51 protein-coding genes (2 of these 51 running past the window's edge) are annotated in these 55,973 nt (G+C 74.0%); 25 read left to right on the top strand and 26 right to left on the bottom strand.

Annotated features, from left to right (window positions below; genetic code table 11):
* The 7 genes from ACIP93_RS18285 to ACIP93_RS18255 form a co-directional block, all read left to right on the top strand.
* Positions 1-159, top strand: partial view of a hypothetical protein gene (locus ACIP93_RS18285; protein WP_401760103.1) — the end only. Its footprint begins 561 nt before the window's first position; the window shows 159 of its 720 coding nt (coding positions 562-720); the start codon falls outside the window, past its left edge; its stop codon occupies positions 157-159.
* A 450-nt stretch (positions 160-609) separates the two neighbouring features.
* Positions 610-1,905: an MFS transporter gene (locus tag ACIP93_RS18280; protein WP_401760100.1), complete on the top strand. Its 1,296-nt coding sequence runs from the start codon at positions 610-612 to the stop codon at positions 1,903-1,905.
* A gap of 79 nt (positions 1,906-1,984) precedes the next feature.
* Positions 1,985-3,316, top strand: a complete 1,332-nt coding sequence (locus tag ACIP93_RS18275) for a non-ribosomal peptide synthetase (RefSeq protein ID WP_401760097.1) — start codon at positions 1,985-1,987, stop codon at positions 3,314-3,316.
* A 211-nt stretch (positions 3,317-3,527) separates the two neighbouring features.
* Entirely contained in the window at positions 3,528-6,713 is a 3,186-nt protein-coding gene (locus tag ACIP93_RS18270) for an amino acid adenylation domain-containing protein (protein ID WP_401760094.1), read from the top strand.
* A gap of 29 nt (positions 6,714-6,742) precedes the next feature.
* Complete coding sequence (locus ACIP93_RS18265) at positions 6,743-8,608, top strand: non-ribosomal peptide synthetase (protein WP_401760091.1); 1,866 nt, start codon at positions 6,743-6,745, stop codon at positions 8,606-8,608.
* The gene (locus tag ACIP93_RS18260; protein WP_401760089.1) at positions 8,601-10,709 is read left to right on the top strand and encodes an amino acid adenylation domain-containing protein; all 2,109 of its coding nucleotides are present in this window, start codon (positions 8,601-8,603) and stop codon (positions 10,707-10,709) included. The genes ACIP93_RS18265 and ACIP93_RS18260 overlap by 8 nt, the downstream gene beginning before the upstream one ends.
* On the top strand, positions 10,699-13,560 hold the full coding sequence (locus ACIP93_RS18255) for a condensation domain-containing protein (RefSeq protein ID WP_401760086.1): 2,862 nt from the start codon (positions 10,699-10,701) through the stop codon (positions 13,558-13,560). The genes ACIP93_RS18260 and ACIP93_RS18255 overlap by 11 nt, the downstream gene beginning before the upstream one ends.
* 28 nt (positions 13,561-13,588) lie before the next feature.
* Here the strand turns inward: ACIP93_RS18255 and ACIP93_RS18250 are convergent, their stop codons facing one another.
* Positions 13,589-14,014, bottom strand: a complete 426-nt coding sequence (locus ACIP93_RS18250) for an SgcJ/EcaC family oxidoreductase (protein WP_401760084.1) — start codon at positions 14,012-14,014, stop codon at positions 13,589-13,591.
* A 173-nt stretch (positions 14,015-14,187) separates the two neighbouring features.
* Between ACIP93_RS18250 and ACIP93_RS18245 the strand changes: the two genes are divergently transcribed.
* Positions 14,188-14,460 (top strand): hypothetical protein, encoded by a 273-nt coding sequence (locus ACIP93_RS18245; protein ID WP_401760081.1) that lies wholly within the window; start codon positions 14,188-14,190, stop codon positions 14,458-14,460.
* 123 nt (positions 14,461-14,583) lie between these two features.
* Here ACIP93_RS18245 and ACIP93_RS18240 read toward each other — a convergent pair whose 3' ends face one another.
* The 3 genes from ACIP93_RS18240 to ACIP93_RS18230 all read right to left on the bottom strand — a co-directional run bounded on the left by ACIP93_RS18240 (position 14,584) and on the right by ACIP93_RS18230 (position 16,983).
* Entirely contained in the window at positions 14,584-14,787 is a 204-nt protein-coding gene (locus ACIP93_RS18240) for a cold-shock protein (protein ID WP_345219587.1), read from the bottom strand.
* 156 nt (positions 14,788-14,943) lie between these two features.
* Positions 14,944-16,374: a gluconate:H+ symporter gene (locus ACIP93_RS18235; protein WP_401760078.1), complete on the bottom strand. Its 1,431-nt coding sequence runs from the start codon at positions 16,372-16,374 to the stop codon at positions 14,944-14,946.
* Between the two features lie 72 nt (positions 16,375-16,446).
* Positions 16,447-16,983 carry a gluconokinase gene (locus tag ACIP93_RS18230; protein WP_401760075.1) on the bottom strand — a complete coding sequence of 179 codons (537 nt, stop codon included), beginning with the start codon at positions 16,981-16,983 and terminating at the stop codon, positions 16,447-16,449.
* Positions 16,984-17,129: 146 nt separating this feature from the next.
* Between ACIP93_RS18230 and ACIP93_RS18225 the strand changes: the two genes are divergently transcribed.
* On the top strand, positions 17,130-17,831 hold the full coding sequence (locus ACIP93_RS18225) for a FadR/GntR family transcriptional regulator (RefSeq protein ID WP_345219584.1): 702 nt from the start codon (positions 17,130-17,132) through the stop codon (positions 17,829-17,831).
* 22 nt (positions 17,832-17,853) lie between these two features.
* Positions 17,854-18,978, top strand: a complete 1,125-nt coding sequence (locus ACIP93_RS18220; RefSeq protein ID WP_345219583.1) for an AI-2E family transporter — start codon at positions 17,854-17,856, stop codon at positions 18,976-18,978.
* A gap of 89 nt (positions 18,979-19,067) precedes the next feature.
* Here the strand turns inward: ACIP93_RS18220 and ACIP93_RS18215 are convergent, their stop codons facing one another.
* On the bottom strand, positions 19,068-20,795 hold the full coding sequence (locus tag ACIP93_RS18215; RefSeq protein ID WP_401760612.1) for an alpha-glucosidase: 1,728 nt from the start codon (positions 20,793-20,795) through the stop codon (positions 19,068-19,070).
* Between the two features lie 119 nt (positions 20,796-20,914).
* On the opposite strand from ACIP93_RS18215, the gene ACIP93_RS18210 reads away from it, so the two are divergent.
* Positions 20,915-21,397 (top strand): DUF6314 family protein, encoded by a 483-nt coding sequence (locus tag ACIP93_RS18210; RefSeq protein WP_401760071.1) that lies wholly within the window; start codon positions 20,915-20,917, stop codon positions 21,395-21,397.
* Between the two features lie 236 nt (positions 21,398-21,633).
* A complete protein-coding gene (locus ACIP93_RS18205; RefSeq protein WP_401760069.1) occupies positions 21,634-22,980 on the top strand; it encodes an APC family permease in 1,347 nt (448 codons plus the stop codon).
* Here the strand turns inward: ACIP93_RS18205 and ACIP93_RS18200 are convergent.
* The 3 genes from ACIP93_RS18200 to ACIP93_RS18190 all read right to left on the bottom strand — a co-directional run bounded on the left by ACIP93_RS18200 (position 22,958) and on the right by ACIP93_RS18190 (position 26,873).
* Entirely contained in the window at positions 22,958-23,860 is a 903-nt protein-coding gene (locus ACIP93_RS18200) for a sucrase ferredoxin (protein ID WP_401760066.1), read from the bottom strand. The two genes, ACIP93_RS18205 and ACIP93_RS18200, sit on opposite strands and share 23 nt — an antisense overlap.
* Positions 23,861-23,876: 16 nt before the next feature.
* Positions 23,877-25,076, bottom strand: a complete 1,200-nt coding sequence (locus ACIP93_RS18195) for a cupin domain-containing protein (RefSeq protein WP_401760611.1) — start codon at positions 25,074-25,076, stop codon at positions 23,877-23,879.
* Between the two features lie 621 nt (positions 25,077-25,697).
* Positions 25,698-26,873, bottom strand: coding sequence for a metallophosphoesterase (locus tag ACIP93_RS18190; RefSeq protein ID WP_401760609.1), 1,176 nt, complete (start codon positions 26,871-26,873; stop codon positions 25,698-25,700).
* A gap of 347 nt (positions 26,874-27,220) precedes the next feature.
* Here ACIP93_RS18190 and ACIP93_RS18185 point away from each other — a divergent pair, with 347 nt between their 5' ends.
* The 4 genes from ACIP93_RS18185 to ACIP93_RS18170 all read left to right on the top strand — a co-directional run bounded on the left by ACIP93_RS18185 (position 27,221) and on the right by ACIP93_RS18170 (position 30,326).
* A complete protein-coding gene (locus ACIP93_RS18185; protein WP_401760063.1) occupies positions 27,221-28,129 on the top strand; it encodes a hypothetical protein in 909 nt (302 codons plus the stop codon).
* A gap of 119 nt (positions 28,130-28,248) precedes the next feature.
* Complete coding sequence (locus ACIP93_RS18180; protein WP_345219579.1) at positions 28,249-29,409, top strand: alkaline phosphatase PhoX; 1,161 nt, start codon at positions 28,249-28,251, stop codon at positions 29,407-29,409.
* Between the two features lie 44 nt (positions 29,410-29,453).
* On the top strand, positions 29,454-29,918 hold the full coding sequence (locus ACIP93_RS18175) for an MSMEG_6728 family protein (protein WP_401760060.1): 465 nt from the start codon (positions 29,454-29,456) through the stop codon (positions 29,916-29,918).
* Positions 29,919-30,005: 87 nt separating this feature from the next.
* Positions 30,006-30,326, top strand: a complete 321-nt coding sequence (locus ACIP93_RS18170; protein ID WP_401760057.1) for a DUF6401 family natural product biosynthesis protein — start codon at positions 30,006-30,008, stop codon at positions 30,324-30,326.
* A gap of 49 nt (positions 30,327-30,375) precedes the next feature.
* Here the strand turns inward: ACIP93_RS18170 and ACIP93_RS18165 are convergent, their stop codons facing one another.
* The 3 genes from ACIP93_RS18165 to ACIP93_RS18155 all read right to left on the bottom strand — a co-directional run bounded on the left by ACIP93_RS18165 (position 30,376) and on the right by ACIP93_RS18155 (position 32,404).
* Positions 30,376-31,209, bottom strand: a complete 834-nt coding sequence (locus ACIP93_RS18165; protein ID WP_345219576.1) for a mechanosensitive ion channel family protein — start codon at positions 31,207-31,209, stop codon at positions 30,376-30,378.
* Positions 31,210-31,419: 210 nt separating this feature from the next.
* On the bottom strand, positions 31,420-31,968 hold the full coding sequence (locus ACIP93_RS18160) for an EF-hand domain-containing protein (RefSeq protein ID WP_401760053.1): 549 nt from the start codon (positions 31,966-31,968) through the stop codon (positions 31,420-31,422).
* A 154-nt stretch (positions 31,969-32,122) separates the two neighbouring features.
* A complete protein-coding gene (locus ACIP93_RS18155) occupies positions 32,123-32,404 on the bottom strand; it encodes a DUF3253 domain-containing protein (protein WP_401760050.1) in 282 nt (93 codons plus the stop codon).
* Positions 32,405-32,706: 302 nt separating this feature from the next.
* Here ACIP93_RS18155 and ACIP93_RS18150 point away from each other — a divergent pair, with 302 nt between their 5' ends.
* On the top strand, positions 32,707-33,174 hold the full coding sequence (locus ACIP93_RS18150; RefSeq protein WP_401760047.1) for a DedA family protein: 468 nt from the start codon (positions 32,707-32,709) through the stop codon (positions 33,172-33,174).
* A gap of 56 nt (positions 33,175-33,230) precedes the next feature.
* Here ACIP93_RS18150 and ACIP93_RS18145 read toward each other — a convergent pair whose 3' ends face one another.
* Positions 33,231-33,428, bottom strand: a complete 198-nt coding sequence (locus ACIP93_RS18145; RefSeq protein WP_345219572.1) for a hypothetical protein — start codon at positions 33,426-33,428, stop codon at positions 33,231-33,233.
* 211 nt (positions 33,429-33,639) lie between these two features.
* Here ACIP93_RS18145 and ACIP93_RS18140 point away from each other — a divergent pair, with 211 nt between their 5' ends.
* Positions 33,640-33,771 (top strand): hypothetical protein, encoded by a 132-nt coding sequence (locus tag ACIP93_RS18140; RefSeq protein ID WP_345219571.1) that lies wholly within the window; start codon positions 33,640-33,642, stop codon positions 33,769-33,771.
* A 112-nt stretch (positions 33,772-33,883) separates the two neighbouring features.
* On the opposite strand, the gene ACIP93_RS18135 is transcribed toward ACIP93_RS18140, so the two are convergent.
* On the bottom strand, positions 33,884-34,273 hold the full coding sequence (locus ACIP93_RS18135; protein WP_345219570.1) for a peptidase inhibitor family I36 protein: 390 nt from the start codon (positions 34,271-34,273) through the stop codon (positions 33,884-33,886).
* A 337-nt stretch (positions 34,274-34,610) separates the two neighbouring features.
* On the opposite strand from ACIP93_RS18135, the gene ACIP93_RS18130 reads away from it, so the two are divergent.
* Both ACIP93_RS18130 and ACIP93_RS18125 read left to right on the top strand, forming a co-directional pair.
* A complete protein-coding gene (locus tag ACIP93_RS18130; RefSeq protein WP_345219569.1) occupies positions 34,611-37,943 on the top strand; it encodes an RHS repeat-associated core domain-containing protein in 3,333 nt (1,110 codons plus the stop codon).
* A gap of 120 nt (positions 37,944-38,063) precedes the next feature.
* Positions 38,064-38,333 carry a hypothetical protein gene (locus ACIP93_RS18125; protein ID WP_345219568.1) on the top strand — a complete coding sequence of 90 codons (270 nt, stop codon included), beginning with the start codon at positions 38,064-38,066 and terminating at the stop codon, positions 38,331-38,333.
* Between the two features lie 67 nt (positions 38,334-38,400).
* Here ACIP93_RS18125 and ACIP93_RS18120 read toward each other — a convergent pair whose 3' ends face one another.
* The 5 genes from ACIP93_RS18120 to ACIP93_RS18100 form a co-directional block, all read right to left on the bottom strand.
* Positions 38,401-39,234 carry a PIG-L family deacetylase gene (locus ACIP93_RS18120; protein ID WP_401760041.1) on the bottom strand — a complete coding sequence of 278 codons (834 nt, stop codon included), beginning with the start codon at positions 39,232-39,234 and terminating at the stop codon, positions 38,401-38,403.
* Between the two features lie 186 nt (positions 39,235-39,420).
* Positions 39,421-40,044, bottom strand: coding sequence for a GPP34 family phosphoprotein (locus tag ACIP93_RS18115; RefSeq protein WP_401760038.1), 624 nt, complete (start codon positions 40,042-40,044; stop codon positions 39,421-39,423).
* Between the two features lie 92 nt (positions 40,045-40,136).
* Positions 40,137-40,421 carry a hypothetical protein gene (locus ACIP93_RS18110; RefSeq protein WP_401760035.1) on the bottom strand — a complete coding sequence of 95 codons (285 nt, stop codon included), beginning with the start codon at positions 40,419-40,421 and terminating at the stop codon, positions 40,137-40,139.
* A gap of 123 nt (positions 40,422-40,544) precedes the next feature.
* A complete protein-coding gene (locus tag ACIP93_RS18105; RefSeq protein ID WP_401760032.1) occupies positions 40,545-42,908 on the bottom strand; it encodes a SpoIIE family protein phosphatase in 2,364 nt (787 codons plus the stop codon).
* The gene (locus tag ACIP93_RS18100; RefSeq protein ID WP_401760029.1) at positions 42,905-43,279 is read right to left on the bottom strand and encodes an STAS domain-containing protein; all 375 of its coding nucleotides are present in this window, start codon (positions 43,277-43,279) and stop codon (positions 42,905-42,907) included. The genes ACIP93_RS18105 and ACIP93_RS18100 overlap by 4 nt, the downstream gene beginning before the upstream one ends.
* Before the next feature lie 346 nt (positions 43,280-43,625).
* On the opposite strand from ACIP93_RS18100, the gene ACIP93_RS18095 reads away from it, so the two are divergent.
* The 3 genes from ACIP93_RS18095 to ACIP93_RS18085 all read left to right on the top strand — a co-directional run bounded on the left by ACIP93_RS18095 (position 43,626) and on the right by ACIP93_RS18085 (position 46,563).
* Complete coding sequence (locus ACIP93_RS18095) at positions 43,626-44,873, top strand: hypothetical protein (protein WP_401760026.1); 1,248 nt, start codon at positions 43,626-43,628, stop codon at positions 44,871-44,873.
* Entirely contained in the window at positions 44,857-45,636 is a 780-nt protein-coding gene (locus tag ACIP93_RS18090; protein ID WP_401760023.1) for a hypothetical protein, read from the top strand. Before ACIP93_RS18095 ends, ACIP93_RS18090 begins: the two co-directional genes overlap by 17 nt.
* Before the next feature lie 357 nt (positions 45,637-45,993).
* A complete protein-coding gene (locus tag ACIP93_RS18085; RefSeq protein ID WP_401760020.1) occupies positions 45,994-46,563 on the top strand; it encodes an O-methyltransferase in 570 nt (189 codons plus the stop codon).
* A 53-nt stretch (positions 46,564-46,616) separates the two neighbouring features.
* Here ACIP93_RS18085 and ACIP93_RS18080 read toward each other — a convergent pair whose 3' ends face one another.
* The 3 genes from ACIP93_RS18080 to ACIP93_RS18070 all read right to left on the bottom strand — a co-directional run bounded on the left by ACIP93_RS18080 (position 46,617) and on the right by ACIP93_RS18070 (position 48,556).
* Positions 46,617-47,204 (bottom strand): hypothetical protein, encoded by a 588-nt coding sequence (locus ACIP93_RS18080; RefSeq protein ID WP_401760017.1) that lies wholly within the window; start codon positions 47,202-47,204, stop codon positions 46,617-46,619.
* Between the two features lie 101 nt (positions 47,205-47,305).
* Complete coding sequence (locus ACIP93_RS18075; protein ID WP_345219558.1) at positions 47,306-47,743, bottom strand: VOC family protein; 438 nt, start codon at positions 47,741-47,743, stop codon at positions 47,306-47,308.
* A gap of 9 nt (positions 47,744-47,752) precedes the next feature.
* On the bottom strand, positions 47,753-48,556 hold the full coding sequence (locus ACIP93_RS18070; protein WP_401760014.1) for an alpha/beta fold hydrolase: 804 nt from the start codon (positions 48,554-48,556) through the stop codon (positions 47,753-47,755).
* Positions 48,557-48,717: 161 nt separating this feature from the next.
* Between ACIP93_RS18070 and ACIP93_RS18065 the strand changes: the two genes are divergently transcribed.
* A complete protein-coding gene (locus ACIP93_RS18065) occupies positions 48,718-49,593 on the top strand; it encodes a PhzF family phenazine biosynthesis protein (protein WP_401760011.1) in 876 nt (291 codons plus the stop codon).
* 50 nt (positions 49,594-49,643) lie between these two features.
* Here the strand turns inward: ACIP93_RS18065 and ACIP93_RS18060 are convergent, their stop codons facing one another.
* The 5 genes from ACIP93_RS18060 to ACIP93_RS18040 all read right to left on the bottom strand — a co-directional run bounded on the left by ACIP93_RS18060 (position 49,644) and on the right by ACIP93_RS18040 (position 55,702).
* On the bottom strand, positions 49,644-51,995 hold the full coding sequence (locus tag ACIP93_RS18060; RefSeq protein ID WP_401760008.1) for a phosphoketolase: 2,352 nt from the start codon (positions 51,993-51,995) through the stop codon (positions 49,644-49,646).
* 275 nt (positions 51,996-52,270) lie between these two features.
* Positions 52,271-53,242 carry a phosphotransferase gene (locus ACIP93_RS18055; RefSeq protein WP_401760005.1) on the bottom strand — a complete coding sequence of 324 codons (972 nt, stop codon included), beginning with the start codon at positions 53,240-53,242 and terminating at the stop codon, positions 52,271-52,273.
* A gap of 6 nt (positions 53,243-53,248) precedes the next feature.
* Positions 53,249-54,196 (bottom strand): SGNH/GDSL hydrolase family protein, encoded by a 948-nt coding sequence (locus ACIP93_RS18050; RefSeq protein WP_401760003.1) that lies wholly within the window; start codon positions 54,194-54,196, stop codon positions 53,249-53,251.
* A gap of 4 nt (positions 54,197-54,200) precedes the next feature.
* Positions 54,201-55,553: a helix-turn-helix domain-containing protein gene (locus tag ACIP93_RS18045; protein ID WP_345219552.1), complete on the bottom strand. Its 1,353-nt coding sequence runs from the start codon at positions 55,551-55,553 to the stop codon at positions 54,201-54,203.
* Positions 55,550-55,702, bottom strand: a complete 153-nt coding sequence (locus tag ACIP93_RS18040) for a hypothetical protein (RefSeq protein ID WP_345219551.1) — start codon at positions 55,700-55,702, stop codon at positions 55,550-55,552. Before ACIP93_RS18040 ends, ACIP93_RS18045 begins: the two co-directional genes overlap by 4 nt.
* 195 nt (positions 55,703-55,897) lie before the next feature.
* On the opposite strand from ACIP93_RS18040, the gene ACIP93_RS18035 reads away from it, so the two are divergent.
* Positions 55,898-55,973, top strand: partial view of a DUF3068 domain-containing protein gene (locus ACIP93_RS18035; RefSeq protein ID WP_345219550.1) — the 5' portion only. 878 nt of this gene lie beyond the right edge of the window; only the first 76 of its 954 coding nucleotides appear in the window; it begins with the start codon at positions 55,898-55,900; its stop codon lies off the right edge, out of view.

The following is a 55,973-nucleotide window of genomic DNA, read 5'->3' as shown; positions in this document are numbered from 1 at the left end:
GGACTGGTCTGCCACCAGGGTCCCTACGCGTTCGAGGTGGACGGCTCCTCGACCGCGGACGGCGTCGGCCCGTACGCCGAGTCCAGCAAGAACTGGCGCGAGAAGGTCCTGATCCCGGTGGTCCGCACCCTCAGCGCCCGCATGCCAGGCGGCGCGTGACGGGCACGGCGTGACCGGTGCCGGTCGCGGCATGACCGATGCCGGTCGCGGCATGACCGATGCCGGTCGCGGCGTGACCGGTACCGGTCGCGGTTCCCCGACCGGAGGGCGCGGGCCCGGCCGAGGGCGTTCCGCGGCCGGGCAACTCCGGACGGAAGGCGGGGCGTTGAGGTTGCCCCGGTGATCATCTTTCGATCTCCGCACGGCACCGCATGACTACTTTCGGACATACGCGCCTACGATGCGTGATCGACCCGTTCCGGTCCCTCCGGAGGCGTGCACGGCCCCGCCGCAAGCCCTCCCTCCCGTGCGGCACATCCTCACCGTTCATCTCCACGTAGCCCATATCTGCCAAAAAATTTGCGGAACTTGGGCCGATCGGCAGGAAGAACGACCGAATTTCTCCGTTCTCTTTTGACTCTGGATCTTCCTTTCGTGAAGGTCTCGTGCATGCCCACCTCATCTCCCGCCGCTTCCCGCGGCCTCCTGCGGCTGCGCGACTTCCGCCTCCTGCTCGCCGGGGCCGCGGCCGGTCAGGTCGGCGCCCAAGTCACTTTGGTCGCCCTTCCGTTGGTGGCGGTGCTCGAGCTCCGTGCGCCCGCCTTCCAGGTGGGCCTGCTCACGGCGGCCGAGACGGCCGCGTTCCTGCTCATCGGACTGCCCGCCGGCGCCTGGGTGGACCGGATGCGCAAGCGCGCGCTGATGATCCGGGCCGACGTGGTGCGGTGCGCGGCCATGGCGAGCGTTCCGCTCGCCGCGCTCGCCGGTGTGCTGACGATGGCGCAGCTGTACCTGGTGGCGCTGGTCACCGGTGCCGCCACGGTCTTCTTCGACGTGGCGCACCAGAGCTATCTGCCGCAACTCCTGCCCAGGGAGCGCCTGGTGGCGGGCAACGGCGCGCTGGAGACCGTGCGGTCCTCGGCCCAGGTGGCGGGTCCCGGGCTGGGCGGCGGTCTCGTGCAGGCCGTCGGCGCGCACCTGGCGATCGTGGCCGATGCCGTCGGGTACGCGGTCTCCGCGCTGTTCCTGCTGGCCATCCGCACGCCGGAGGACAAGCCCGCACCCGTGCCGGGGTCCTCCGTGCGCAAGGACGTCGCCGAGGGGCTGCGGTTCGTGTTCGGCAGTCCGCTGCTGCGGGTCATCGCCGCCGCGACCGGCCTCGGCAACTTCTTCAGCGCGATGCTCCTGGCCACCCAGACCGTGTTCCTGGTCCGCGTGCTGGAACTGCGGCCCGGTGCGGTGGGGTTGATGCTGTCCGCGTCGGCCGTCGGCGGGCTCGCCGGCGCGCTGTGCGCGGGCAGGCTGGCACACCGGCTGGGGCAGGCCCGGCTGATCTGGCTGTCCTGCCTGGTCACCGGCCCGTTCGCGGTGCTGTGGCCATTGGCGGGCAAGGGGGCGGAGGCCGTTCTGTTCGCGGTGGCGTCCGCCGTGGTCTTCTTCGGCGCCGTGGTCTACAACGTGGCCCAGGTGAGCTTCCGTCAGATGCTGTGCCCGCCGAGGCTGTTGGGCCGGATGAACGCGACGCTGCGGTTCCTGATGTGGGGCACCCTGCCGCTGGGCGCCGTGGTGGGCGGGACCGTCGCCGACGCGTTCGGGGCGCGCGCCGCGCTGTGGGTGTGCGCGGTCGGCTTCCTCCTCGTACCCCTGCCCCTGCTGCTGTCGCGGCTGCGGGGCATGCGGGACCTGCCGGACGCGGAGAGCGAGCCCGTGGACGAGGCCCCGGCCGCGTCGGGGGCCACCCGCTGAGTCGGCTCTCCCCCCCCCCAGCCCCACACCCCCCGCTCGAACCTGTCCGAAGACCTTCCGAGTTCCGAGAGAGGATCCCGTGCACCGCAGCATCACCGGCTCGTATCTGGACCGCTACCAGCGCCTCGCCGGGGGCGGTGACGGCGCGGACCTGCTGCCCGTCACCGGCGCCCAGCGCCGCTTCGTCCTGGTGCGGGCCATGGACCCCACCGGGCGGCCCGACACCGTCCCCCTGTTCTTCGCCTTCCCGTCCGGCAGCGTGGACGCCGGACGGCTCCGGGACGCGGCCGAGCACCTGGCCGCCCGGCACCCGGTGCTGCGCGCACGGGCCGGGGTGTTCCGGGGGACGCCCGTACTGCGGACCACTTCGCCGTCCGTACCGCTGGAGGAGGTGCGTCCGGCCCCCGGCGAGGGGGTGCGGGACGCGCTGCGCCGGGCGCTGGGGGCGTGGCACCCGGACGGGCCGCCGCTGCGGCTGTTCCTCGCGCGGGACACGGGCGTACGGGACACGGGCCTGCGGGACGCCGACGCGAGGGACGCGGGCGAAGCGCACCCGGCGGAGGACGTGGTCGCGGTCGTCCTGGACCACGCCGCCTGCGACGGGCAGTCCCTGGCCCGCATCGTGGCGGACCTCGGCGAGGCCTACCTGTCCCGGCTCGGCGCGTCCGACGTACCGGCGGACGAACAGGCCGCCGGGCTCGCCGAGTACCGGGAGGCGGTCCTGCTCCAGTTGGAGGCGGAGCACCGGGCCAGCTCCCCGGACGCCCTCGCGTACTGGGGGGAGCGGCTGCGCCCGGTGGGCGAACGCGCGCCCCGGTCCGGCAGGCCCCTGCCCACCGGCGCCGCCGAACTCGACGTCGCAGGCGATCCGTCGGGCGTCCCGTTCGCCACCCTGCTCGACGCCTGCCGGTCCGCCGCCCGCGTGCTGTACGGCGCGGGGCACGTGCCGCCGATCGGCTATCCCTGGGGCGGCCGGCCCGCCGGGGCCTCCCCCGTGGTGGGCTGCTTCCTCAACACGGTGGTCTTCCCCGCCGGTACGGACGAGGCGCGCCCCGCCCCCGAGCTGACCGCCACCCAGTGGTGGGACGACCTGGACCGCGCCGACACCCCCTTCGACGAGGTCGTGCACGCGGCCCGCACCGCCGGGTCCCGCTGGTCGGGGGCGCTGGACGGCCTGCTGACCGTGGACGACGCCCGCCGCCGGCCCGCGCTGCGCCTGGGCGGGGTGACGGGCCGCGAGACGTACGTCGACGGGCGGCCGGTGCGGGCCCCGTTCGCCGTCTCCGTGGTGCAGGGGCCGACGCTGCGGCTGCGGATGGTATGGGACCGCGCCGTGCTCGACGACGATCTCGCCCAGGACGCGTTCGCCGCGCTGGCCGGGGAACTGCGGGCGGGGCTGCCGGTCGGCTGACCCACCGCACGCCTCCCACCCCTCCACCCCGCACCCCGACACGACCTCACGACTTCACGACTTCGCTCCGGCGGACCCCGCGCGACCCGCGGGACCGCCGAAGACCGCCGGGCGGCCCGGGTGACACCGCGCCGCCGCCCACCGGGCGCAGGGCCCGCATCCGTGCCCTCCCGCCCTCCTGTCCCACGACCCGACAACCCCAGGGATCGCCATGCTCCCCCTCTCCTCCTCGCAGGAGATCGTCTGGCTGCACGAACAAGTGCAGCCCGGCAGCCGCGCCTACAACTTCACCGCCTCCCTCGACCTGTGGGGCGACCTCGACGCCGACGCCCTCCGCGCGGGCCTCGCCGCCACCCTGAACCGGCACCCGGGCCTGCGCCTGGAGCTGGTGCCGGTGCCCGGCGCCATGCCGGGGCAGCGGGTCGCCGCCGAGTGCCCGCCCCGGCTGCACCGGGCCGACCTCGGCGACCGCACCGACCCCGAGGCCGCCTTCCAGGAGCTGCTGCGGGCGGAGGCCGAGCGTCCGCTCGACACCTTCGAGGCACCGCTGCTGCGCTGGACGCTGGTACGGATGGCCGACGGCCACCACCGCCTCATCCACGTCGAGCACCACCTGATCCACGACGGGCACTCCTTCGCCATCCTCCTCGCCGACGTCTTCGGCACCTACCGCGCCCGGGTCCTCGGCGAGCAGGCCGCGCTGCCCCCGGCGTCCTCCTACGCGGACCACGTGCTCGCCCAGTCGGGCCCCGGCCGCGCGGACGACGTACGGGCGGGCCTGGAGTTCTGGACGCGGGAGCTGGCGGGCGCCTCGTTCGACCTGCCGCTGCCGGGGCTGCTGCGGCCCGGGGCCGCCCGGCGGCACCACGGCGGTCAGCTCCGCCAGTCGATCGGCGCCGACCTCGCCGAACGGCTGCGGGCGCACGCCAAGGAGCGCGGGCTGACCCCGTTCGCCACTCTGCTGGGGCTGTTCGCGGAGCTGCTGCGGCGGCACTCAGGGCGCTCCGAGATGGTGGTCGGCACGGCCGTCGGCAACCGTCCGCTCGGCTTCGAGGACGCCGTGGGGATGTTCGTCAACACCATCCCGCTGCGGCTGCGGCTGGACCCCGACGCCCCGGCCCAGGACACGATGGACGAGGTGACGGACACCCTGGTGCGGGCGCTGCCGTACCAGGAGGTGCCGGTCCAGGAGCTGACCCGCTCGCTGGGGCTGCACACGTCGGGGGCGGACAACCCCCTGTTCGACGTGATGTTCAGCGCGCACGACGCGGTCCTGCCCGACCTGGAGGTGCCGGGCCTGGAGGTGTCCCTGTTCGAGGGGTTCAACACCGGGACCACGCGCTTCGACCTCGATGTCGTCCTGCTGCCGGACGACCGGCGCGGGGTGGGCCCGCGGCCCGGCGCCGGGGGCATGACGCTGGTGTGGGACTACGACGTGGACCTGTACGGCGAGGATGTGGCGAAGCTGCTCGCCGCGCGCTTCCTGGACCTGCTGCGCGCCTACCTGGACTCCCCCGGCACCGCGCTGGCCGCCCTCGCCCCCTGTGCCGTCGCCCCGCTCCCCGAGCCGGCGGCCGCGGTCCTGCCCGGCCGCGACCCGCTGGACCCCCTCCCCGCCCACGACCCGGCGCTGCCCGCCCTGCTGGTGGGGGCCAGGCGGATCACGTACGGCGAGCTGGACGCACGGGTGTCCGCTCTCGTACGACGGCTGGACGCGGCCGGGGTCACCGCCGGGCAGCCAGTGGCGGCGGTGCTGCCGCGCGGGGTGGACTCGGTGGTGACGCTGCTGGCGTGCCTGCGCAGCGGCGCGGTGTACTGCCCGCTGTCGCCGTCCGATCCGCCCGCCCGGCTGGAACTGCTGCTGGAGCGCCTGGCCCCGGCGGTGGTGCTCACCGCGCCGGACACCGGGGTGCGGATTCCGCGGGGGCTGGCGGCGGGGTCGGTCGCGGACGAGCTGCTGCCGCCCGCGACGCCCGCCGAGGCGGTGCCGTCGGCCGCGTACGTCATCCACACCTCGGGCTCGACCGGCGTCCCCAAGCCGGTCGCGGTCGGCCACGGCGCGCTGCGCGCCTATGTGACCGGGGTCGCCGAACGGTTCGGCCCCGCGGCCGGGGACCGGGTGCTGCTGTTCGCGCAGCCGTCCTTCGACGTGGCGCTGGAAGAGGTGCTGCCGTCGCTGTACGCGGGGGCCTGCCTGGTGGTGCCCGAGGTCGAGGTGCCGACCGGCGCGGAGCTGGTCGGACTCCTCGCCGCCGCCCGGGTGTCGGTGGCCAATCTCCCCACCAGCTACTTCCTGGCGACGCGCGAGGAGCTGCGGGCGGCGCTGTCGGAGGGCCGCTGGTCGCCCCGGCTGCTCGTCCTCGGCGGTGAGCGCCTGCCGGCCGACGTGCTGCGGGAGTTCCTGCGCGGCGTCGACGGCGGGGGCGACGGCGGCGTACGGGTGTTCAACGCGTACGGCGTGACCGAGGCGTCGGTCAGTTCCACGGTGTACGAGATCGACCCGGCGGCGCTGCCGGGCCTGGCCGAGGTCCCGCTCGGCCGCGAGCTGCCCGGTGAGCGCGTCCACGTGCTGGGCGCGGGACTCCAGCCGCTGCCCGACGGCGCGGTCGGCGAACTTGCCGTCGCCGGAGCCGGGTTGGCGGAGGGCTACCTCGGCAACCAGGAGGCCACCGCCGCACGGTTCGTGCACGTTCCGGCCCTGGACGGGGCCCGGGTCTATCTCACCGGAGACCTCGGGTACCGCGGCCGGGACGGTCTCCTGCGCTTTCTGGGGCGGCGCGACAACCAGGTCAAACTGCGCGGCCACCGCATCGAGTTGGAGGAGGTGGAGGCGGCCGCCTCCGCCGTGCTCGGCGGCCGCTCCTGCGCCGTCGTCCTCGACGCGTCGACCCCCGGCAGCCCCCGGCTCGTCGGCTTCCTGGAGGACGGCGGGCCCGAAGAGGCGTGGCAGGAGCAGGAGTTGCACCGCGCGCTGAGCGACAGGCTGCCCGGCGCGCTCGTGCCCGGCGCCTGGGTGCGCCTGCCCGCCATGCCGGCGCTGCCCGGCGGCAAGCCGCACCGTGCGGCGCTGGCGGAGCTGGCCGCCGCACAGCCCCGCGCGGCGGAACCCGCCGGGGCCCCGGACTCCGCGCCCGCCCTCGCTCCGGACGCGTCCCCCGCGCTGAAGCTGCTCGCCGACGGCTGGCGCGAGGTGCTCGGGCACGGCAGGTTCGCGGAGGGCTCGCACTTCTTCCGCGTGGGCGGGCACTCCCTGCTGGCCGCGCAGCTCGCCGCCTGGCTGGAGCCGCGTCTCGGCAGCCGCCCGCCGCTGCGGGTGCTCTTCCAGCACCCGGTGCTCGCCGATCAGGCCCACGCGCTGACCGCCACGACCGCCGCCACCGCTTCGCCGAATTCATGAGGACCCCCATGCCGAAAGGACATCAGGACGTGACGCGAAGTGTGCTGTACGGACCGGCCGTCGACCCGGACGGGACGGAGGTGCTCGGCCGGTACGAGGAGTGGGTGCGCCGCACCCCCGACGCCCCGGCGGTGCTCGACGGCCCGCACTCCTGGACGTACCGGGAGATCGACGCGGCGGCCGACGCGCTGATCCGGGCCTGGGGCAGCCGGGTGCGCCCCGGTGACCTGGTCGGCGTCTGCCTGGACAGGTCCGCCGCGCTGGTGGTGACCGCCGTCGCGCTGGCCCGCGCCGGCGCGGTGTACCTGCCGCTGGGCCCGCGCCCCGGGGAGCGCAGGCTCGCCGCCGTCGGCGAGGACGTCGGCGTCTCCTGCCTGATCGGGGCGCCCGAGGTGCTGCCGGCTGCGCACCGGGCGGCGGAGCACCTCGCGCTGCCGCTGCCCGGGTCGGGGGTGAACGCGGCGGCCGGTGCGGTCGCGGCGTTCCTGCCGCCCGCGCCCGGCGCCCACCCGGCCCCCGAGGGCGCGCTCTACGCGGTCCTGACCTCGGGTTCCACCGGCCGCCCGAAGGCGGTCGCCGTGGCGGAGGCCGCGCTGGCCCCGCTGCTCGCGTGGTACCGGCGGGAGACCGGGGTCGGTCCGGGCGAGCGGCAGTCGCTGCTCATCGGCGTGGCCTTCGACCCGCACGTGCTGGAGCTGTGGGCCGGGCTGACCTCCGGGGCGGCGCTGGTGCCCGCGCCGGACGCGGTGCGCTGGGACCCGGCGGCGCTCGTGGACTGGTGGCGCGCGGCGGAGGTGACGGTCGCGGTGACGGCGACGCCCATGACCGAACCGCTGCTGGACGCACCGTGGCCGCAGGACCTGGCGCTGCGCCAGCTCGTGGTCGGCGGCGACCGGATGCGCCGCCGTCCGGGCCCGGACGTGACCGCCGTGGTGCACAACGCGTACGGCCCCGCCGAGGCGACGGTGATCACCACCGTGCACACCATGCGGGCCGCCGACGCCGACGCGCACCAGGACGCGCCGCCGCCGATCGGTGTTCCGCTGCCGGGGGTGGGCGTGCTGGTGACGGACCCGGAGGGCCGGGTCGTACCGCGCGGCGAGGACGGCGAACTGCGCATCGCGGGCGTCCAGTTGGCGCTGGGGTACCTGGACGCCGAGCTGACACGGGACCGGTTCGTCACGACGCCCGGAGGGGCCGGTGACGGCGAGCGGGTGTACCGGACCGGGGACCGGGTGCGGATGCGTGCCGACGGGGTCGTGGAGTTCCTGGGCCGTCTGGACGACCAGGTGAAGATCAGCGGCGTACGGATCGAACCGGCCGAGGTGGAGGCCGCGTTGGAGCAGGACCCGGCGGTCCGCAGCGCGGTGGTGGTGGCCCCGAGGGACGCGGAGGGCCGCGCCAGGCTCGTCGCGTTCGTGCTTCCCGTCGCCGGGGCCGCCGCGCCGCCGGACCCGGGGGCGCTGCTGGCCTCCGCGCGCACCTGGCTGCCGGAGCAGGCGGTGCCGTCGGCGGTGGAGGTCGTGGCGTCCTTCACGCTCGACGCCAACGGCAAGGTCGACCGGGCGGCCCTCCTGAAGGAGCTGCTGGAGCGGGAGGAGGCGGGCGCCGGCCCGGCCGCCGCCGACCAGGACGGCGCGTCCGCGAACGAGCGGCTGGTGCTGGGGACGGTACGGGTACTGCTCGGCCGCGCCGACGTGGCACTGGCGGACAACTTCGCCGACATCGGCGGCACCTCCCTGGTGGCGGCCCGGTTGCTCGCCGCCGTCGAGCGGGAGACCGGGGTGCGGCTGCGCGCCCCCGAACTGCTGCGCCAGCCCGACCTGAAGTCGGTCGTCGCCGTGCTCGACGCACGCTGCGCGGCGGCCGGGACGACGGAGGCCCGCGATGTCTGAGGCGTACGCGTCCCCCGGGACGCCCCCCGATCTGACCGCCCTGTTCGCCGAGCGGGCCGCCCGGACGCCGGACGCACCGGCCCTGATCGACGGCGACTGCTTTTTGACGTACCGTCAGCTCCTGTGTGCGTCGAGGAACTTGGCGGCACACCTCGCGCACCACGGGGTACGGTCCGGTGAGCCCGTGGCGCTGCTGACCCGGCGGTCGGCCCGTACCGTGGTGGCCCAGCTCGCCCTGTGGTGGGCGGGCGCGGTGTGCGTCCCGCTCGACCCGGCGCACCCGCAGGCCCGCACGCGGGCGGTCCTCGCCGACTCCGGGGCCGTGCTCACGGTCGGGGACGGCGACCTGCTGGACGCCTCGGGGGTGAGCGGACCACGGCTGCCGCTGCCGGCCGGCGCGCTCTCGTACGACACCCTGCACGACGACGTCTCGTCCCCGCTGCCGGGACCAGTTCCCGACGCGACGGCGTTCATCATGTTCACCTCGGGCTCCACCGGCCGCCCCAAGGGCGTGGCCGTCCGCCATCGGGCCGTCGCCTCGCTGGTCACGGAGCCTTCGTACGTCACGGTGGGCCCCCGGGACCGGGTGCTGCTGCACTCCCCCGCGACCTTCGACGCCTCGACCTTCGAGGTGTGGCTGGCCCTCGCGGCCGGTGCGGCCGTGGTGGTCTGCCCCGCCGACCGGCCGTCCTTCGAGGACCTGGCCAGGACCGTGGAGCGGCACTCCGTCACGGTGGCCTTCCTCACCACCGCGCTCTTCCACCAGCTCGCTTCCCGCCGTTCGCGGATCTTCGCGCTGCTGCGGTCGGTGGTGGTGGGCGGCGAGGCGCTGTCGGTCCAGCACGCGGGCTCGGTGCTGGGGGAGTATCCATGGCTGGAGCTGGTCAACGGGTACGGGCCGACCGAGACGACGACCTTCGCGACGGCCCACCGCGTCACGGACGCGGACCTCAAGGGGCCGATGCCGGTGGGCCGCCCGATCGCCGGGGCGAGCGCGCACGTCCTGGACGAGGACGGCGGTGCGGTGGCCGTAGGCGTGGTCGGTGAGCTGTGGATCGGCGGTACGCGGCTGGCCGGCGGATACGTGGGGCAGCCCGCGCTGACCGCCGAGCGGTTCGTCGAGCTCCCCGGGCTCGGCCGTCTCTACCGCACCGGTGACCTGGCCTCGGTCCGGGCCGACGGGGTGCTGGACTTCCACGGGCGGGCGGACGACCAGGTGAAGGTGCGGGGACACCGCGTCGAACCGGGCGAGGTCGAACACGCCCTGCGGGAGCTTCCCGGAGTGGAGGACGCGGCGGTGACCGTGCGCCGGGCGGCGCGGGACGACGTACGTCTCGCGGGCTTCGTGGTGCTGCGGGCGGGGGCGGCGGACACCGCGGCCCTGCGCGGCGCGCTCGCCGAGCGGCTGCCGGAGTACCTGGTGCCGGACGAACTGACGGCGGTGGACCGGCTGCCGCTGACCGCGTCCGGCAAGGTCGACCGGGGGGCGCTGGCGGGCCGCGGTCCCGCACCGGCGTCGGAGTCGGAGCACTTGACGGCAGGCGGGGCAACGCGCGAGGCGGACCGCGGGGCAGAACGCGGGGCCGCGCACGAGACGGAGCGCGGGCCGGAACGCGATGCGGCGCACGGAGCGGGGCCGATACCGGACACGGGCGAGCCCGCGGGCACCCGCACTGCCACCGGCCTCGTCTCCTCGGACCCCGGTGCCTTGGCACCCGGCTCCTCGGGCCCCGACACCCCGACCCCCGCCACCCCGGACCCGGCCGCCGCCGGCGCCCCCGGCGCCCCGGACCCGCTGACGCCGCTCCAGGCGGTCGTCGCCGAGGTGTGGGAGCGGTCGCTGGGATGTGCGGTGGGCTCGTCCGACGACGACTTCCTCGCGCTGGGCGGCCACTCGCTGCTCGCCCTCGTCGTCATCGACGACCTCCGTGAGGACCTCGGCGTGGAGCTGACGCCGGCCGAGTTCTTCGCCGCGCCCACCGTGGCCGGTCACGCCGCCCTCGTCGAGCGGGCCCTGCTGGCGGCCCACGGCGACCCGCACCCCGCGCCCGCACCTTCCTCCGCCCACCACGACGCGCCGGAGCACACCGATGTCCCCTGACACCACCACCGCCCTCCAGCAGGAACTGCTGCGCCGGGCCCGCGCCCGCACCGCCGCCGCCCCGCTTCCACCGCAGCAGCGGGCCGACGCCTCGGAGGCCGAGGCCGTGCCCGCACGCGCACCGCTCTCGCACGCCCAGCGCCGCATGTGGCTGATGGACCGGCTCGGCCGGAGCGACGGCGCCTACAGCGTGCCCTTCGCGACCCGGCTGACCGGCCCGTTCGACCTCGACGCGTTCGGTGAGGCGCTCACCGCGCTCGTGGCCCGGCACGCGATCCTGCGCACGCGGTACGGGCAGCAGGGCGACGAGCCCTACCAGGAAGCGCTGCCCGCGCCGGACGCGGTGCCGGTGCGCGTGGTCGACACGGGGAGCCCGGAGGCGTCGGACCTGGCCGACGTGCTGTCCGCCGAGGCCCTGCTCCCCTTCGACCTCGCCGCCGGAACGCCACCGCGCGCCCTGGTGCTGCGGCACGGTCCCGAGGACCACACCGTCATGCTGACGTTCCATCACATCAACATGGACGGGCACGCGTTGGAGGTCGTCGCCGACGAACTCGCGGCGCTCTACGCACGGGCGACGGGCAAGGCCGTGCCCGCGCTCCCCGCGCCGCCCCAGTACGCGGACCACGCCCGGCACGAGCACGCCGCGGCCGCCGGGTTCGGTGCGAGCCTGGACCACTGGTCCCGCCGTCTCGACGCGGCCGCACCGCCCGCGCTCCCCCGCCCCGCCGCCCCGCCCGCCGACCTGGCGGAGCGTCCGTCGGCCACCTGCCTCACCCCGCTGGGCGACACGGTCCTGGACGGGCTGCGCGGGGTGGGCAGGGATCGCCGGGCGACCCTGTTCACGGTCCAGCTCGCCGCCGCCTTCGCCGCGTTGCACCGGCTGACCGGGGAGAGCGATCTGGTGATCGGCTGTGCCGCCGGACTGCGGGAGGGCCGGGAGGCGGCCGCCCTGGTGGGCCTGTGCGTCAACACACTGCCCATCCGGGTGGACCTCGGCGGCGACCCGGCGTTCGGGACGCTGGTGGAGCGCGTACGGGACGCGGTGCTGGAGGCACAGCAGCACCGGCACGTTCCGTACGACCTGGTCATGGAGCGGCTCGGGGCGGCCGCGCGCGGCGGTGACGGTGCGGCGCTGGTACGGGTGACGGCCGACGTGCTGGGCGAGCCGACCGCGCTGCGCCTGCCGGGCCTGCACACCGAGGCCGTCGACGTCGCCCTTCCGCAGGCCAAGTTCGACCTGTCCTTCGGGCTGGTGGACACGGCACAGCCGGCGGGCCTGCTCCAGTACGCGCGGGGCGCGCTCGACGACACGACGGGTCAGGAGCTGGGCCGGTCCTTCGCGGCGCTGCTGGCCGCGGTCGCCGCCGATCCCTCGCTGCGGCTCTCCGACCTGCCCGGCGCGGCCTCCCCCGCACCGGACCGGCATCCGGTGGAATCGGCACTGCGCGCGCGGCCCGGGGTCGCGGACGCCGCGGCCCACCGGGCGCCGGACGGAACGCTGTGGGCGTACGCCGTACTGCGGGAGCGGATGGGCCCCTCCCCCACCCAACTCCGTGCCGCACTGCGGTCGTCGCTGCCCGAGCGGGACATGCCGGTCGCGGTGACGCTGCTGGACTCGCTGCCGCGCCGGGCCGACGGATCGCTCGACCCCGGCGCGCTGCCGGGCGGTCCCGGGGCGCTGCCCGCACCGGGCGGGCCGCGTGCCGACGCCGTGACAGAGGCGTTCGCGCACGTCCTGCGCCGCCGTCCGGCGGCGGACGACGACTTCTTCGCCCTGGGCGGGCACTCGCTGGCCGCCGTGCGGCTCGCCGAGCGGCTGCGGACCGGGCTCGCGCTGCCCCTGACCGGGCTCGACGTCATGGAGGCCCGTACTCCGCGCGCGCTGACGGCACTGCTGGAGACCCGCGCCGCCGCCCGTGCGGCCGCCGTGGCCGTACGGCCGGCCGGCCGCCGCGCGGTGCGGGCGGGCACCGTCCTGGTGACCGGGGGCACGGGCGGCGTCGGCTCCTTCGTCCTGCGGGAGCTGGCCGCGCAGGGGCGGCCCGTGCTCGCGCTGGCCCGTCCCGAGTCCGCGCACCTCGTGGCCGGTGACGGCGTGGAGGTGGTCGAGGGCGACCTCACGGACCTGGACGGCCTGCGCCGGGCGGTCGCCGGGGCGGACGCGGTGATCCACGCGGCCTGCACCTTCACCCGGCCCGAGGTGGACGTCGCGGCGATGCGGGCGATGACCGAGGCCTGGAGCGGGGGGCCGTTCGTGTTCGTGAGCAGTGTCGACGCGTACGGCCGCCCCGACGGCGCCGAGGTGGCCGAGGAGGCCCCGCCCGGTCCGCCGCTCAGCCCGTACGGGCGGGGGAAGCTCGACTGCGAGGCCCTCCTGCTGGGGGCCGCGGGCACCGGGGGGCGCGGCGGGGCCAGCGCGGTGCGGTCCCCGCTGGTGTGGGGCGCGCACGACCGGCTGCGCGACCAGCTCCGCTGGGGTGCGCTCGGGCTGCTCTACCAGGGGCTGCGCGCGAACACCCCGGTCACGCTGCCCGCACCGGGCACGCACGGCCACCCGTGGTACGGGGCGGCCTGGGTGCACGCGGCGGCGCTGGCCCGCGCGGTGACCGCCTGCCTGGACGCTCCGGTGCACGGCGTGGCCAACGCGGTGAGCGGGCACACCGGCTGGCCGGAACTCACCGCCGAGCTGCGGACCCTGCTGGGCAGCACGAGCGAGGTGCGGTACGCGGACCACGTCCACCCCGACCTCGACCACCGCTGGTACTACGCGGCCGGCCGGCTGGCCGGTGCGCTGCGCGCCCGGCCCGGTGAGGACTTCCGTACGGTGCTGGCCGCCATGACCGGCTGAGCACCGCCCCGGCGGCGCGCGGACCGGCCTACCCGGGAAGCTGCTCGGTGTTCTGGTTGGCCGTCAGCAGCCAGCGGCCGTCCTCCTTGGCCATCACGTAGAGCGGCGAGGTCGGGTTGCCGGTCGGCTCGCCGTCCAGCGTCAGGTACTGGCCGCGCGCCTTCACCGCCGCGACGTCGGGGCGGATGAACAGGACGTCGACCAGTTCGTAGCGGACCGATCCGTTCGCCATCGAGCCGGGCAGCGCCCGGCGGGTGAACGCCGCGATCTCGTCCAGGCCGGTGAGCAGCTTGCCGTGGGCGGTCGTCCAGATGGCGTCGGAGCGGAAGAGGCTCAGGAACTCGTCCGGGAGCTCATGGACCTGGGAGTGCTCGATCGTGGCGACGACCTGCTCGATGGCCTTGAGGTCGGCGGCCCGTACGGATGCGTCGGTGGGTGCTGTCGTGGAGTTCATGCACCGGAGTCTGCTGCCTCAACCGCGGTTGAGGTCAAGGCCGTTTCCCGGGGCCGGCCGGCGCCGCCCGCGGGCGGCGCCCCGCTCTCACGGCGCCACGGGCCGGCATCGCCAGGTCGCGTTCGACGGCGTCCTTGAGGCGGTGCGCCGGGCGTCCGCCGCCGGGCCGGACGGTGAACGCCTCCTCACCGCAACGGGCCGGCTCCTCGCTGAGCACCGCCGAGACGGCGGCCAGGTGCTTCGAGGGCGTCCCGGTGGGTGCGCGCCCGCGGCGCGGCCGTGTACCGGGGCGTCAGGGCGTGCGGTTCTTCGCGTACGGAACGGTCGTGTACGACGTCGAGGCCCTGGAGGTGCTGCCCGAGGGCGTCCGCACCGAGGACGCCCGTGGCGAGGAGCACGCCGCCGCGCTGATCACGTCCTGCGGCCGGCGCACCAGCGGCTGCTGACACGCGGACGTGCCCGGACCGGCCGAGGCCGGTCCGGGCACGTCCGTGCTCACGTCCGTGCGGATCGCGTCCGCACCCGCTCCCCCGGCGAGCGGACGGTCGCGGGGGAGCCGGTCGGGAGGGTCAGGCGGGGGTGATGTTCTCCGCCTGCGGGCCCTTCTGCCCCTGGGTCACGTCGAAGGTGACCTTCTGGCCCTCCTGGAGCTCACGGAAACCGGAGGCGTTGATGTTGGAGTAGTGGGCGAAGACGTCGGGGCCCCCGCCGTCCTGCTCGATGAAGCCGAAGCCCTTTTCCGCGTTGAACCACTTCACGGTTCCAGTTGCCATGCTCAATGCCTCTCACGTGTTGCAGAGCCCGCACTGCGCAGGCCCGGGATGGATCATCCCCCGGCAGTGCCCGAAAAAACAGGGCTTCCCGGGGGAGATGCCGAACTCCTCTCCCGTATGGCCCTGCCGGGCGGTCCCGAAACGGGCGGCGCCCGGCTAGAGGACCAGTGACAGCAGGAGCACCAGCGCGCCGGCGACGACGGAGATGATGGTCTCCATGACCGACCAGGTCTTGACGGTCTGGCCGACGTTCATGCCGAAGTACTCCTTGACCAGCCAGAAGCCCGCGTCGTTGACATGGCTGAAGAAGAGCGAGCCCGCACCGATCGCGAGAACCAGCAGGGCGGCGTGCGCGGTGGTCATGTCGGCCGCCAGCGGCGCGACCAGACCGGCGGCGGAGACCGTCGCGACGGTGGCCGAACCGGTGGCCAGACGGATGACGACGGCGATCAGCCAGGCGAGCAGCAGCGCGGGGATCGCCCAGTCCTGGGAGATCTGCAGGACCATCTGACCGACGCCGGAGTCGATGAGGGTCTGTTTGAAGCCGCCGCCCGCGCCGACGATCAGCAGGATGCCGGCGATCGGGGCGAGGGACTTCTCGACGGTCGCGGTGATCCTCCCCCGGGTGAACCCGGCGGCCCGGCCCAGCGTGAACATGGCGACGAGCACGGCGGCGAGCAGGGCGATCAGCGGCGATCCGATCACGTCGAAGACGCGCTGGACCGTGTGCTCGGGGTCGTCCACGACGATGTCGACGAGTGCCTTGGCCAGCATCAGGAAGACCGGCAGCAGCACGGTGGCGATGGTCGCGCCGAAGCTGGGGACCCGGACGGCGGCCGCTCCCGGCTCGCCGCCGGTCCCGTCGCCCTCTTCGGACGGGCGGCGCGGGATCATCTTCTCGGGGGCCGGGATGTCCACCCAGCGGGCGGCGACCTTGGAGAACAGCGGACCGGCGATGATCACGGTCGGGATCGCGACGAGCACGCCGAGGGCGAGCGTGACGCCCAGGTTGGCGCCGACCGCGTCGATGGCGACGAGCGGGCCGGGGTGCGGCGGGATCAGGCCGTGCATCACCGAGAGCCCGGCGAGCGCGGGGATGCCGATGCGCATCAGCGAGTAGTTGCCGCGCTTGGCGACCATCAGGACGACCGGGATCAGCAGCACGATGCCGACCTCGAAGAACAGCGGCAGCCCGATGACGCTGGCGATCAGCACCATCGCCCAGGGCATGGAACGCCCGCCCGCCCGGGCGAGGATGGTGTCGACGATCTTGTCCGCGCCGCCGGAGTCGGCGAGGAGCTTGCCGAGGATCGCGCCGAGCGCGATGAGTACGCCGACGCCCGCGACCGTCGAGCCGAGCCCGTTGGTGAAGCTGGTGATGACCTTGTCGAGCGGGGCGCCCGCGAAGGCCCCCAGGGCGAGCGATCCGATGGTCAGCGCGAGGAACGCGTGCACCTTGAACTTCGTGATGAGCAGGACGATGACGGCGATGCCCGCGAGAACGGCGATTCCGAGCTGCGCGTGGCCCGCCGAGGTGATCGGCTCTGCGGCACCCGCTGCCAGCGTCTCGACGCTGAGACTGGTCACGGTTTCTTCCTTGCAGGAGAGGTGGTTCGGGGGGAGGGGTTCAGGAAAGCCCAGGACAGGGGTGGAGGGGGGTTACGGAACACGCAGCGGCGTGCTGCCCGTGTCCGCCCGGGCGCGCAGGGCTGCGGCGGCCCGCTCGGCGATCTCCGCGGGGCTGCCCACGACGTCGACCTCGACGCCCGTCTCGTCGGGGCCCAGCGGCTGGAGCGTGGCGAACTGCGAGTCGAGCAGCGCGGTAGGCATGAAGTGCCCCCGGCGCTGCGCCATCCGGTCCGCGATGAGTTCGCGGGAGCCGGTGAGGTGGACGAAGACGAGGTCCTCCCCGGCCGCGGACCGCAGCCGGTCGCGGTAACTGCGCTTCAGCGCCGAGCTGCTGACCACGCCTCCGCGGCCCGCCCTGCCGCGGATCCAGGCGCCGATGGCGTCCAGCCACGGCCACCGGTCGTCGTCGGTCAGCGGGATGCCGGCCGACATGGTGGCGATGTTCGCCGGGGGATGGAAGTCGTCTCCCTCGGCGTAGGGAACGCCGAGCTGTGCCGCGAGCAGGGGGCCGATCGTGGTCTTGCCGGTTCCTGCCACGCCCATGACGACGACGTGGGGAGTATGCATGCGCTGCCTCGCTGTCTTCTTCGACATTTCGCACGGCGGCCGGTCGTGCGTCACGCCACTGAAACCCATCCGGTCAGACAAATTCAAGAGCCTGTGACTTAAAAGTCATACTTAATCTGCCGGAGGGCGCCTCGTAGTCTGGTGCCATGACTGCACAGGCCCGATGGCTGCACGCCCGCGTTCTGGAGACCCTCGGGCCCGCCATCACCGGAGGCGCGTACCCCCCGGGAAGCGTTCTGCGGACGGACGAGCTCGCCCAGGAGTTCGAGGTGTCGCGCTCCGTGATGCGCGAAGCGGTCCGGGTCCTGGAGTCCATGCACCTCGTGGAGTCGCGGCGCCGCGTCGGCGTCACCGTGCTGCCCACCGAGGAGTGGAACGTCTTCGATCCGCAGGTGATCCGCTGGCGGCTGGCCGGCGCCGACCGGCCCCGCCAACTGCGCTCCCTCACCGTGCTGCGCTCGGCGGTGGAGCCCGTGGCCGCCGGCCTCGCCGCCTCGCAGGCCACCGCCGAGCAGTGCGCGGCCCTCACCGAGTGCGCCATCGGAATGGTCGCCAACTCCCGGGGCGGGCGGCTGGAGGGTTACCTCCTGTACGACATCGAGTTCCACCGGACGATCCTGAAGGCCTCGGGGAACGAGATGTTCGCCCGCCTCGGCGACGTGGTCGCGGAGGTGCTCACCGGCCGCACCCACCACCGCGTGATGTTCGAGGACCCCGACCCGGCGGCGGTCACCCTGCACGTCAAGGTCGCCGAAGCGGTACGGGAGCGGGACGCGGCACGGGCCGAGGAGCTGACCCGCCGGATCACCGTCGGCGCCCTGGAGGAGCTGGACGTCCTCGCGCCCTGACCGGCCCGCGGGAGCTGACAGGATGTCCGGCATGCTGAGTTCCGCCAAATCTGCCGCCGCCCTCCGCCGGGTGGCCCGTATATCTCTCGATCTGCTGCTGGTACTGGTGACCGTCGCGGCGGCGCTGTGGCTCGTGGGCCGGATGTGGTCGGTGTTCTGGCCCGTCGTGGTGGCGCTGCTGCTCACCACCCTGACCTGGCCGCCCGTACGTTTCCTGCGCCGTCACGGCTGGCGGCCCGCCGCGGCCGCCGGGGTGGTCACGCTGCTCTTCCTGCTGGTGGTCGCCGGTGTCGTGACGCTGATCGCGCTGCCGGTGGCGTCCCAGGCGGGCCAGCTCAGCGACAGCGTGGTCGCGGGCATCCAGCAGGTGCGCGAATGGGCCGCGGGGCCGCCGCTGAACATCGGCGACGACCAGATCACCCGTGCCCTGGACGAGGCGGTCAAGCGCGTCCAGGACAGCGCGGGCAGTGTGCTCACCGCCTTCGGCACCGGTGTCAGCACCGTGGTCAACGGTCTCGTCACCGCGGTCCTCGCCCTGTTCCTGATGTTCTTCTTCCTCAAGGACGGCCCGCGTTTCCTGCCCTGGCTGGGCCGTCAGCTTCCGGGCCGGGCCGCCGTCGACGTCCCGGTCGTGGCGAAGCGGTGCTGGCGCACGCTGGGCACGTTCGTGCGGTCCCAGGCCCTGGTGGGCGCGCTGGACGCCGTCTTCATCGGCGTCGGCCTGTGGGTGCTGGGCGTTCCGCTGGTGCTGCCGCTGGCCGTGCTGACGTTCGTCTCCGCGTTCGTGCCGATCGTCGGCGCCCTGTTCGCGGGCTTCGTCTCGGTGCTGATCGCCTGGGTGTCCAACGGCTTCACGGACGCCCTGATCGTTCTGGTGATCATCGTGGTGGTCCAGCAGCTGGAGGGCAACGTCTTCCAGCCGATGATCCAGAGCCGGGGCCTGGGGCTGCACGCGGGCGTGGTGCTGATGGTGGTGGTGCTGGGCGGCAACCTGGCCGGAGTGGTCGGCAGCCTGCTCGCGGTGCCCGCCGCCGCCCTGCTGGCGGTGGTCTGGGCCTACCTCCGCGAACAGCTCGTCCCCGCCGTGCCCGAACCGGCGGCCGTCGCACCGGGGCCGGGGGACCCCGCCGCGGCGGACGAGGCGTGACCCGGCGGGCCTCCCCCGGGGCAGCGGGCGGGTGACGCGCGCCCCGGCCACTGCCCCGGGGGGACTCCGCCGCCGGAATCAGCCGGAAATCAGATGGTCCGGCGGTGCACCCGGGCCTCCCAGGGGCCCAGCACGTCCGGGGCGCCCCGGAGTGCGTCCCCGGGGACGTTAGTGAGGAGGGTCGGGCTCTGCTCCCAGCCCTCGGGCAGGTCGACGGTGAGGTCGGTCGCCCCGAAGTTCGCCAGGACCAGCAGCTCGGTGCCGGAGGCGGCGTCGCGGCGGGTGAAGGCGTAGAGCTGCTCGTGGTCCGGGTGGAGCAGCCGGAAGTCGCCGTGGGTGAGGACGGGTTCGGTGTGCCGCAGGGCGATGAGCCGCCGGTAGTGGTGGAACACCGAGTCCGGGTCCGCGCGTTGGGCCTCCGCGTTGACGTGCGCGTGGTCGGGGTTCACCGCGATCCACGGGGTGCCGGTGGTGAATCCGGCGTGGCGCGTGCCGTCCCACTGCATGGGCGTACGGGCGTTGTCCCGCCCGCGGTGCCTCAGCCCGGAGAGGATGCGCTCCTCGTCGACGCCGAGCGCGGACTGCTCGCGGTGGTGGTTGAGCGATTCGATGTCGCGGAAGTCGTCGAGGGAGGCGAAGGGGGCGTTGGCCATGCCCAGTTCCTCGCCCTGGTAGACGTACGGCGTGCCGCGGTGCAGGTGGAGCACGGTGGCCAGCAGCTTCGCCGAGCGCTCGCGGTGGGCGGGGCTGTCGTCGCCGAAGCGGGAGACGGCGCGGGGCTGGTCGTGGTTGTTCCAGTACAGGCTGTTCCAGCCGGTGTCGCCCAGGCCGGTCTGCCAGCGTGCGAGGCTCGCCTTGAGGTCGGTCAGCTCCAGCGGGCGGACGTCGAACTTGCCGCCGGGGCCCTGGTCGAGGCCCACGTGCTCGAACTGGAAGACCATGTCGAGCTCGCGGCGGGCGGGGTCGGTGAACAGCCGGGCCTCCTCGACCGTGACGCCGGGCATCTCGCCGACGGTCAGCAGCCCGCGCGGGTGGTCCGCGAAGACCTCGCGGTGCATCTCCGCCAGGTACGTGTGGACGTGCGGGCCGCAGACGTAGTACGGGCTGCCGTCCCCGTACCGGGCGCCCTCGGGGACGACGCCGTCCGGCAGCCCGGGGGCCTTGGAGATCAGGTTGACGACGTCCATGCGGAAGCCGTCGACGCCCCGCTCCAGCCACCAGCGCATCATGGCGTACACCGCCTGCCGGACCTCGGGGTTGTCCCAGTTGAGGTCCGGCTGCTTGCGGGAGAACAGGTGCAGGTAGTACTCGCCGCTCTTCTCGTCGTACGTCCAGGCCGGGCCCGTGAAGAAGGAGCCCCAGTTGTTGGGCTCCGCACCCGGGGCGCCGGGCTCCTTCCCGTCGCGGGCCGGACGCCAGACGTACCAGTCGCGTCTGTCTCCCTCCCGGCCCCCGTCGCGGGAGGCGGTGAACCAGGGGTGCTCGTCGGAGGTGTGGTTGACCACCAGGTCCATGACGAGCTTCATGCCGCGCTCGTGGACGGCGGCCAGGAGCCGGTCGAAGTCGGCGAGGGTGCCGAAAAGCGGGTCGATGTCCTGGTAGTCGCTGATGTCGTAGCCGTTGTCGTCCTGCGGGGACGGGTAGACCGGGGAGAGCCACAGGACGTCGACTCCGAGCAGGGACAGGTGGTCGAGGCGCTCGGTGATGCCGCGCAGGTCGCCGACGCCGTCCCCGTCCGAGTCGGCGAAACTGCGCGGGTAGATCTGGTAGACCACCGCCCGGCTCCACCAGGCGCGGCCGGGTCCGTCCTCGTCCATGGGCACGACGTACCTCCTGGTGTTCCTCGGTCCCGGTGTTCGCTCCGGGACATGCCCTCGCCACGGTCGCCGACCGCACCGCCCGCGTCCACACCCCGCCGGCGCGGGACAATGGGCGGATGCCCCGTGAGCGTACGTCCCAGTCCTCTGCGGGCCGCCGGTATCCGGTGGCCGACGCGGCTGCCTACCTCGTCGGCCGCTGGAGCGTCGAGCGCGTCGTCCGCGACCTGACGGGCGGCACGGAGGGGCGGTTCTCCGGGACGGCCGACTTCCGCGCCGCCGACGGGGCGGGGACGCTCGCGCACGTGGAGGAGGGCCGGCTCGACTGGGACGGCAGGACGTTCCCGGCCGGCCGTACGCTGCGGCTCCGCCCGCGCGGCGACGGGACGGCGGAGGTGGAGTTCGCCGACGGCAGGCCCTTCCACGACCTCGACCTGCGCGAGGGCCGCTGGCACACCGTGCACCCGTGCGCCGCGGACCGGTACGAGGGCACGTTCACGGTCCGCTCGGCGGACGAGTGGCGGCTGGAGTGGCGGGTCACCGGCCCCGCCAAGGACCAGTTGCTGCGGTCGGTCTACCGGCGGCGGCTCACGGGCTGCTGACGGCCCCTCCCCCTCGGTGTGCGGCACAGGCGTACGGCACAGGCATGTGTCAGAGGTGTGTGTCAGAGGCGTGGGTCGGGACCGGCGGACATCCGGAGTGCGCGGGGCGGGCCGGTGGCTGCCCGGGGGGCGCGGCCGGACGCCCCGGAGGCCGACACCCGGGGGCGGCGGCCAGGTGGCCGATCACTTTCCCGCCGCACCGGGACAACCGCAGCTCAGCGGGTATACGGCCGTGCGTGACTTCCTCATCCGACCGGCCCGGGACCTCCGAGTCCCCGGCGGCACTCAAGAAGGCGCTGACCACGCCGCTGCTCTATTTCTTCATCCTCGGCGACGTCCTGGGCGCGGGCGTGTACGTGCTGGTCGGGCAGGTCGCCGCCGACAGCGGGGGCGCGGTGTGGGCGCCGCTGGTCGCGGCGCTGTGCCTGGCGCTGCTGACCGCGGCCTCCTACGCGGAGCTGGCCACCAAGTACCCGCGTGCGGGTGGTTCGTCGCACTACGCGACGCTGGCGTACGGGCCCTTCCTCGGGTTCGTCGCCGGGTTCTGCATGCTGGCCGCCGGAATCGTGTCGGTGGCCGCGCTGGCCCGGGGGTTCGGCGGGGACTACCTGGCGGAGTTCGTCACCCTCCCCCTGGTGCTGGTCCTGGTGGTGTTCCTGGTCGCCCTCGCGCTGCTGAACGCGCGCGGCATCAGCGAGTCGACCCGGGCCAACGTGGTGGCCACGGTCATCGAGGTGGGCGGGCTGCTGCTGGTGATCGGTCTCGGCGCCTGGATCGTGCTGCGCGGTGACGGCGACCTGGGGCGGCTGACCCAGTTGGGCACCGCCGACAAGGGCCCCGTGGCGGCCCTGCTGAGCGGTGCGGTGCTCGCGTACTACTCCTTCGTCGGGTTCGAGACCTCCGTCAACGTGGCCGAGGAGACCCTGAATCCCCGGCGTTCGTTTCCCCGGGCGCTCTTCGGGGCGCTGCTCACCGCGGGCGCGGTGTACGCGCTGGTCGGCGCCGCGGCCGCCGCCGCCGTGCCGACCGAGAAGCTGGTGCGGTCCAGCGGGCCGCTGCTCGAAGTCGTCCGGGCCGCGGGCGCGGTTCCCACCGAGCTGTTCAGCGTCGTCGCCCTGGTGGCCGTCGCGAACGGGGCGCTGCTCACCGGCATCATGTCGTCGCGGCTGGCGTACGGCATGGCGCAGGACGGGCTCCTGCCCGGATTCCTGACCAGGGTGCTGCCCCGGCGGCGCACGCCGTGGGCGGCGATCGGCGCGACGACGGCCCTGTCGCTGCTGCTGGCGCTGACGGGCCAGGTGGACACGCTCGCCTCCACCCTGGTCCTGCTCCTGCTGGTCGTCTTCTTCCTCGTCAACACCTCGCTCCTGGTGCTGCGGCGCGACCGGGTCGACCACGACCACTTCCGGGCGCCGACCGCCGTGCCGGTGCTCGGCGCGCTGTCGTGCGTGCTGCTCGCGACGCAGATCGAGGGCGAGGTCTGGTTCAGGGGGCTCGTCGTGCTGGCCGTCGGCTGCGCGCTGGGGGCGCTCGCCGCGTTCCGCAAGCGCCGTCGGGGGGTCACACCGGGCGCAGGCGGGTGATCTCGTAGGTGAGGGCCGAACTGGGGGCCCGCCCGTTGCAGGTGAGCCGGAGCGCCGGGGTGCGCTGGGACCGTACGTCCACGTCGTACGCCGACAGGCCCGGCGCGCGGCCCGCGATGCGCAGGGACCACCGGTCGCCGTCGCGCGTGGCGCGTTGCACCGTGTACGCGTGGCGGCCCGCGGGACCGGCCCGGTGCAGCACTGCCGAGAGGGCGGCCTGTTGCGCCGGCGGGAGGTCGGTGTACCCGCGCAGGTGGGCGGGGTGGATGCGGTCGGCGAGGTGTTCCTCCACGGTGGTGGGGGCCGTACCGGCGTCGAGATTGCCGTAGTACACGCCGTCGGGGGCGACGAGGACGTTGGCGGCGAACCGGTCGCCGCCGACGTGCGTGCACTCCCACACCAGCTCGGGCCAGCGCTCGCTGAGGGCCCGGCCCACCGGGCGGCCGCGCACCGCGCAGCAGGTGTCATGCACGCCGTGGGTGCACACGAGCAGGACGGGCGGGTGGCCGGTTTCGCCCGGTGCGACGAGGGCGTCGGCGATCGCGGCGAGGTCCTCGTCGCGTTGCCAGGTGCCCCATCGCTGGCGGTGGGCGCCGTCGGGCTCCCCGTGCAGGACCGCCCACCGGCGCGGCGCGTCGGGCCGGCGGCGGCCGTGGCGCCGGATCAGCAGGATGCGGGCGCGCAGGGACTGGGCGGCGGCGTAGACGCGGGCCTTGGTCGCGGGTTCCAGGGCGAGGCCGTCGAAGCCGTTGGCGGGCCAGCCGCCGTGGTACTCGACGAGGACCCAGATCGAGCCGTACGGCGCGGTGCCCGCCAGCGCGTCGCCGCGTCGGCGGGCGGCGTCCGCGCAGGAGAAGCGGGGCGGTGGCGGCGTCGTCATCGCGCGGGTGCCCGCGTCAGCCCGTCGCGGGCACCACGACGCCCGCGCGCAGCAGTCGTACGACCAGTTCCCGGCCGAGTTCGTCCGGGGTGTGCTCCCCGCCGTCGAGCAGTCGCCGTACGTGCGGCAGCTCGGGCTCGGAGAAGTCCAGCCAGCCGGCCCGGGTGTTCAGGCGCCGCCCCTCCAGCCGTGCGGCGAGCGCTCCGCGCAGGCGGACCGGGGTGTCGGCGGCGAGCTGTTCGGTGGCCGCGAGCTGGGACAGCGGGCCCATCGGCTCCGGACGCCCCTGGCTTCTGCGGGCGCGGTGGAACCGGGGGGCGGGATCGCTCGCGGCGAGGGCGGCGGCGAGCCGCTCCCGTACGAAGGCGAGTTCGTCGTCGGGCGCGTCCACGCCCAGCGGCAGCGAGGTCCGCATCGCGGGGTCGTCGCGCAGCAGTTCCAGGGCGGAGGAGACGAGTTGTTCGGCCAGCGCGTGGCGGGTCCAGTTGTGCACGCCGAGCGTGAGGTGGACGGAGACCTCGCCCTGTGCCTCGGCGGCGTGCAGCCAGCCCCGGGGCAGGTAGAGGACGTCGCCGGGTTCCAGCAGGGTGTCGATGGCCGGCTCGCCCCGGGCGGCTTCGGCGACGGCGGCCCGGTGGCCGGTCCAGGGCTGGTCGCGGAGCGGGTCGGGGTGGACGGGCTCGTGGATGACCCAGCGCTTGGTGCCGGCGATCTGGAGCACGAACACGTCGTGCACGTCGTAGTGGGCGTCGAAGCCGCGGTTCTGGGGCGGGGTGACGTAGGCGTTCGCCTGCACCGGGTGGCCCAGTTCGGTGCCGAGGCGGGCGGTGAAGTCGGTGAGCGGCTGCCAGGTGCGCTGGAGCGCTTGCAGGACCAGGGTGGCTCCGTCGGCGAACGCGCGCCACAGGGCCGTGTCGTCCAGTTGGTCGCCGACGGTGGCGCCGACTCCGCCGGGGGCGGTGAAGGCGGAGTCGGGGAGGGTGGTTCCGTTCTTGGCGACCCGCAGGAACGGGGTCCGCAGGCCGCGCCGGGCGATGAGGTCGTCCACGGCGGCGGTGGAGAAGAGGTCGGAGAAGTCGCTCGCCCGGCGGGTGAGGAGGGGGGTGCGGGCCCAGACGTCGCGGGCGAAGTCGGCCGGGTCGAGGCTGATCAGACGCGACTCCAGGACACCGCGGCCGTGGTCGGCCGCGGTGTCCTGGAGGTCGGGGGAACCGATGCTCAACGTGCCCCGCCGTCTGCTCCGCCGTCGTGCACGCCCGGAGTACCGGCGGCACCGCCGTCCGCGGGACCCTCGGCCCCACCGTCCGCGCCACCGTCATGGACACCCGGAGTACCGGCGGCACCGCCGTCCGCGGGACCCTCGGCCCCACCGTCCGCGCCGCCGTCGTGCACGCCCGGAGTACCGGCGGCACCGCCGTCCGCGGGACCCTCGGCCCCACCGTCCGCACCGCCGTCGTGCACGCCCGGAGTACCGGCGGCACCGCCGTCCGCGGGACCCTCGGCCCCACCGTCCGCGCCACCGTCATGCACACCCGGAGTACCGGCGGCGCCACCGTCCGCGGGACCCTCGGCCCCACCGTCCGCACCGCCGTCATGCACACCCGGGGTGCCGGCGGCTCCGCCGTCCGCGGGACCTTCTGTCTGGTTGGGGTCCTGGTCGTGGTGGGTCATGCTTCCTCCTGCGCGTCGGGGATGCCTGCTGAGGGCCGGATGATGTTCGTCTTCGGCTCCCAGTACCCTTCACAAGCTCGCCCACTCCCGTCCCGGCGGCAACCGGAGATTCCGGGGCCCCCGCACCGGCCGTCGTCGACTCCGGTGGCCGGGCCCGGACCGTGGATCACCCGGCCGGGGCCTCGGCGGTGGGGACGGCGGCTCCCGGGGAGCGCAGGACCAGCAGGGTGATCTCGCTGGGGGCGAAGATCCGGAAGGGCGGTCCCCAGAAGCCGGTGCCGCGGCTGGTGTAGAGCAGGGTGCGGTCGCCGTGGCGAGTGAGGCCCGCGAGGGCGGGCTGGTCGAGGCGGACCAGGTGGTGGAAGGGCCAGATCTGGCCGCCGTGGGTGTGTCCGGAGAGCTGGAGGTCGACGCCGCCCGCCGCCGCCCGGTCGACGAACTTGGGCTGGTGGGCCAGGAGCAGGACGGGGTGCCCGGGGTCGGCGCCGTCGAGCGCCCCGGCGAGGTGCGCGCGGTGACCGGCGAGGCCGGAGGATTCGGCGGTGACGTCGTCCACGCCGGCGACGACGAGGGTGTCGCCGCCGCGTTCCATCAGCAGGTGGCGGTTGCGCAGCGGCTCCCAGCCCAGTTCGTCCATCAGGTCGACCCAGCCCTGGGCCTCGCTGTAGTACTCGTGGTTGCCGGTGACGTAGACCCGGGCCCGGGAGGCCCGCACGGTGCCGAGCGGGGCGGCCTGGGCGCGGCGGCGTTCGGCGGTGCCGTCGGCGATGTCCCCGGTGTGGCAGACGAGGTCGGCCTCCAGGGAGTTGACCGTCTCGCAGACGCGTGCGGACCACCGGGCGCGGTCGAGCGGGCCGTAGTGGGTGTCGGTGATCAGGACGACGCGCGTGCCGTCCAGACCGGCGCCCAGGCGCGGGAGCCGTACGTCGAGACGGCGCACCCGGGGGACCCGGCGGGCCTCCGCGCAGCCCCAGCAGAGCAGTACGGCGGCCGCGCCGAGGGTCGCCCAGGTGACGGTCCTGGCCCGGTCCTGGCCGTCGCCGACGCCGGTCACGGTCAGGGCGAGCCGCAGCAGGACGCCGAGCAGCACCGACCAGGTGAACAGGACCCAGACGGCGCCCAGCAGGGTGTCCCCGACGATCGCCGCCCGGTCCCGCTGCCGCTTGCCGTGACCGCGCACCATCGCGACCGGCATGCCGACCAGGCCGGCGGCGCACAGGGCGGTGCCGGTCAGCGTGACGGGGAACGGCCAGTGCTGGCCCGCGTACAGCAGCAGCCAGCAGGGCACGGCCCACAGGAGCACGGGCGCGATGAGGGGCAGGTACCGCATCAGACGCTGCAGTCCGCCGGGGCCTGCGGCGTGCGATGCGTCGGCCGACGCGGTGCCGGGGGACGCGTGCTCGGCCGACGCGGTACCGGGGACGTGTTGCCGGCCGACGCGGCACCGGCGGGCGTGGCACCGGCCGCTGCGGTGTCGTCGGATCGGGATGCGCTGGTTTCGGTCACCGGTTCCCTCCCTGAACGGCCCGGAACGGCCTGGCTGCCGTCGCGCGCACTGTAGCCGGTCCGCCCGCGCGAGCCCGCAGCCGTCCACGACCGGTCTCCTCCCCCCTCCTCGGGCCGGAAGTCCCCCCGTTCACCTCCGAAAGGTCCGGCACCCGGCAGCATCCGCGCTCTTACGGTGGAACCATGACGAATGCCCCGGAACCCCGCATCCTCGATCTCGACCGCGACCAGCTCGCCGCCCTGCGCGGGCGGGCCCTGACCCGGGCGGTGGCTGCCGCCGAGGGGCGGACCATGGTCGCCGAGGTCTTCGCGGAGCGCGCCGCGCTCTCCCCGCACCCCGACGGCCGGGGCGTGCACAACGCCGAGCTGGTGGCCGCCTTCGGCGCGGACGTCGTCGTGCTGAACCTCATCGAGCGCGCCTGGGACGGAGAGCGGCTGACGCTGCCCGGACTCGGCACCTTCAGCACCTTCACCGAGCTGGCCCGGGTCGTGGGCCGCCCGATCGGCGTCAACCTGGAGCCGGGCGACGTGCCGGAGATCCGGCGGGCCAGGCCCGAGTACGCCAAGCGGCTCGTCGACATGGGCGCGGCCATGCTCTGCATCACCGCGAACCCCGGCACCGGCGGGTCCTTCGACGCGATGGCCCGGGTCACCGAGGAACTGCGTACCGGCCTGGGCGACGACGCGGCCCTCTGGTCGGGCAAGATGCACCACGCCGGGCACCCGGAGCGGGTCACCACCGCGCGGCTCACCGCCCTGGTGGACGCGGGCGCCGACGGGGTCGTCATGCCGCTGCCCGGGACCCTGCCCGGCGTGACCCGGGAGCTCGCCGCCGAGGCCGTGGCCGCGGTGCAGGACGCCGGGGCGGTCGTGATGGGCGCCATCGGCACCAGCCAGGAGGGCAGCCACGCCGACGTGGTGCCGCAACTGGCCCTGAACGCCAAGGAGGCCGGGTTCGACGCGCACCACTTCGGGGACTCCTACCTCCCCGGCATGTGCGACCCCGAGGTCATGTACGCGTACTCGGTCGCCGTCCGGGGCCGCCGTCACACCTGGAACCGCATGGCCCTCTCGAGCCGCCGCGCCCGCTGACGGCGGTCCCGGTCCGCGCGCTCTCTTTCCCGGCCGTTCAGGACGCGTTGCCGTGCAGGCAATCCCGGAACCCTAGGTTCTGGGCTGTCAACCGGCCCCGGAACCTGGAGTGATCGCCCATGGAACGACGTACCTTCCTGCGTGCCGCCGTCATCGGTTCGTCCGCGACCGCCTTCAGCGGTTCCCTCTGGCTGGGCGCCGCCCACGCCGACCCGGCGCAGCCGGGCGCGGGCCCCTACGGGGCGCTCGGCAGCGCCGACGCGAACGGCGTCCGGCTCCCCGCCGGGTTCCGCAGCCGCGTGGTCGCCCGCACCGGACAGAAGGTCGCCGGTACGTCGTACACCTGGCACCCGGCCCCCGACGGCGGCGCCTGTTACGCCGACGGCACCGGCTGGATCTACGTCTCCAACTCGGAGGTCGAACCGTCCGGCGGCGCGGGCGCGATCCGCTTCTCGTCGACCGGCGCGATCACCGGCGCGTACCGCATCCTCTCCTCCACCCGGCAGAACTGCGCGGGCGGCAAGACCCCGTGGAACACCTGGCTGTCCTGCGAGGAGGTGGACCGGGGGTACGTGTACGAGACCGACCCGTGGGGTGTGAAGAGCGCGGTGCGGCGGGACGCGATGGGCCGGTTCAAGCACGAGGCGGCCGCCGCCGACCCCGACCGCAAGGTCATCTACCTCACCGAGGACGTCTCCGACGGCTGCTTCTACCGCTTCATCCCCTCCACCTGGGGCAACCTGGCCTCGGGCCGGCTGGAGGTGCTGAAGATGGGCTCCGGCACCAGCGGTCCGGTCACCTGGGCCAAGGTCCCCGACCCGTCCGGCGCGTCCAAGTCCACCCGCAGCCAGGTCTCCGGCGCGAAGCGCTTCGACGGCGGCGAGGGCTGCTACTACGCGGACGGCGTCTGCTACTTCACCACCAAGGGCGACAACCGGGTCTGGCGCTACGACGCCGCCGCCTCCACCCTCGCCCTGGCCTACGACGACTCCCTGGTCACCGGCGGGAGCGCCCCGCTGACGGGCGTCGACAACATCACCGGCACCGCCTCGGGCGACCTGTTCGTCGCGGAGGACGGCGGCTCGATGGACATCTGCGTGATCACCCGGGAGAACGTGGTGGCCCCGTTCCTGCGCCTGACCGGCCAGTCCGGCTCGGAGATCACGGGCCCGGCGTTCTCCCCGGACGGCTCGCGGCTGTACTTCTCCAGCCAGCGCGGTACGAGCGGCAGCTCCTCCGGGGGCATCACCTACGAGGTGACCGGCCCCTTCCGCACCTGACCGGCCCGCGGTCCGGAAACCGCCGGAGCGGGTAGGGATCCGGGATGCAGACATTTCTCACGCATCCCGGCTTCTCGGACACGGCGGCCGTCCTGGACGCACGGCGGCTCGGCAAGCAGCGGGTCGAGACCCTCCAGGTGTTCCGCGGTCTCACCGTGCCCGGCTACGGGTGGCGGCGGCACCCGGCCGTGCGGATGTGGGCGGGGTACGAGGAGGCGCTGGTCCGGTACGGCCTGGACGTCTGCGCGGTGTGGACCGCCGGGGACCGCGCCGACACCTGCGCCGCCACCCTCGTCCGGGACTACCTGGCGTGGCGGCCCGGCGGCCCGCCGAGGGAGCAGCGGGAACTCGCGGCGGCCGGGGAGCTGCCGCCCTGGCTCGGCGACGAGGCGTTCCACCGCAGCCACCGGTCCGCGCTCGTGCGCAAGGCCCCGGAGCTCTACCGGGGCCTCTTTCCGGACGTGCCGGACGACCTGCCGTACGTGTGGCCCTCGTCCGACCGCGCCTGAAGGCCGGGGGGTTTCGGCCGGAGGAGGAGCCCGGCGGCCCGGGCCGGGGCCGGGGCCGCGCGGGGGGTCCTGTACGCTCGCGGGGTTATGTCCTGTGTTCTGACCACGGTGTGCGCCGGTTACGAGGCGCGGTTCGCCGAATTCTCCTTCGAGCCCGGTTTCGCCGCCGCGGTCGACCAGCACGCCGCCGAGATCCGCGACCGGCTCGGGGCGCGTTCGGCGGGCCTGGAGCCCGCCGCCCCGGACCGCGAGGCGCTCGCCGACTACGCGCTCGGCTTCGTCGACGCGCTGACCGAGATCGACTGGCGGGAGCCGGTGGCGTACGACTACGCGGTGTGCCGGCTGACCGCCCTGACGTACCTCGTCCGGCGTCACCGCCTCGTCGCTCCGCGCCGCGGCACCCCCTGACGTGCCCGGACGCCCGGCCCCGAGCGGGGCCGGGCGTCCGGGGCGCACGTCACATGGGGTCGACGCGCTCCGGGTTGACGACGGGCTGGTGACGCAGCGCGTCCTCGCGGCCCGACTGGTAGGCGCCCTCGCGTGCGCTGTCGGAGCCCTTGGCGGCCCGGACCCGGCCGGTCTCGGCCTCCGCGGTGTCCATCCAGCCCTCGATGCGGTCGCGCATCGGCTGGATCAGCGCCCCGCCGACACCGACGATCAGGATGCCCGCGACGGCCGCCAGCGCGGCGATCAGCACCGGCTGGGTGACGGTCGTGGCGATGCCGACCTGGCCGAGGGCCGCGATCACGCCGAGGGCGACGATGACCGCCCAGACGACACGGGCCACCATCGGCCCGTACGAGGCGGCCGACAGCACGCCGGAGACGATGCCCCGCACGGCGTTGGCGATGGCCATGGACACGACCACCAGCACCAGGCCGATCAGCGCCCTCGGCAGCCAGGCGACGATGCCGTCGATCATGCCGCTGACCGGGTTGGGGCCGAACACGCCGAACGCGAGCTGGAGGGTGACCAGCAGCAGCGCGTAGTAGACGACCTTGCTGACCAGGGAGGTCGCGTCGTACTTCGAGTTGTCGAAGATCTTGGCGGAGCCGGCCCGTTCGCTGAGCCGCTCGAAGCCGACCTTGCGCAGGACCCGGTCGAGCACCCTGGCGATCATCTTCGAGACGAACCAGCCCACCAGCATGATCACCAGGAATCCGGCCAGCTTCGGCACGAACTGGGCGACCTTGGACCAGGCGTCGGAGACGCCCTGCTGGAAGTCCACCGCGAGCGCCAGGTCCCCGGGGGACGGGAACGTGGCAGCGGCCACGATCTGGGATGAAAGCACGATCAGACCTTCCGTCGATACGGCACTTCTCCGCTCCGTGCCTATCAACGAACGGTCCGGCCCGCCCCTCGTGGAGGCCGGGGCAGCGCCATTCGGGGGACGAACGAGCCCTATGGCGGATGCCCGCCCCCCCGGGGACCCGGCCGAGCCGCCGGCCCCGACGCGGGGGCGGGACCGGCGCGGGGGCGGGGCCGCATGGTGCGCGGTGGGTCAGGCGACCGCGCCGAGCAGGGTGCTGCCCGGGGCCTGGGCGTCCTCGTCCAGCAGGAAGTCGCTCCAGCCCGCCACGTACTCGTCCCGGGTGATCCAGCCGTCGCCGTTCTGGTCGAGGCCGGTCGCCGGGGCCCACGCCACCTCGTGCTCCAGACCCCAGGCGGTGAGGAACGCCGACATCTGCTCCACCGTGGCGACCCCGTCGTCGTCGGCGTCGATCGCGGCGAACTCGGCGTGCAGCCCGTCCCGCAGGTTGCGCTCCAGCAGCGAGGGGTCGCCGAACGCGCCCGACATGGCCCGGTGGAACTCCTCCCGGCTGATCCGCCCGTCTCCGTCGGCGTCGGCGTGCTCCAGCAGCAGGGCCCAGCAGCGCTGCCGCTCCAGCACCAGCGTCATCCCCTTGGGCGAGGAGTCGCCCACGCCCGTGGCGCGGGCGATGGACCGGGCGAGCGTGACGAAGTCCTGCTCCTCCAGCACTCCGTTGAGATCCACATCGAGCATGTCGAACATGCGGTCGTACTTGAGTCCGATCGCGTCAGCGGTCATGGAAGGCCTCCCGAGGGTCGTGCGTCGACTCCAGCAGGATGGGCGTCCGCCGGTCGTCACCGGGCCCCGGGACACGAACGGGTCAGTGGATGGCACACGATGGCGGTACTCCGGGGCCGCCGCCTTGACCGCGCGGACCGGCCGCCGCGCGCGCTCAGCGCAGGCGGCGGACGCGGATCGGGCCGCGGGCCGTGTCCGGGTCGACCCGGCGGCCTCCCTGCGTGATCTCCACCTCGCCCGCCGCGACCAGCCGCCGGGCGGCGCGGCGCACGGGTTCCATGAGGGCGCGCCAGCCGTCGCCCTCGCCGTCGAAGGCCGCCCGGGCGGCGTCCGAGGGGCAGATCGTCGCCGCGGCGTCCCGGCTGTCGAGGAGGTCCAGGACGGCGCGCTCCAGCCGCCGGTCCAGCTCCGGGTCCTCGGGCACGTCGTCGGTCATGCGGCCAGTGTCGCCCGCCCGGTCAGCACCGCCCACCTGGAACTCCTCCGCCGAACTGGCGAACCACCCCTGCGGCGCGCACCGTTCCGCGCGCCGGAGAGCCGCCAACCGGGCCTGCCCGCAGGGAGGTTGGCGCCGGCCGCGGTCCGGGGCCGAAGCGGACCGGCAGGCCCCTCCGCCGCCGCCGGGCCCCCGGCCCTCAGGGCACAAGCGTTCGTTTAACCTTGCAGGGTCAGCCGGCGGTGGTTCCTGGTCGTAGGAAGGCCTCTCTATGCAGCACGCGCCCCCGAGGGCGGCTCGTCATGGGTGAGGTCATGCTCACGGCGGCCGGGCTCTATGTGATCGTCCTGCTGCGGGCCGGCGGGACGTACGCCGTCGGGCGGCTCGCCCACGCCGGGGCGCAGCGCAGCAGGTTCGCCGAGCGGATGGCCGCGCCCAGGTTCCAGCGGGTCGAGCGGGCGATCCAGCGGTGGGGCGCGCCCGTGGTCGCGGTCTCGTTCCTGACCGTCGGCTTCCAGACTGCCGCCAATTTCCTGGCGGGCACCATGCGGATGCCGCTGCCCCGTTACCTGCCGGCGCTGTTCCTCGGCGGAGCGGCCTGGGCGCTGGTGTACGCGACGGTGGGCGTCGGCGCGCTGAAGGTGCTGGGGAAGCTGTTCAGCGAGAACACGGCCCTCGCCGTGGGCCTGGTCGCCGCCCTGCTGCTCCTGGCGGCCGGTTTCGTGGTGCACCGCCGCAGGAACGCGGCACGGGCGACCGACGAACACTGACCACACGTGTCACCCCGGCCGCCCGCGCGGAGCGCGGCCGGCGCCGTGCGGGCCCTTCAGGTGCGCCGGGCGCGTGCCGCCGCGACGCCCGTGGCCGCCGCCACCGCTCCGGCGAGGGCCAGTGGCACCCAGCCGTTGCGCAGCCCCCGGGCCACGCCCGTGCGGCCCGTCGGCCGAGCGCGGCCGTCCTGTGTCTGGACCGCGAGCCGTTCCACCAGGTAGAAGAAACCGAGATCGTGCACAAGTCCTCCCATACCGCTTCCGCGCGCCCGGCCGGCGGGCACCCTGCGGAATGCACTTCTTCCCGCACACCGCCGGGTGAACCGCGATGGGCGGCAGGGGCCTCCATTCGGCCTCCCGCGTCGGCCCGACGGCGGCACGGGGACGTACGGGGATACCGTCCCGGGCCCGGGGCACCCGCACTGCACGGCGGCCCCGGCGCGTGCCGGGGAGAGGAGGCGCAGCGTGGAGGCACAGTCGTCTGTCGAGTTGGCCAGGATGTGGACGTCGGGCACGGGCGCGACGGTGTTCGTCATCATCTTCGTGGTGTTCGCGATCGTCCTGGTGACGCTGCTGCTGCGGCGCAGGAACCGGTGACGGAACGCATGGACGGGAACTCGTGATCAGGAACCGGTGACCGGCCGGTCACCGGTGACGCGTGCGCGGGGGCGGTCCCGGGGTCGTCCCCGGACCGCCCCCGCGCACGGGCTCAGCACTCGCCGCGCCAGACCGCCTTCGTGACGGCCGTGCCCTCGGCGAAGTTCAGCTTGTAGGGCTGATCGGGGCCCGGGTTGTAGTGCAGGCACTCCTCGTAGGTGCCGCCGTTGTAGGTCCAGGTCAACTGGATGTGGTCGGCGTTCGGGTAGGCGATGCCGTTGTTGAACACGGAGCGGGCCGCGACGTTTCCGGTCCAGTTGCCCTTGGTCTTGACCAGGAGCTGCCCGGTCTGGCCCTCCCCCGCGTACACGCAGAAGTACTCCTTCTCGCAGCCGGGCGGGTTCGGCTCCGCGGCGGCCGCCGGGGCCAGGGCGAGCGAGGCGGCGAAGAGCGCGGAGACGGTGACGGGCACCGCGGCGAGGGCGCGGAGGTGCAGGGGCATGCGGGCTCCAGGTGTGAGGGCACTACGGGGGGTTGGGTTCCGCTTGTGAACGGCGGACGGTCGCGCCGACTGCGTGACCGCTTTCACGATCCCGGCGGAGGGACACGTTCCGGGGAGCCGATCCCGCCTTTCTCCGGAAGGCCGCCGTCGTGCGGCGACCCAGGTCAGAGCGTCCCGGGTGGGCGTGCCGGGCTCATGACCTGCTCACGTTTGGCGTGTTCCTGACCACATGGAAAGCAATTCCGGGGGAACGGCGGCGAGTTGACCCGGCGACGGATGTCACTTTGAGGGACGCCTGTGACCACAAGGGCCACAGTTCTTTCATTTTGGGGACGAAGTGTCAGCCTTCCGCAGATCCCGAAGATCCCGCCTCTCCCACACGTCCCGGCCCTCCGGGGTGCTGGCCGCGGCCGCGCTCGCCCTCGCGCTCGGCGCGTCCGTGGTGAGCCCCGCGCTGGCAGCACCTCCCCCGCCGCCGCCCGACGCCTCGCACTGGGGCGACCGGGGCCGGGCCGCGATGCCTCCCGTGCGCACCGGGAAGACGGTTCCGCCCCGCTCGATACCGTCGGCCCCGCCGTCGGGCGGCATCCAGCGCTACGTCCCGCGCGACCAGGGCGACGTCCCCTGGCACCGGATCTCCAACTTCCGCATCACCGACTCCCTGGTCGGCCGGGTCAGTTACTCCACCGGCAACCTGATGCTCGCGGCCACCGACTTCGAGGTCAGCGGCGTGGGCCAGTCGCTGCGCCTGACCCGTACGTACAACTCCTTCGACGCCCCCTCGGGCCAGGTCTCCTCGCCGTGGTGGCTGGGGTACGAACGCAACCTCGACCTGAGCTTCAGCGGCATGGTCCTGCACTACGACGAGTCCGGCGCCACCGTGGAGTACACCAAGAACGCGGACGGCTCACTGACCACGCCGAGCGGGTACTCCAAGGACCTGGTGCGCAACGCCGACGGCACCCACAGCCTCACCGACCGCAAGTCCGGCACCGTCGACACCTACGACGCGAGCGGCCGGCTCACGAAGACCACCGACCGCAACAAGGGCGAGATCACCGTCGCCGCGCACAGCGCCGACGGCTCCGACACCGGCTTCAAGGTCACCGAGACGCGCTCCGGGCGCTGGGTCGACCTGGTCCGCTCCACCGCCACCCGCTGGCAGGCGACCGACCACACCGGCCGCACGGTCAGCTACGAGCTCGACGCCGCGCACGGCAACGTCGTGCGCACCACGGACACCGAGGGCGAGTCGACCCGCTTCGGGTACGACGCGGACGGCCGCCTGATCAAGGTGACCACCCCGGAGAACCGTTCCACCTCCTTCACCTACGACGCCGAGGACCGGGTCACCTCGATCCGCCGGTACGCCGAGGGCAGCACCGGCGGCCCGACGTACACGTACACCTACAGCGCCGCGCAGTCGTACGAGGCGGGCACCACCAAGGTCGCCGACCCCCTCGGCCACACCACGACGTACGACCACAACGCCGACGGCGAGGTCACCAAGGTCCTCGACGGCCTCGGGCACACCCGCTCGACGACGTACCAGAACCACCTGGTGCAGACCGCGACCGACGCCATGGGCACCGGCAGCGGCGGCATGGGCGGCAACGTCACCACCTACGGCTGGGACACCCGCAACAACCCGGCCTCGGCCAAGCTGCCCACCGGCGCGACCGCCACCGGCAGTTGGCAGACGATCGCCGGCACCGAGCGGCAGAAGAGCAGCACCGGCGCGGACGGCGAGAAGACCGACTACACCTACGACGGCGCGGGCAACACCACCTCGGTCGCCACCCTGGGCACCGGCGGCGCGACCGTCACCTACACCTACAACGAGGCCGCCCCCACCTGCGGCGGCTTCCAGGGCCAGCGCTGCACGGCCAGTGACGGCAACGGCAAGAAGACCTCCTTCCGCTACGACGCGAGCGGCAACCTCCAGACCGTCACCCCGCCCGCCCCGCTCGGCGTCACCAAGTTCACCTACGACGCGCTGGGCCGCACCGCGACGGCCACCGACCCGCGCGGCGTGAAGACGCTGTACACGTACGACAAGCGGGACCGGATCACCAAGGTCGACACCTCCGGCTACGCGACCGTCGCGTACGCCTACGACGGCGACGGCAACCTGTCCTCGCGCACGGACGCGACCGGCGTGCAGACCTACCAGTTCGACGCGCTGAGCCGGGAGACGATCCGCACCCTCCAGGACGGTTCGCAGACCGTGCTGGCCTACACCGCGGACGGCGACGTCGACACGTACACCGACCCGGGCGGCGTCACGGACTACGCCTGGGACGCGGCCGGGCGGCTGAGCTCGCTGACGGACCCGCAGGGCAAGAAGACGACGTACGAGTACAACAACAACGACGAACGCACCAAGACCACCTATCCCGGCGGCACGGTGCAGAGCCAGCGGCTCGACAACTCCGGGCGGCCCGAGAACATCCGGGCGATCGCGCCGTCCGGCGTCGTCCTGAGCGACCTCTCGTACACCTACGGATACGTCGCGGGGACCGAGACCCTGGACGGCACCAAGATCCGCTCCCGCACCGACAACCTCACCAAGGCCCGCACCGCGTACTCCTACGACGGCCCCGGACGCCTCTCCCTCGGCGCGGAAACCCTGTCGTCGGGGACCCGCACGTCCTGGCAGTACTGCTTCGACGGGGCCGGCAACCTCACCTCGCAGGGCGACGCGCCGGGCTGCCGGGCGGCCACCCAGTACACGTACAACGACGCCTCCCAGCTCACCGCGAAGAACGGCGTCACCACCGGCTGGTCGTACGACAGGGCGGGCAACGAGACGGCGGGCGCGCCGACGCCCGAGGCCGCGCGCAGTGCGGAGAAGTACACCGACTTCGGGCAGCTCTCGTCCGTGACGGTGGGGGCCACCGCGTACACCGGCGCCTACGCGAGCACCGACAGCAGCGAGCGCACCCGGTTCGGCGACACCGTCTTCCACAACGGTCCGCTGGGCCTCTCGGGCCAGACGGTGGGCGTCAAGGACACCGAGTTCATCCGGGAGCCGGGCGGCACCCTCAACTCGGCGCGCACCGGCGGCAAGAGCTACTACTACCTCACCGACGTGCTCGGTTCGGTCATCGGGCTGGTCGACGAGGCGGGCAAGCGGGTCAACACCTACCAGTACACGCCGAGCGGCGTCGCCAGGACCGGCACCACCGAGACCGTGCCGCAGCCGTACCGGTTCGCGGGCGGCTACCAGGACCCGACGGGGCTCTACCACTACGGGGCCCGCTACTACGACCCGGTGCTCGGCCGGTTCACCCAGCCCGACCCCTCGGGCCAGGAGAAGAACCCCTACCTGTACGCGGAGGGCGACCCGCTGAACCGGATCGACCCGTCCGGCCTGGTCACCGGCTCGATCAAGGGCGAGCTCTGCTACGGCGTCTGCGTCAGCCTCGGCGGCAAGACGGACGGCAACCAGATCAAGCCCACGCTCGGCTTCGGCTTCGGTTCGCCCGGCGCCAGCCTCGGCATCGGCGCGGACAGCGGTGACATGGAGAGCGGCGGCCAGGTCGGCGCGTCCTGCGGCTTCGGCGGCGGCAGCGTCACGGCCGCGACGGACGGGCAGGGCGTGGACGTGGGGGTCGAGACGGGCGGCAGCACGGGCAAGTGCTCGGCGACGGCGGAGTACACCTTCTGATCCGGCGCGCCGGGCGGGAGTCCCGCACGTGAACTCCCGTGCCCCGGGCGGGACTCCCGCACGCGAATTTCCTTGCCCCGGGCGGGAGTTCTCCGGCCCGCCCGGGGCATCCGGGGGTGCATGAGCACTCATGAGGAACACACCGTGCGGGACCTCGGTCCCATGGAACGCGGCACGTCGCAGCGCGTCGCCTCGCGCCACCGCATGTGGACGGTGGCCTGGAGCGCGCTGTGCGTGCTCGCCGCCCTGTGGTCGGGGGCCTGGGCCGTCGGGGCGATCGCCGGGGACGTCGACGGGTGGGCGTTCGCCCTCGCCGGGCTGGTGCTGCTCGCCGGGGCGCTGTGGGCGCGGCGGTCGGTCGTCCGCAACAGTCCGCCGCGCCACCTGTGATCCCGGCCGGCCCCCGGGTGTTCTCCGGCCGGTGCCGGGCGTCCTGCGGCCGGTACCGGGCGGAGGGTCAGCGCAGGCCGGCGAAGAGGTCGGTCTCGGGCACGGCCGCGCCGGTGGAGTCCTTGACCCGCACGAAGGTCTCCGTCCCCATCAGCTCGCCGAACTTCTCCTTGCCCATCTTCAGGAAGAAGATGTTCTCGCCCTGGCTGGCGTGCGCGGCCAGCGAGTCGAACTTCTGGTCACTGAACCCCGCCGTGTCCACCCACGTGGTGATCTCCTCGTCGGGCAGGCCCAGTTCGGCCAGCTCGGCGGCCTCGGCGGGGTCCGGCTCCGGCATGCCCGGGTCCAGCTCGCGCATGGCCTCGCCGAAGCGCCGCATCGCCGAGTGGGGGATCGTGGTCCAGTAGACCTTCGGCGTCAGGTCGGTCAGTTCCAGGGCCGCCATGGTGATGCGGTGGGCCTGGATGTGGTCGGGGTGCCCGTAGAAGCCGTTCTCGTCGTACGTGACGACGACGTCGGGCCGGTAGTGGCGCATGAGGTCCGCGAGCCGGGCCGCGCCCTCCGCCACGGGCGTCTGCCAGAAGGAACCGGGGGCGTCGTTGCTGGGCCAGCCCATCATTCCGGAGTCGGCGTAGCCGAGCGTCTCCAGGTCGCTGATCTTCAGGACCTCGCAGCTCTCCCGCAGCTCCTCACCGCGCATCCGCGCGACGGCCGCCGGGTCGTGCCCCGGCTCTCCGGGCTTGACACCACCGGGTCCGTCTCCGCAGCCGCCGTCGGTACAGGTCACCAGCACCGTGCGGACGCCTTCGGCCGCGTAGCGCGCGAGGACCCCTCCGGTGCTGGTGGCCTCGTCGTCGGGGTGTGCGTGCACTGCCATGAACGTCAAAGGCCGGTCAGTCATGAAAAGGGTCCTCCAGCAAGGCGTACGTACGTATCGCTCGGTCAACCGAGGCGACGGGCTCGGATGTTCCCGGTACGGCCATCCGATTCTCCGTGCGGCGTGCGACATGCGGCGTGCGATGTGCGACGTATGACTGCTGGGCGCGCCCCCCTGCCCCGGCGGCCGGTCCCGGTGGTGCCCGTCGGCTCAGGGGCCGCGCCAGACGTTGGCGAAGGCCGCGTTCTCGATGGAGCGCCGCTGGCGTACCGCCTCCAGCTCCATCAGCGCGTCGAGGACGGCCGCCACCACGGCCGTCGTCGCCTCGTCCGCCCCGAGGTCCGGTTCGTTCCGGGGCTCCGCGCCGTCGGGCTCCGCGGCGTCGACGCCCAGCGCCGAGGCGAGGGCGAGCAGGACGGGTTCCCGCTCGTTCCAGCGGTCGGCCGCCGAGCGCCGCGCGGGCGTGTCGGCGGGCGTCACGCGCTTCGTGCCGAAGAACAGCCGGCCGCCGCGCTCCCGCGCCAGCTCGCCGTCCTCCTCCAGGGCCGCCTGGTACCCGGCGGCGAGGCCCTGGCCCCGGCGCCACAGCCAGTCCTCGATCCGCTCGTGCGGCGCCTCCCGGACGAGGCCCGCCGCCGCTTCGTCCAGGACGCGGTCGTACGGCTTCGGGTCCTCGCCCGGCAGGACGAGTTCGCCGTCGACGACGGCAGCGCCCGCGCCGATCAGGTCGATCAGCTCGGCTCCGGCCAGGGCCAGTGAGAGGTCGCCCTGCCCGACCGGGTCGTCGGGCCTCCGGTCCATGACGGTGATGAACAGGTCTTTCGCCGTGCTCATGAACGGCTCCCCCTCAAGGCGTCGGCAGCAGTACGGCCAGTATCGCCCCGGCGGGTGAAACGCGCCGTAAGGAGCCGTCCGTCCCTGCCGGGCTACTGGAGGGCGCCCTGCGGGACGCAGACGTGTCCCGGGCCCCAGACGTTCGGCTCGACGCGGCTGGGCGGCAGACAGCCGGCCCAGACCTCCCGGTACCGCGGGTTCTGCTCGATCAGCCGCTGCTCGTGGGCGGGGGCGGCCAGGTAGCGCGCGAAGTCCTCATGGGAGAGGACGAGGGTGCCTGCGGGCTCGTGGCCGTCGGCCGGGGCCGGGGCGGCGACGCCGAGGGAGGCCGCCGCCGCCAGGACCAGCGCGGCCAGGGGCGTACGCGTACGGGACATACGGAACACGGGAACTCCGGGGTGGGATCGGGAACGAAGGGTCACCCCTCCAACTGGCCGGGCGTCCAGAGGTCACGTGAACCCCGCCGAGCCCCGCACCGGGTGGCGCGGCGGCTCCTTACGTCAGGCGCGGGGCGAAGGACTCCGCCCGGTGGCCGCCGCGGTCGCCGTCAGCACCAGGGTCGCCTGGTCGTCGTCCGTCTCGTGTCCGTCGGTGAAGGCCTGGACCGCTTGGCTGAGGGCCTTCAGGATGCCCTGCGCTCCGGACGGCGGCGGCGTGAGGGCCCGGATCAGGCGGTCCTCGCCGAACTGCTCGCCCGCGGCATTGCGGGCCTCGGTGATGCCGTCCGTGTAGAGCACCAGGCTCTCGCCGGGGGCCAGCCGCAGGCTGCGCGCGGCCAGGGCGGGACTGCCGAGGATGCCCAGCAGGGAGCCCTCGCTGTGCACCGGCCGGGGGCCGTCGGCGGTGAGGTGCACGGGCAGGGTGTGCCCCGCGCGCACGAGTTCGATGTCCAGTCCGTCGGCGGCCGGCGTGAAGTGGCCGTACACGAGCGTCACGAAGCCGGTGTCGTGGCTGTTGTGACGCTTGGTCAGGGCCCGGTTGACGGCGTGGACGACGGCTTCGGGACCGGGCAGCAGCGGGGCCACGGCGCGGGCGGTGTTGCGCACCAGGGCGGTGGTCGCGGCGGCGAGCGCGCCGCGGCCGCAGACGTCGCCCAGCATGAATGCCCAGCGGCCGTCGTCGAGGGGGAAGACGTCGTAGAAGTCCCCGCTGATCTCCAGGCCCTCGCCCGCCGGGTGGTACGAGGTGGCCAGCTCGGCGCCGGGCAGGGTGGGCAGGTCCGGCAGCAGGAGCCCGGCCTGGAGGTCGCGGGCGAGGGTGACGCGCTGGGTGTACTGGCGGGCGTTGTGCGCGGCGGTGGCGGCGCGCCGGGCGAGCTCCTCGGCGAGGGTGACCGCGTGCCCGTCGAAGGTGTGGTCGCCGGTGCTGAGCAGGGTGAGCGTGCCGAAGGTCTGGCCGCGGTCGGTGAGCGGGGCGCACAGGTAGCCGGTGACGTTCAGGTCCTGCCAGGGTCCGGGGCCGGTCGGGGTGCGGCGGGCGACCTCGGTGAGGGAGGAGGCCAGGACGCGGGCGACGGCGTCGTCGCCGCTGTCGTAGACCGGGATGTGGGAGGCCAGCAGGGCGCGTTCGTACGCCGTGGGGGCGGCCGTCGCGATACGGCGCACCCGGCCGCCCTCGATGACGTCGACGGCGCAGAGCGGGGCGAGCGTGGGGGCGCACAGGGTGGCGAGGCGTTGCAGGGTCTGGGCGTGGTCGAGGTCGGCGCTCAGCGCGTTGCTGGCCCGGAGCAGGAAGGTCAGGTCGTCGCGGGCGGCCTTCTCGCGGGCCTCGGCGGCGAGGCGGGCCCGTTCGGCGTGGTGGCGCTCGATGGCCAGGGCGGCGGTGCCGGCGAAGATCCCGGCGAGCGCGAGGTCGGACTCGCTGGGGCTGCGCGGGGTGCGGTGGTACATCGCGAAGGTGCCCAGCAGGTGGCCGTCGCGGGCCAGGATGGGCGTGGACCAGCAGGCCGCCAGCCCGGCGCGCACGGCGAGGTCGCGGAAGTCGTCCCAGAAGGGGTCGGTGGCGATGTCGGTGACGACGACCCGGCGGCGGCGGTGCGCGGCGGTGCCGCAGGAGCCGACGCCCTCACCGGTGGCGATGCCGTCGATGGCGCGGTTGTAGAAGCCGGGCAGGCTCGGGGCGGTGCCGTGCCGCAGGTGGCGGCCGTCGGGGTCGGCGAGCAGCACGGAGACGAGCACCCCGGGGGACAGGGTCTCGATGACCTTGGCCATGCCTTCGAGGACTTCGTCGAGCGGGGCCTGCCGGGCGATCTGCTCCAGCAGGGCCCGGTGTTCGGCCGTGAGCCGCTGGGCGTGCTTGACCTGGGTGGTCTCCACGCCGATCATCCGTACGCCCATGACGTTGCCGCCGGCGTCGCGGCGCGGTTCGTAGTGGAAGTCGAAGAACGCCTCGCGTGCTGTGCCGCCCTCGCCGAGCAGCACCCGGGCGTCCCGCACGGAGCAGGGCAGGCCGGTGCGGTAGGCCCGGTCGAGCAGGGTGAGGAAGCCCTGGCCCGCCAGCTCCGGCACCAGTTCCGCGAGCGGCAGGCCGGTGCGGGCGTGCCCGGTGCGGCCGATGGCGGCGAAGAACGCCGGGTTGGCCGCCTCCAGGAGGTGGGCGGGGCCCGCGACCGAGGCGAAGACCGCCGTCGACTCGCCGAACAGCGCCCTCAGGTCCTCCTCGGCGCCGGACACCCGGTCGGCGCCGGGCACGTGATCGGCGTCGAGCGCCGGTCCGGCACCGGTCGCCGGCCCGGCGCCGGGTGCGCGGCCGGTGCCGGGCGATCGGTCGTGCGCCCGGCCGGCGTCGGGCGCCCAGTCGGCTCCGCACACCCGATCGGCGTCGTGCCGCGCCGGAACGCCCGGTCGCCGCGGTGTGCTGGTCATCCTGCCCGCCCCTCCCGAACCACCCCGTCCTCCTCCCCTGCCCCGGGATACGCACAGGCATTCCCCTGGGTCACGTCGGCGAGGGCCGCCCCGGTGCTGTCGTACACCGGGATCGCCCGGTCCAGCCCGGTCAGCTCGAACGCGCGGGCCACCGAGGCCGGTACGGCGGACATCCGCAGCCGGCTCCCCGTGTCCGTCAGCCGCAGGTAGAAACGGACCAGCTCGCTGATCCCGGAGGAGTCGCAGAACTCCAGCCCCGCGCAGTCGACCACCACCAGCCCCGGCACAGCGCCGCCCGCGAAGAGGGCCGCCGCCGCCTCCTGGAACTGCACCACGCTCTCGAAGTCCAACTCGCCACGAAACCGGAGCACCGTCCCCGGCCCACCTGCTACGACATCCGCCGAGAACACGCGCCGCCGAACCTCCCGCCCATTTCCACCCGTCCCAATTCGCCCACCTTAAACGTCCGCCGCGCCGTCCCGTGCCCGCCGCTCCGCCGGTGCCGCGCCGTGCCGGACGCGTGCGGCCGACGAGGTCGCCGGCACGGGCCGCCCACGGGGCGGGGCCGCCGCGCTTTTCCCGTTGCCCGCGGCCGAACCCCCGTGAGAACATCACGCCTCGACGGCCCGTCTCCTCTCTCCCGCGCTTTCCGGAACATCCGCGGAAGAGGAAATGCGGGCCATTGACTTGTCCACGGGGAACGGCAGGTGCCGCGCGATGCGTACGACAGAGGCGATCCGTACAACAGGGGCGACGGAAGCACGCGTTGACGACGCCGGCCATGTCCTGATCGCCCCTTCGGCGCTCCATGACCACCCGTTGCTGCGGGACTTCTTCGGAGCCCGCGTCGCACCGGAAGACCTCTCCCCGGGTTCTGCGGACCTCGCGGGGCGGACCGTGTACGCGTGCGGCGACGTTTCCGTTCTCGACGCGGCCCAACTCCGTTCCGCAGCCCGGGTGTTCGTCGTACGGGGCCTTTCGCACGGTGACGACGAAGCCCCCAGCGGCCCCTGGCCCGTCGTCGGCGTCGGCCGGGTCCCCACGCGCGTGCACGGCGCGGGCGTCTACTACCGCCGCTACTTCAGCCCCGACGACGGCCACTTCGGGCGCATCAGCTCGGAGCACGCCTTCCAGTCCCTGACGGAATCCACCAAGCCCGGAACGGCCCACCGCAGCGGAATCTATCTGACGCCCGTCACGCGCGCCGGCGACGCACTGCATTTCCGCCTGCTCCGCTGCTCCACCAACCTCTCGGGCCCGACCGAGAATTTCCGCCGCACCGACACGGAAATCGTCGCGGCCCTCAACCGCGAGGCCGAGTCCGTGTTCCGCCGGCACGCCCCGCTCAATCACGTCCTGGCGCAGATCTACCACAACACCGTCGCCACGACCGGGCGCAAGCAGTCCAAGGCCAGGATCTCGGCGCACGCCGACAAGACCAAGGACATGCCGGCCAACGGCGTCATGGCCTTCTGCACCTTCTACGACGGCCTGGACAAGCTGCGGCCCCTGGCCGACGACCCCTTCGACCTCGGGGTGAAGAGCACCAGCGGCCTGACCCGGCTCCGCTTCCGCCGCAAGGACCCGCTCACGGCACGCGACGAGGCCGTGTTCCCGGCGCAGTTCACCGTGACGCTCCACCCCGGCTCCGTCTTCCTGATGCCTCTGTCCACCAACCGCCTCTACACGCACGAGATCCGGCCGTCGTCGCTCGACGCCGAGCTGCTGCCGACCCGCCTGGGCTACGTGGTGCGCTGCTCCGCCACCGAAGCCGTGCACAGGAACGGCGAGACCCATCTCAAGCGGGGCGACTCCCTGGCGCGGCTGGGGCCGCCCACCGAGGAGGGCATGAGGGAATTGCGCAGGCTGTACGCCGAGGAGAACAAGACCTCCTCCCCCGTCGACTACGGCGACGCGTTCCTCTTCAGCATGAACACGGGAGATTACCTTGCCCCCCGCCTCTGATCCCGCGAACGCGTTCACCTCGTGGGCACTGCCGGGCGGCGACGACCTCTTCGCGGAACTGTCCGCTTCGGTGACCTGGGAGGAGCTGGGGAAGGGCCGCCGAGGCGCCGTGCTGACCAAGGTGGACGAGGCGGGCGGGGTGCCCCTCGTACGCACCACGAGCCGCTACCGCAATCCGGCCCAGCGTTTCCTGCCGCTGCACGCACGGCTGGCACAGCGCATTCAGGAGCAGGCCGCGCTGCCGGTCGCCTTCAACAACGCCCTGGCCGAGCACTACACCGACGCCTACCGGACGATGGGCAGCCATTCCGACCAGGCTCTCGACCTGGCCGACGATTCCTTCATCGCTGTCTATTCCTGCTACCAGTACCCCGCATCGGGCTCGTCGAGGAAACTGGTCGTCGAATCGAAGGAGTCCGCCGGCGCCACGGTCGACCTGCCTCTCACCCACCACGGATTCGTCCTGTTCTCGGTCGCGTCGAACCGGCGTCACAGGCACAGAATCGTGCTGGACACCTCCGCCGCGGCACCGGAGAACCCGTGGCTGGGCCTCACCTTCCGCACGTCGAAGACCCTCCTCCGCCATCGCGACGGGCAGGCCCACCTCCCCTGCGGCACCCGCCTCTCCGCGGCCGACGACGAACAGCGCCGCGAGTTCTACCGGCTACGACGCCGTGAGAACACGGAGACGGATTTCGACTACCCCGCGCTGACCTGCACGATCAGCGAGAGCGACCTCGTGCCGCCGACCGGGAGCGGCTAGAGCTCTGGTACGGGGCGGGGTGATCCGTACCTCGCCGCACAGCCGCCGTCCTCCGGTCCCGCCCAGGAACCTCCGCGCGCCCCGGCGAGAGAGGCCGGAGGCCGTACGCTCAGGCGTGTCGGGCGAGTTCGGCCGCGGACACGAGCAGGATCGCGGCCGGCGCCGGGACGAGGACCAGGTCCGGGATCACGCCGAGGAGCAGTCCGCCCACGAAGGAGACGAGCGAGAAGCCGCTGCCCGGCCGTGCGGCGGGTCGCGGTACGTCGTTGCCGTATCCGGTGAAATGCAGGAAGGTGGCGGCTGCACCGGCCGAACGCCTCTGGGGGGAACATGTCCGTTTCGGGAACAGACGCCTACGTGGGGGAAGTCGGCCTGCCCGATCTCGTGGTGGCGGCCGTCGAGCTCGCCCGGCGGCTGGGTTTTCCGTCCTCGTGCCGCCTCCAACAGGGCCGTCTGCTGCACGCGTTGGCCGCCGGCGCCGCTCACAGCATCGGCGAGACCGGCACCGGATGCGGTGTCGGGCTGGCCTGGATGGTCGCGGCGCGGCGGCCCGGTGTGCGGGTCGTCAGCGTCGAGCGGGACGAACAGCGCGCCGAGGAGGCCGCGAAGCTGTTCGCGGGCGTCCCCGATGTGGAGATCCTCTGCGGCGACTGGACGCGTATCTACGAACGCGGCCCGTTCGACCTGCTCGTCACCGACGGCGGCGGCAACGGCAAGAAGACGCCGGCCGCGGATCCGCAGCGGCTGCTGCGCCCGGCGGGCACGGTCGTCATCGACGACTTCACGCCCCTGACGCAGTGGCCGCCGCTGATGGACGGCGAGCCGGACACGGCACGGCTGGCCTGGCTGGAGCACCCGGACCTGCTCGCCACCGAGGTACGCCTGGCACCGGACCTGTCGACGGTCATCGGCACCAGGCGGCCCTGAGCGGCCCCCGTCCCCCGGGCGGGTCCCGCCCGGGGGCGCCGAAGTCCCGGCCGTCAGCCGAAGACGTCCAGGGCGTCCGCCCACGAGCCCCCGTCGGACGTGCGGCGCGGCTGCGGCGGGCGCGGATCGGGGTAGGTCTCCGCGGCCGCCCTCGCGCGGACCACGTCCGGACCGCCGCAGGCCGCCACCGCGAAGGCGCCGAAGACCTCGGCGAAGGCGGCCGGGTCACGGAACTCCACGCCGAACGCCCGCCCGTCCCGCAACGGCACCCACACCACCCGGTCGTGACGCCGCCACTCCCGCACCGGCAGGCCGTCCAGCGTCGACCGCCCGTCCAGCCACAGCCGTGCCACGTGCAGCAGGTTCACCGTCTCCATCGGCAAGCGCCTGCGGCGCACCCGCAGTTCGCGTGTCGTCAGCAGGACCCGCTGGTCCTTCCTGGGGTACCAGGCGACGCCGATCCCGAACGGCACCCACAGCACGACCCCGATCAGCGGCCAGACCAGGGCGTCGCCCCAGGTCCGCAGCAGCCCGCCGTCCAGCAGGGCCGGAGCCCCGAAGACCACGGCCCACTTCGCCGTCATCCGCCAGAATCCACTGCCCTGCCGGTACAGGACCCGCCGCTTCCCCGAGATCGCCATGCCCGCACGCTATACGCCGCCCCTCGGTCCGCCCGGTCCGGCCCGGCCTCGGCCGGGTGCCGCGCGAGGGCCCCGGCGCGGCGGAGGACGTCAGCTCTTCTTCAGCTCTTCCTCAGCTCCTCGGCGAGCATCACCAGGATGCCGGAGGGGCCGCGCAGGTAGGTCAGCCGGTAGACGTCCTCGTACGTCGCCACCCCGCGCAGCGGACGGCATCCGTGCTTCGCGGCGGTCTCCAGGGCCGCGTCCAGGTCGTCGACGGAGAAGGCGACGCGGTGCATGCCGATCTCGTTGGGGAGCGTCGGCGCGGTCTCGATCGCCTCGGGGTGGAGGTACTCGAAGAGCTCCAGGCAGCCGTTCCCGTCGGGTGTGCGGAGCATCGCGATCTTGGCGTGGTTGCCGTCGAGGCCCACGGCGGTGTCGGTCCACGCGCCGCTGACGGTGTCCCGGCCGACGACCGTGAGGCCGAGGTCAACGAAGAAGGCGACGGCTGCTTCGAGGTCGCGGACGGCGATGCCGACGTTCTCCAGTTTGATGCCCATGCCCGCAGGTTACCCAGTCGCCCCCCGCCGGTTCAGGAACTCCGTGATGCGGTCCAGCCAGACATCGGGGTTCTCCGCGAACGGGAGGTGCCCGGTGGGCAGTTCGGCGAATTCGGCGGCGGGGATCGCGGCGGCCGTCGCGCGGTGCAGGTCGGGGGAGACGAGGAGGTCCTCCGTCGTGGAGAGGACGAGGGTCGGCACGGAGACGCGGGCGAGGTCTTCGCGTACGTCGATACGGGTGACGAGGTCGGCGTGGTCGGCCGAGCCGGGCGGCAGGGTCCGGGCCGTCTCCCGTACCACGGCGTCGATTTCGTCCTCGGAGAGCGCCTCCAGGGCCGAGGCGCCCAGGGCCAGCGGCACGAGGAACCGCGCCAGTTCGACGTGCGCCCCGGACGCGTGGAGGTCGCGCCAGAGTTCGGCGTGCAGCCGCAGGCGGGCGGAGGGCCGGGCCACCGGGGCGGTCAGCACGAGGGCTGTGACGCGCTCCGGGTGGCGGACCGCGGCCCGGACCGCGACGGCGGTGCCCAGGGAGTAGCCGAGGACGGCGAAGGTGTCCAGGCCCTCGGCGGTGGCGGCGGACACGAGCTGGTCGGCGAGGTCGTCCAGGAGGAGCGGCCGGGTGGAGCGGGGGGTGTCGCCGGTGCCGGGGTAGTCGACGCCGACGACGCGGTGCTCCGCGGCGAGCCGGTCGAGGAGCGGCCCGTAGTTGGCCTCGACGCCGCCGCCGGCGCCGTGCGCGAGCAGCAGCCCCGGGCCCGTGCGGCCGCGCACGGTACGGGCGAAGGCGGGCGCGGGCAGGGCGAGTTCGGGCATCGGGGTCCCCCAGGAGTTCTGTAGCGGTCGTTACGGATGTGACCGTAGCATATTGTGTAGTGGTCGATACAGAAAGAGCGGACAGGGCCGATGGCCGCCGCCGGGAAGACCGGGCCGCCCCCGCGCGTTCCCCCTCCGTCCCCGCACGAGAGGCTTCACCCATGACGCAGCAGACCACTCCCCCGGCCCTGCCCTCCGACGTGCTCCACTACACGGCCTTCTCCACCGACCCCGGGGGCGGCAACCGGGCCGGGGTCGTGCTCGACGCCTCCGCGCTCGACGACGGCGACATGATGGCGATCGCCGCCGGGCTCGGGTACTCGGAGTCCGCGTTCGTGACCCCGGCGCCCGACGCGGACCGCGAACGCGCCTTCCGCCTCCGCTTCTTCAGCCCCGAGGCGGAGGTCGACTTCTGCGGTCACGCCACCGTCGCCACCGCGGTGGCCCTGGGCGAGCGGCTCGGCGCGGGCGACTACGACTTCCTCACGAACGCCGGGCACGTGCCGATCACGGTCACCGCCTCGCCGGCCGGGCTGAAGGCCACGCTGACCAGCGTGCCGCCCCGGGTGCACGACGCCGATCCGCAGGACGTGGCCGAGGCGCTCGCCGCGCTCGGCTGGCGGGAGGGCGAACTGGACGCCGCGCTGCCGCCGCGGATCGCCTACGCGGGGGTCCGCCACCTCGTCCTCGCCGCGGCGACCCGCGAGCGGCTGGCCGACCTGGACTACGACTTCGACCGGCTGCTGGCCCTGATGCGCGCCCTGGACCTGACCACGGTCCAGTTGGTGTGGCGCGAGTCGCCGACCGTCTTCCACGTGCGCGACCCGTTCCCCGTCGGGGGCGTGGTGGAGGACGCGGCGACGGGCGCGGCAGCGGCGGCCTTCGGCGCGTACGCCCGCGAACTCGGCCTCGTACCGGCGCAGGCGGCGCTGACCCTGCACCAGGGGCACGACCTGGGCAGCCCCTCCCTGCTGGAGGTGGAACTGCGCGACGGCCAACCGGGGGTGCGGGTGACGGGCGCGGCCGTACGGGTCTGAGCCGGCCCCGCCGGTGGGCGGGGCCGGGCGGCAGGAGGGACGGCGGCGGGTCAGCCGGTCCAGGTCCAGTCGGCGACCTCGGGGAGGTCGAGGCCGTGGGCGCGGACCCAGTCGTGGTGGCGGGTCCGCACGTCGGCCATGGCCTGGCGGACGGCGGCGGCGCGGACCCCGAGGCCCGGAACCCGGTCGATGACGTCCATGACCAGGCGGTACCGGTCGAGATCGTTGCGCACCACCATGTCGAAGGGGGTCGTGGTGGTGCCGGACTCCTTGTAGCCGCGTACGTGCAGCTGGGCGTGGCCGGTGCGGCGGTAGGCGAGGCGGTGGATCAGCCACGGGTAGCCGTGGTACGCGAAGACCACCGGCCGGTCGGGGGTGAACAGGGCGTCGTACTCGGGGTCGGTCATCCCGTGCGGGTGCTCCTCACGGGGCAGCAGCCGGGCCATGTCGACGACGTTCACGACGCGCACCGACAGGTCGGGCAGGTGCTCGCGGAGCAACTGGGCGGCGGCCAGCACCTCGTGGGTGGGCACGTCGCCCGCGCAGGCCAGCACCACCTCGGGGCCCTTCGCCGGGTCCTCGGTGCCGGCCCACTCCCAGATGCCCGCGCCCCGGGCGCAGTGCGTACGGGCGTCGTCGAGGGAGAGCCAGTCGAAGGTGGGCTGCTTGCCCGCGACGACGACGTTGACGCAGTCGCGGCTGCGCAGGACGTGGTCGGCGGTGGCCAGGAGGGTGTTGGCGTCCGGCGGGAAGTAGACGCGGACGACCTCGGGGCTCTTGTTGAGGACGTGGTCGACGAAGCCGGGGTCCTGGTGGGAGAACCCGTTGTGGTCCTGCCGCCAGACGTGCGAGGTGAGCAGGTAGTTGAGGGAGGGCACGGGGGCCCGCCAGGGCAGCGTGCGGGAGGTCTTCAGCCACTTGATGTGCTGGTTGACCATGGAGTCCACGATGTGGACGAAGGCCTCGTAGCAGGAGAAGAGGCCGTGGCGGCCGGTGAGGTGGTAGCCCTCCAGCCAGCCCTGGCAGGTGTGTTCGGACAGGACCTCCATGACGCGGCCGTCGGTGGCGAGGTGTTCGTCGGTGGGCAGGGTCCCGGCCTGCCAGGCCTTGCCGGTGGCCTCGAAGAGCGCGCCGAGCCGGTTGGACTCGGTCTCGTCGGGGCCCACCACACGGAAGTCGCGGCGCTGCGCGGTGTCCCGCATGATCCGGGCGAGCAGGCCGCCCAGGACGCGGGTGGGCTCGTGGACGGCGGCGCCCGGCTTGTCGACGGGTACGCCGAAGTGCTCCAGCGGCGGCAGCGGCAGGTCCCGGGTGAGCAGGCCGCCGTTGGCGTGCGGGTTCGCCCCGAGCCTGCGCGTGCCCTCGGGCACGCAGGCGAGCACCCGCGCGGTGGGCCGTCCGTCGGTGTCGAACAGTTCCTGCGGACGGTAGGAGCGCAGCCATGCCTCCAACTGCCGCAGGTGGTCCGGGTTCTCGCGTACGGACGACAGGGGCACCTGGTGTGCGCGCCAGGTGCCTTCGACCGGCACGCCGTCCACTTCGGCGGGCCCGGTCCAGCCCTTGGGCGTACGGAGCACGATCATCGGCCGGCGGGTCCGCGCGCGCGTTCCCTTGGTGCGGGCGGCCTGCTGGTCCGCGGTGATCAGCTCCAGGGCCCGGTCCAGGGCGTCGGCCATCGCGGTGTGCACGCTGCGGGGGTCGTCTCCCGTGACGTGGATCGGGTCGTGTCCGTGACCGCGCAGCAGGGAGTCGAGTTCGTCCTCGGGGATGCGGGCGAGGACGGTCGGGTTGGCGATCTTGTAGCCGTTGAGGTGGAGGATCGGGAGGACCGCGCCGTCGTGGACGGGGTCGAGGAACCTGCTGGAGAGCCAGGACCCGGCGAGCGGCCCGGTCTCCGCCTCGCCGTCGCCGATCACGCAGGCGACGAGGAGGTCCGGGTTGTCGAAGGCGGCGCCGTAGGCGTGCGAGAGGGAGTAGCCGAGCTCGCCGCCCTCGTGGATCGAGCCGGGGGTCTCCGGCGCGACGTGGCTGGGCACGCCGCCGGGGAAGGAGAACTGCCGGAACAGCCGGCGCATGCCGTCGGCGTCCCGGCCGATCGTCGGGTACGTGTCGCTGTACGAGCCGTCCAGCCAGGAGTTGGCGAGCACGGCCGGACCGCCGTGCCCGGGACCCCATACGCACATCGCGTCCAGGTCGTGCTCCCGCACGAGGCGGTTGAGGTGGGTGTGCACGAGGTTGAGGCCGGGCGAGGTGCCCCAGTGGCCGAGGAGGCGCGGCTTGATGTGCTCGGGGCGCAGGGGTTCGGTGAGGAGGGGATTGTCGAGGAGGTAGATCTGGCCGGCGGCCAGGTAGTTGGCGGCGCGCCAGTGGGCGTCGAGGTCGGCGATGCGGTCGTGGGGCACGTCGGCTTCTCCGTCTTCGGGTGGAAGGGGCGGGGCTCGGTCGTACGGGTTCAAACGGCGCGCCGGGGTGCCCCGTGGGGCGGCGGGCGGTGGTGGCCGGCGGCTCCGTCCACCTCCACCATCAGTGATGCCGTCCGCGATGCGCGCACGCGACACCCCCTTCCCGGGCCGCCCCCGGCGGGGGCCCTGCCGCGGACCCTGCCGCACGCCGCCTCCGCGGAACGCTTCCCCGCGGGAGGCGGCCCCGGGGAGGCCGGATCCGGGCCCCGCCCGGCTCAGCGCCCGTCGGCGGCGAGGACCGCCCGCAGCCGCCGACGGCATTCGGCGACGAAGGCGGGGAAGGTCTTCCCGTAGTGGGCGATGCCGCTGACCCCCACCGCGACGGCCCAGGCGCGAGCGCGGGCCCAGGTCGCGTCGTCGAGGTCCACGGCGTTCCAGTACGCCTCGCGTGCCCGGGGCGGCAGGTCCCAAACGGCGGCGTGTTCGGCGTCCGGCAGCCCGACGGAGAGGCAACCGAAGTCGACGACGGCGTGCAGCCCGCCGTCCCGGACCAGGAGGTTGCTCGGCTTGAGGTCGCCGTGCAGCCAGCCGTGCGGCGCACGGGACCCGGGAAGCGCGAGCGCGCCGCGCCACAGCCGTTCGAGGGCGTCGAAGTCGAGCGGGCCGGCGTCGGGCGGGCCGGAGCCGGGTGCGCCGTCGTCCGGTGCGTCGGCGTCGAGGGCGTCCGCGTCGCCCGTGCCCGCCCGGCAGTCGTCGAAGCAGCCGCTGATCCACCGGTCGCAGGCCCGCAGACCGCCGCCCCGGTACCAGCGGAGGCCGCCGGTGCGCATGGCGCCCATGAGGTCGGTGCGGCGCAGGTCCCGGACGAACTCCGCCAGGTCGGCCCCGAAGGCGGCCCAGTCCCCGACGGTGTCCGGGCCCGCCTCCTCGCCGTCGATCCAGCGGTACAGGGACCAGGGCAGGGGGAAGGCGTCCGTGGGCGTCCCGGCGTGGACGGGCTCGGGGACGGGGCGCGGGAGACGGGGTGCCAGGCGGGGCAGCCAGGTGTGCTCCTTCTGCACGGAGCGCCCGGTGGCGGCGGTGCGCGGCAGCCGTACGAGAAGGCCGGCGCCCAGCCGGTACAGGGTGTTGTCGGTGCCCGCGCCCCCGGCGGACAACGGCAGGTCCGCCCACTGCGGGCACTGCTCCTTCAGCAGCGACCGGACCAGTGTCGCGTCCCGGGGGACCTCGTCCGCGTGCAGGGGCACGGCGGGTCAGTCCACGTGCCGGGCGACGGCGTCGGCGATGGCCCTGGTGTAGCGGGTGATGCCCGGGGAGGGGGTCGGGCACGGGCGTGGTGTCGTGGAGGTGGGGGCCAGGCAGAAGTGGAGGGGATCGTCCGTGCGGTGCAGGGCGGCGAGTCCGTTGCGGCAGGCGTCCGGGGTCTTGGTCTCGGCTGCGGTGCACGGGAGTTGGCGCCGCCAGACGTAGCGGGCGCCGGGGGCGCTGACGGCCTTGCCCGCGTCGGCGAGCGCGTCGCCGGAGGCCGCCGCCCGGGCCCGGTAGAGGTCGTTGACGCGGGGGATGCGGTCGGAGGAGAAGGCGTCGGGCCCCTGGAGGACCCAGAGGATCGTGGGGCGCGGGATGCCCGCGCGGCGGGCGGCGGAGGCGATCTGCCCGGTGAGGGCCTCGGCGTCCTGGGCGTACCGCTCGTAGTAACGGGCGCTGGACTGGGGGATGCCGTCCATGCAGGGGGTGTACCCCCAGGCGTTGCCCCAGAACTGGAGGACGACCACTCGCGGGCGGTGCGCGGCGACGAGCGCGGCCGCCTTGTCCCGGGCGGGCACCAGGGAGCGGACGGGGCGTCCGGTGAGGTAGTCGCAGAGGGTCGTGCCGGAGTACGGGGCGCTGTGCACGGTCGCCCGTCCGCCGGCGTCGACCTCGTCGGCGAGGGAGAGCTGGCTCTCCATGGCGAGGGAGTCGCCGAGGTAGAGGACGGTGGGGCGCTCGCCCCGGGGCCGTGGCGCGTCGGGCACGGACTGGGGTGCGGCGGCGCGCGTCCGGTCCGCCTCCGGGGTGGGGCGGGCCGCCGCCCTGGGGGCCGGGGGCGGCGGGGGATCCTCCTGCGGCGGCTCCGCGAAGAAGGCGCACCCGGTGGCGCACCACAGCAGGAGGAGGACCAGCGCGACGGCGCGGGGGCGCCGGGGGCGGCGGGGGCTCATTTCCTCAACCGCCCGTCGTGTCGTTGCGGTGCGGGGGCTCGGCCAGTTCGCCGCGCAGGCGCTGGGCGCGCAGCACCAGTTCGAGTTCGAAGCGGCGGTCCGGGTCGTCCACTTCGTCTCCCCACAGCTCCCGGATCTGCCGCATGCGGTAGCGGACCGTCTGCGGGTGCACCCCGAGGCGGGCCGCGACCTCCGGGGCGCCGCCCCTGATCTCCAGCCAGGCGAGCAGGGTCTCCGCCAGCCGGCGGCCCTGGGTGGGGCCGCAGTGCGCGAGGGGGGCCAGGCAGCGGGCCGACAGGTCGCCGATGAGCGCCTCGGGCGGCAGCAGGACCAGGGCCTGGGTGTGCTCCGTACAGGACAGGAGGCCGTCGGAGGGGAGCAGGCCGCGTTCCATGAGGCCGACGGCGGCGGTGGCCCAGCGCAGGGACGTGGCGGCTTCGCCCAGCGGGACGGAGGGGCCGAGGGCGCCCGTCCAGCCGGCCGTGGCGCGCTTCAACTGTTCGGTGCGGCCGACCTGTTGGGGGTCGGGGACTACCATCAAGGGTTGTTCGCTCTCCATGTCGAGGAGGACTTCGGGGCCGACGGCCGGGGCGACGCTCTCCCGGGAGGGGCGGATCAGCACGCCGACGGCCAGCCGGTCGGGGAGCGTCCAGCCGATGCGGGCGGCGTGCGCGGACAGTTCCGCGAGGGACTTCGTGGCGTCGGAGGCTCCGGCCGCCGACTCGTGCAGGATGGCCTGGGTCAACTTGCGTTGCAGGCGCAGCCGTTCGCCCGCCTGGCGGGCCGCCGCCTCCGCGTAGCCGCGCAGGGACTCGTCGACCAGGCCGTCCAGGAAGGCGAAGCCCGACTCGGCGAGTTCGTACATCGCGGGCGGCGGGATGGCGACCTGCTGGCCGATCTCGGCGAGGCGCCGCCAGGCGAGCCGCACGCCGAGGCGGTAGACCGCCTGGAGGGAGTTGAGGGACCTGCCCTGGAGTCCTTCGCCGCGGCCGAACTCCTGGAAGACCTCCAGGTCGAGGTGGGGGCGGCGGCCGTCCTGACGGACCAGGTGCCGGACGAAGTCCTCCAGGGCGCGGCGGATGCCGACGAGCGCCATGAGGTCGCCGTGTTCGTCGCGGATCAGCGGCATCCGGGGGTGCTCGCGGCAGATCTCGTCGAGGATCTCGCGGGCCAGGGCGGGCACTTCGGCGAGCGCCAGGTCGGCGAACTGCCGGATCTGGAGCGCGGGCACGTTGGCCCAGGCCGATTCGGACGGCGCGGCGCCGGGAGCCGGGGGGCCGCCCGCGGCGCCGGGTGACCGGGGGCCGCCCGTGGCGCCCGGGGCCGGGGGGCCGGTCGTGGTGCCGGTCGTCTTCATCGTCGCGGTGCCCCCGTCTCGTAGCTGACCAGAGGCACGTTGGGCTGCTCCGGGGTGGCATCGAGCAGGGCCACGATGCCGAACGCCGCGCCCACCGCGAGCGCGGCGGCGACGAGGGAGGTCAGGAGCGCTGAGATCAGTCTGGGCATGGTGGGAAACCTCTCCGACGCTGGTCCCCACCGGCGGCCTGACAGCAAGCCCACAGTCTCACGCGGCCCCGATGGGACGTCAAGGCCGCGCCCACGGGGGAATTGACAGCCCGTCAAGACCGCGCTTACGGTTCCCGGCCCATACGCACCGTGCACGTGTTCACCTCCGCCATGGCACCCCCTGGAGCGCCCCGTATGCGTCGCACCGCCTCTCCCCTGTCGCTGATCCTGCTCGGCACCGGCGTGTTTCTGCTGGTCCTGGCCCCGCTGT

This window comes from Streptomyces sp. NPDC088745 (assembly GCF_044751045.1).
GTDB lineage: Bacteria > Actinomycetota > Actinomycetes > Streptomycetales > Streptomycetaceae > Streptomyces > Streptomyces cremeus.
Note: the sequence above shows the minus strand (reverse complement) of the source record. Positions and strands in the feature narration are given on the sequence as shown.

Bases quoted from the DNA above. Each gene is read 5' to 3' on its own strand.
- ACIP93_RS18280 (WP_401760100.1), top strand. From the start codon at position 610: ATGCCCACCTCATCTCCCGCCGCTTCCCGCGGCCTCCTGCGGCTGCGC.
- ACIP93_RS18270 (WP_401760094.1), top strand. From the start codon at position 3,528: ATGCTCCCCCTCTCCTCCTCGCAGGAGATCGTCTGGCTGCACGAACAA.
- ACIP93_RS18260 (WP_401760089.1), top strand. From the start codon at position 8,601: ATGTCTGAGGCGTACGCGTCCCCCGGGACGCCCCCCGATCTGACCGCC.
- ACIP93_RS18255 (WP_401760086.1), top strand. From the start codon at position 10,699: ATGTCCCCTGACACCACCACCGCCCTCCAGCAGGAACTGCTGCGCCGG.
- ACIP93_RS18250 (WP_401760084.1), bottom strand. From the start codon at position 14,014: ATGAACTCCACGACAGCACCCACCGACGCATCCGTACGGGCCGCCGAC.
- ACIP93_RS18240 (WP_345219587.1), bottom strand. From the start codon at position 14,787: ATGGCAACTGGAACCGTGAAGTGGTTCAACGCGGAAAAGGGCTTCGGC.
- ACIP93_RS18230 (WP_401760075.1), bottom strand. From the start codon at position 16,983: ATGCATACTCCCCACGTCGTCGTCATGGGCGTGGCAGGAACCGGCAAG.
- ACIP93_RS18225 (WP_345219584.1), top strand. From the start codon at position 17,130: ATGACTGCACAGGCCCGATGGCTGCACGCCCGCGTTCTGGAGACCCTC.
- ACIP93_RS18220 (WP_345219583.1), top strand. From the start codon at position 17,854: ATGTCCGGCATGCTGAGTTCCGCCAAATCTGCCGCCGCCCTCCGCCGG.
- ACIP93_RS18215 (WP_401760612.1), bottom strand. From the start codon at position 20,795: ATGGACGAGGACGGACCCGGCCGCGCCTGGTGGAGCCGGGCGGTGGTC.
- ACIP93_RS18210 (WP_401760071.1), top strand. From the start codon at position 20,915: ATGCCCCGTGAGCGTACGTCCCAGTCCTCTGCGGGCCGCCGGTATCCG.
- ACIP93_RS18200 (WP_401760066.1), bottom strand. From the start codon at position 23,860: ATGACGACGCCGCCACCGCCCCGCTTCTCCTGCGCGGACGCCGCCCGC.
- ACIP93_RS18185 (WP_401760063.1), top strand. From the start codon at position 27,221: ATGACGAATGCCCCGGAACCCCGCATCCTCGATCTCGACCGCGACCAG.
- ACIP93_RS18180 (WP_345219579.1), top strand. From the start codon at position 28,249: ATGGAACGACGTACCTTCCTGCGTGCCGCCGTCATCGGTTCGTCCGCG.
- ACIP93_RS18175 (WP_401760060.1), top strand. From the start codon at position 29,454: ATGCAGACATTTCTCACGCATCCCGGCTTCTCGGACACGGCGGCCGTC.
- ACIP93_RS18170 (WP_401760057.1), top strand. From the start codon at position 30,006: ATGTCCTGTGTTCTGACCACGGTGTGCGCCGGTTACGAGGCGCGGTTC.
- ACIP93_RS18160 (WP_401760053.1), bottom strand. From the start codon at position 31,968: ATGACCGCTGACGCGATCGGACTCAAGTACGACCGCATGTTCGACATG.
- ACIP93_RS18155 (WP_401760050.1), bottom strand. From the start codon at position 32,404: ATGACCGACGACGTGCCCGAGGACCCGGAGCTGGACCGGCGGCTGGAG.
- ACIP93_RS18150 (WP_401760047.1), top strand. From the start codon at position 32,707: ATGGGTGAGGTCATGCTCACGGCGGCCGGGCTCTATGTGATCGTCCTG.
- ACIP93_RS18145 (WP_345219572.1), bottom strand. From the start codon at position 33,428: ATGGGAGGACTTGTGCACGATCTCGGTTTCTTCTACCTGGTGGAACGG.
- ACIP93_RS18135 (WP_345219570.1), bottom strand. From the start codon at position 34,273: ATGCCCCTGCACCTCCGCGCCCTCGCCGCGGTGCCCGTCACCGTCTCC.
- ACIP93_RS18125 (WP_345219568.1), top strand. From the start codon at position 38,064: ATGAGCACTCATGAGGAACACACCGTGCGGGACCTCGGTCCCATGGAA.
- ACIP93_RS18120 (WP_401760041.1), bottom strand. From the start codon at position 39,234: ATGACTGACCGGCCTTTGACGTTCATGGCAGTGCACGCACACCCCGAC.
- ACIP93_RS18115 (WP_401760038.1), bottom strand. From the start codon at position 40,044: ATGAGCACGGCGAAAGACCTGTTCATCACCGTCATGGACCGGAGGCCC.
- ACIP93_RS18110 (WP_401760035.1), bottom strand. From the start codon at position 40,421: ATGTCCCGTACGCGTACGCCCCTGGCCGCGCTGGTCCTGGCGGCGGCG.
- ACIP93_RS18105 (WP_401760032.1), bottom strand. From the start codon at position 42,908: ATGACCAGCACACCGCGGCGACCGGGCGTTCCGGCGCGGCACGACGCC.
- ACIP93_RS18095 (WP_401760026.1), top strand. From the start codon at position 43,626: ATGCGTACGACAGAGGCGATCCGTACAACAGGGGCGACGGAAGCACGC.
- ACIP93_RS18080 (WP_401760017.1), bottom strand. From the start codon at position 47,204: ATGGCGATCTCGGGGAAGCGGCGGGTCCTGTACCGGCAGGGCAGTGGA.
- ACIP93_RS18075 (WP_345219558.1), bottom strand. From the start codon at position 47,743: ATGGGCATCAAACTGGAGAACGTCGGCATCGCCGTCCGCGACCTCGAA.
- ACIP93_RS18070 (WP_401760014.1), bottom strand. From the start codon at position 48,556: ATGCCCGAACTCGCCCTGCCCGCGCCCGCCTTCGCCCGTACCGTGCGC.
- ACIP93_RS18065 (WP_401760011.1), top strand. From the start codon at position 48,718: ATGACGCAGCAGACCACTCCCCCGGCCCTGCCCTCCGACGTGCTCCAC.
- ACIP93_RS18050 (WP_401760003.1), bottom strand. From the start codon at position 54,196: ATGAGCCCCCGCCGCCCCCGGCGCCCCCGCGCCGTCGCGCTGGTCCTC.
- ACIP93_RS18045 (WP_345219552.1), bottom strand. From the start codon at position 55,553: ATGAAGACGACCGGCACCACGACCGGCCCCCCGGCCCCGGGCGCCACG.
- ACIP93_RS18040 (WP_345219551.1), bottom strand. From the start codon at position 55,702: ATGCCCAGACTGATCTCAGCGCTCCTGACCTCCCTCGTCGCCGCCGCG.